The sequence below is a fragment of the Natronorubrum thiooxidans genome (genome assembly GCF_900156475.1).
GTDB lineage: Archaea > Halobacteriota > Halobacteria > Halobacteriales > Natrialbaceae > Natronorubrum > Natronorubrum thiooxidans.
Map to the genome: position 1 here is coordinate 54,871 of NZ_FTNR01000010.1, position 55,468 is coordinate 110,338.

The 55,468-nt window shown below is 64.2% G+C and carries 55 protein-coding genes and 1 pseudogene (2 of these 56 running past the window's edge); 22 read left to right on the forward strand and 34 right to left on the reverse strand.

What is annotated here, in order from left to right:
• On the forward strand, positions 1-6,762 hold the 3' portion of the coding sequence (locus BW940_RS13835) for a right-handed parallel beta-helix repeat-containing protein (RefSeq protein ID WP_076609809.1). It extends 2,079 nt beyond the left edge of the window; 6,762 of the gene's 8,841 nt are visible here — the last part of the coding sequence; the start codon falls outside the window, past its left edge; it ends in the stop codon at positions 6,760-6,762.
• Between the two features lie 134 nt (positions 6,763-6,896).
• Here BW940_RS13835 and nadC read toward each other — a convergent pair whose 3' ends face one another.
• On the reverse strand, positions 6,897-7,712 hold the full coding sequence (gene nadC, locus BW940_RS13840) for a carboxylating nicotinate-nucleotide diphosphorylase (protein WP_076609810.1): 816 nt from the start codon (positions 7,710-7,712) through the stop codon (positions 6,897-6,899).
• Positions 7,713-7,867: 155 nt separating this feature from the next.
• Here nadC and BW940_RS13845 point away from each other — a divergent pair, with 155 nt between their 5' ends.
• Positions 7,868-9,010 (forward strand): mechanosensitive ion channel family protein, encoded by a 1,143-nt coding sequence (locus tag BW940_RS13845; protein ID WP_084776770.1) that lies wholly within the window; start codon positions 7,868-7,870, stop codon positions 9,008-9,010.
• Positions 9,011-9,012: 2 nt separating this feature from the next.
• Here BW940_RS13845 and BW940_RS13850 read toward each other — a convergent pair whose 3' ends face one another.
• From BW940_RS13850 to BW940_RS13865, 4 genes are all read right to left on the reverse strand, one after another.
• The gene (locus BW940_RS13850) at positions 9,013-10,617 is read right to left on the reverse strand and encodes an L-aspartate oxidase (protein ID WP_076609812.1); all 1,605 of its coding nucleotides are present in this window, start codon (positions 10,615-10,617) and stop codon (positions 9,013-9,015) included.
• A 6-nt stretch (positions 10,618-10,623) separates the two neighbouring features.
• Complete coding sequence (nadA, locus tag BW940_RS13855) at positions 10,624-11,757, reverse strand: quinolinate synthase NadA (RefSeq protein ID WP_076609813.1); 1,134 nt, start codon at positions 11,755-11,757, stop codon at positions 10,624-10,626.
• A gap of 242 nt (positions 11,758-11,999) precedes the next feature.
• Positions 12,000-12,761, reverse strand: coding sequence for a GIDE domain-containing protein (locus tag BW940_RS13860; RefSeq protein ID WP_076609814.1), 762 nt, complete (start codon positions 12,759-12,761; stop codon positions 12,000-12,002).
• A gap of 162 nt (positions 12,762-12,923) precedes the next feature.
• Entirely contained in the window at positions 12,924-14,501 is a 1,578-nt protein-coding gene (locus BW940_RS13865) for an amidohydrolase (RefSeq protein ID WP_076609815.1), read from the reverse strand.
• Between the two features lie 141 nt (positions 14,502-14,642).
• On the opposite strand from BW940_RS13865, the gene BW940_RS13870 reads away from it, so the two are divergent.
• Both BW940_RS13870 and hmgA read left to right on the forward strand, forming a co-directional pair.
• Entirely contained in the window at positions 14,643-15,029 is a 387-nt protein-coding gene (locus BW940_RS13870) for a hypothetical protein (protein WP_076609816.1), read from the forward strand.
• Between the two features lie 66 nt (positions 15,030-15,095).
• Positions 15,096-16,322, forward strand: a complete 1,227-nt coding sequence (gene hmgA / locus BW940_RS13875; protein WP_076609817.1) for a hydroxymethylglutaryl-CoA reductase (NADPH) — start codon at positions 15,096-15,098, stop codon at positions 16,320-16,322.
• Between the two features lie 11 nt (positions 16,323-16,333).
• On the opposite strand, the gene BW940_RS13880 is transcribed toward hmgA, so the two are convergent.
• On the reverse strand, positions 16,334-16,690 hold the full coding sequence (locus BW940_RS13880; RefSeq protein ID WP_076609818.1) for a hypothetical protein: 357 nt from the start codon (positions 16,688-16,690) through the stop codon (positions 16,334-16,336).
• Between the two features lie 198 nt (positions 16,691-16,888).
• Between BW940_RS13880 and dpsA the strand changes: the two genes are divergently transcribed.
• Positions 16,889-17,434, forward strand: coding sequence for a DNA starvation/stationary phase protection protein DpsA (gene dpsA, locus BW940_RS13885; RefSeq protein ID WP_076609819.1), 546 nt, complete (start codon positions 16,889-16,891; stop codon positions 17,432-17,434).
• 19 nt (positions 17,435-17,453) lie between these two features.
• Here dpsA and BW940_RS13890 read toward each other — a convergent pair whose 3' ends face one another.
• From BW940_RS13890 to BW940_RS13905, 4 genes and pseudogenes are all read right to left on the reverse strand, one after another.
• Positions 17,454-17,741: an amphi-Trp domain-containing protein gene (locus BW940_RS13890; RefSeq protein WP_076609820.1), complete on the reverse strand. Its 288-nt coding sequence runs from the start codon at positions 17,739-17,741 to the stop codon at positions 17,454-17,456.
• A gap of 374 nt (positions 17,742-18,115) precedes the next feature.
• Entirely contained in the window at positions 18,116-18,505 is a 390-nt protein-coding gene (locus tag BW940_RS13895) for a metal-dependent transcriptional regulator (protein WP_076609821.1), read from the reverse strand.
• Positions 18,506-18,714: 209 nt separating this feature from the next.
• A pseudogene (locus BW940_RS13900) lies at positions 18,715-18,969 on the reverse strand (DUF7552 domain-containing protein); the annotation flags it as partial.
• 95 nt (positions 18,970-19,064) lie between these two features.
• Positions 19,065-19,589, reverse strand: a complete 525-nt coding sequence (locus BW940_RS13905) for a DUF5817 domain-containing protein (RefSeq protein WP_076609822.1) — start codon at positions 19,587-19,589, stop codon at positions 19,065-19,067.
• 114 nt (positions 19,590-19,703) lie between these two features.
• On the opposite strand from BW940_RS13905, the gene BW940_RS13910 reads away from it, so the two are divergent.
• The 3 genes from BW940_RS13910 to BW940_RS13920 all read left to right on the forward strand — a co-directional run bounded on the left by BW940_RS13910 (position 19,704) and on the right by BW940_RS13920 (position 22,293).
• Entirely contained in the window at positions 19,704-20,045 is a 342-nt protein-coding gene (locus tag BW940_RS13910) for a cupin domain-containing protein (protein WP_076609897.1), read from the forward strand.
• 82 nt (positions 20,046-20,127) lie between these two features.
• Complete coding sequence (locus BW940_RS13915; protein WP_076609823.1) at positions 20,128-21,489, forward strand: NRAMP family divalent metal transporter; 1,362 nt, start codon at positions 20,128-20,130, stop codon at positions 21,487-21,489.
• A 72-nt stretch (positions 21,490-21,561) separates the two neighbouring features.
• A complete protein-coding gene (locus tag BW940_RS13920; protein ID WP_076609824.1) occupies positions 21,562-22,293 on the forward strand; it encodes an SDR family NAD(P)-dependent oxidoreductase in 732 nt (243 codons plus the stop codon).
• A gap of 24 nt (positions 22,294-22,317) precedes the next feature.
• Here the strand turns inward: BW940_RS13920 and BW940_RS13925 are convergent, their stop codons facing one another.
• The 4 genes from BW940_RS13925 to BW940_RS13940 all read right to left on the reverse strand — a co-directional run bounded on the left by BW940_RS13925 (position 22,318) and on the right by BW940_RS13940 (position 25,459).
• The gene (locus BW940_RS13925; protein ID WP_076609825.1) at positions 22,318-22,749 is read right to left on the reverse strand and encodes a GNAT family N-acetyltransferase; all 432 of its coding nucleotides are present in this window, start codon (positions 22,747-22,749) and stop codon (positions 22,318-22,320) included.
• A 97-nt stretch (positions 22,750-22,846) separates the two neighbouring features.
• On the reverse strand, positions 22,847-23,389 hold the full coding sequence (locus BW940_RS13930) for a hypothetical protein (RefSeq protein WP_076609826.1): 543 nt from the start codon (positions 23,387-23,389) through the stop codon (positions 22,847-22,849).
• 145 nt (positions 23,390-23,534) lie between these two features.
• Positions 23,535-24,797, reverse strand: a complete 1,263-nt coding sequence (icd, locus tag BW940_RS13935) for an isocitrate dehydrogenase (NADP(+)) (protein ID WP_076609827.1) — start codon at positions 24,795-24,797, stop codon at positions 23,535-23,537.
• A gap of 290 nt (positions 24,798-25,087) precedes the next feature.
• Positions 25,088-25,459 carry a hypothetical protein gene (locus BW940_RS13940; protein WP_235847808.1) on the reverse strand — a complete coding sequence of 124 codons (372 nt, stop codon included), beginning with the start codon at positions 25,457-25,459 and terminating at the stop codon, positions 25,088-25,090.
• Positions 25,460-25,673: 214 nt separating this feature from the next.
• On the opposite strand from BW940_RS13940, the gene map reads away from it, so the two are divergent.
• Positions 25,674-26,570 (forward strand): type II methionyl aminopeptidase, encoded by an 897-nt coding sequence (map, locus tag BW940_RS13945; protein WP_076609828.1) that lies wholly within the window; start codon positions 25,674-25,676, stop codon positions 26,568-26,570.
• 105 nt (positions 26,571-26,675) lie between these two features.
• On the opposite strand, the gene BW940_RS13950 is transcribed toward map, so the two are convergent.
• Positions 26,676-26,876: a DUF7835 family putative zinc beta-ribbon protein gene (locus tag BW940_RS13950; protein WP_076609829.1), complete on the reverse strand. Its 201-nt coding sequence runs from the start codon at positions 26,874-26,876 to the stop codon at positions 26,676-26,678.
• 348 nt (positions 26,877-27,224) lie between these two features.
• On the opposite strand from BW940_RS13950, the gene BW940_RS13955 reads away from it, so the two are divergent.
• Entirely contained in the window at positions 27,225-27,764 is a 540-nt protein-coding gene (locus BW940_RS13955) for an HIT family protein (RefSeq protein WP_076609830.1), read from the forward strand.
• Between the two features lie 72 nt (positions 27,765-27,836).
• Here BW940_RS13955 and BW940_RS13960 read toward each other — a convergent pair whose 3' ends face one another.
• From BW940_RS13960 to BW940_RS13985, 6 genes are all read right to left on the reverse strand, one after another.
• Positions 27,837-29,090, reverse strand: a complete 1,254-nt coding sequence (locus tag BW940_RS13960; RefSeq protein ID WP_076609831.1) for a tRNA (N(6)-L-threonylcarbamoyladenosine(37)-C(2))-methylthiotransferase — start codon at positions 29,088-29,090, stop codon at positions 27,837-27,839.
• 64 nt (positions 29,091-29,154) lie between these two features.
• Positions 29,155-29,346 (reverse strand): CbaC protein, encoded by a 192-nt coding sequence (locus tag BW940_RS13965; RefSeq protein ID WP_076609832.1) that lies wholly within the window; start codon positions 29,344-29,346, stop codon positions 29,155-29,157.
• Positions 29,347-29,352: 6 nt separating this feature from the next.
• Positions 29,353-31,104 (reverse strand): b(o/a)3-type cytochrome-c oxidase subunit 1, encoded by a 1,752-nt coding sequence (locus tag BW940_RS13970; protein ID WP_076609833.1) that lies wholly within the window; start codon positions 31,102-31,104, stop codon positions 29,353-29,355.
• Entirely contained in the window at positions 31,097-31,948 is an 852-nt protein-coding gene (locus BW940_RS13975) for a cytochrome c oxidase subunit II (RefSeq protein WP_076609834.1), read from the reverse strand. Before BW940_RS13975 ends, BW940_RS13970 begins: the two co-directional genes overlap by 8 nt.
• Positions 31,945-32,127, reverse strand: a complete 183-nt coding sequence (locus BW940_RS13980; RefSeq protein ID WP_076609835.1) for a cytochrome oxidase — start codon at positions 32,125-32,127, stop codon at positions 31,945-31,947. Before BW940_RS13980 ends, BW940_RS13975 begins: the two co-directional genes overlap by 4 nt.
• Positions 32,128-32,254: 127 nt before the next feature.
• Positions 32,255-33,265 (reverse strand): AI-2E family transporter, encoded by a 1,011-nt coding sequence (locus BW940_RS13985; protein WP_076609899.1) that lies wholly within the window; start codon positions 33,263-33,265, stop codon positions 32,255-32,257.
• 115 nt (positions 33,266-33,380) lie between these two features.
• Here BW940_RS13985 and BW940_RS13990 point away from each other — a divergent pair, with 115 nt between their 5' ends.
• Positions 33,381-34,115 carry a DUF547 domain-containing protein gene (locus BW940_RS13990; RefSeq protein ID WP_076609836.1) on the forward strand — a complete coding sequence of 245 codons (735 nt, stop codon included), beginning with the start codon at positions 33,381-33,383 and terminating at the stop codon, positions 34,113-34,115.
• Positions 34,116-34,124: 9 nt separating this feature from the next.
• Here the strand turns inward: BW940_RS13990 and BW940_RS13995 are convergent, their stop codons facing one another.
• The 6 genes from BW940_RS13995 to BW940_RS14020 all read right to left on the reverse strand — a co-directional run bounded on the left by BW940_RS13995 (position 34,125) and on the right by BW940_RS14020 (position 39,143).
• Positions 34,125-34,787, reverse strand: a complete 663-nt coding sequence (locus BW940_RS13995) for an amphi-Trp domain-containing protein (protein ID WP_076609837.1) — start codon at positions 34,785-34,787, stop codon at positions 34,125-34,127.
• 256 nt (positions 34,788-35,043) lie between these two features.
• Positions 35,044-35,772: a nucleoside phosphorylase gene (locus tag BW940_RS14000; protein WP_076609838.1), complete on the reverse strand. Its 729-nt coding sequence runs from the start codon at positions 35,770-35,772 to the stop codon at positions 35,044-35,046.
• Between the two features lie 110 nt (positions 35,773-35,882).
• On the reverse strand, positions 35,883-36,185 hold the full coding sequence (locus BW940_RS14005) for a HalOD1 output domain-containing protein (RefSeq protein WP_076609839.1): 303 nt from the start codon (positions 36,183-36,185) through the stop codon (positions 35,883-35,885).
• Between the two features lie 140 nt (positions 36,186-36,325).
• Positions 36,326-37,198, reverse strand: a complete 873-nt coding sequence (locus BW940_RS14010) for a carbohydrate kinase family protein (protein WP_076609840.1) — start codon at positions 37,196-37,198, stop codon at positions 36,326-36,328.
• A 37-nt stretch (positions 37,199-37,235) separates the two neighbouring features.
• Positions 37,236-38,057 carry a DUF63 family protein gene (locus BW940_RS14015; RefSeq protein ID WP_076609841.1) on the reverse strand — a complete coding sequence of 274 codons (822 nt, stop codon included), beginning with the start codon at positions 38,055-38,057 and terminating at the stop codon, positions 37,236-37,238.
• A gap of 111 nt (positions 38,058-38,168) precedes the next feature.
• Positions 38,169-39,143 carry a ribose 1,5-bisphosphate isomerase gene (locus tag BW940_RS14020; protein ID WP_076609842.1) on the reverse strand — a complete coding sequence of 325 codons (975 nt, stop codon included), beginning with the start codon at positions 39,141-39,143 and terminating at the stop codon, positions 38,169-38,171.
• Between the two features lie 71 nt (positions 39,144-39,214).
• Between BW940_RS14020 and deoC the strand changes: the two genes are divergently transcribed.
• Both deoC and BW940_RS14030 read left to right on the forward strand, forming a co-directional pair.
• Positions 39,215-39,850, forward strand: coding sequence for a deoxyribose-phosphate aldolase (gene deoC / locus BW940_RS14025; RefSeq protein WP_076609843.1), 636 nt, complete (start codon positions 39,215-39,217; stop codon positions 39,848-39,850).
• Between the two features lie 51 nt (positions 39,851-39,901).
• Positions 39,902-41,287 (forward strand): HPP family protein, encoded by a 1,386-nt coding sequence (locus tag BW940_RS14030; RefSeq protein ID WP_076609844.1) that lies wholly within the window; start codon positions 39,902-39,904, stop codon positions 41,285-41,287.
• A 65-nt stretch (positions 41,288-41,352) separates the two neighbouring features.
• On the opposite strand, the gene BW940_RS14035 is transcribed toward BW940_RS14030, so the two are convergent.
• Positions 41,353-42,534, reverse strand: a complete 1,182-nt coding sequence (locus BW940_RS14035; protein ID WP_076609845.1) for an NAD-binding protein — start codon at positions 42,532-42,534, stop codon at positions 41,353-41,355.
• Between the two features lie 191 nt (positions 42,535-42,725).
• Here BW940_RS14035 and BW940_RS14040 point away from each other — a divergent pair, with 191 nt between their 5' ends.
• Genes BW940_RS14040 through BW940_RS14050 form a run of 3 tightly spaced genes read left to right on the forward strand, consistent with a single transcriptional unit; the run spans position 42,726 to position 45,607 of the window.
• Complete coding sequence (locus BW940_RS14040) at positions 42,726-43,976, forward strand: potassium transporter TrkA (RefSeq protein WP_076609846.1); 1,251 nt, start codon at positions 42,726-42,728, stop codon at positions 43,974-43,976.
• 46 nt (positions 43,977-44,022) lie between these two features.
• Positions 44,023-45,291, forward strand: a complete 1,269-nt coding sequence (locus BW940_RS14045; protein ID WP_076609847.1) for a TrkA C-terminal domain-containing protein — start codon at positions 44,023-44,025, stop codon at positions 45,289-45,291.
• 31 nt (positions 45,292-45,322) lie between these two features.
• Positions 45,323-45,607, forward strand: coding sequence for a ubiquitin-like small modifier protein 1 (locus tag BW940_RS14050; protein WP_076609848.1), 285 nt, complete (start codon positions 45,323-45,325; stop codon positions 45,605-45,607).
• 34 nt (positions 45,608-45,641) lie between these two features.
• Here BW940_RS14050 and BW940_RS14055 read toward each other — a convergent pair whose 3' ends face one another.
• From BW940_RS14055 to BW940_RS14065, 3 genes are all read right to left on the reverse strand, one after another.
• Positions 45,642-46,586: a GNAT family N-acetyltransferase gene (locus BW940_RS14055; protein ID WP_076609849.1), complete on the reverse strand. Its 945-nt coding sequence runs from the start codon at positions 46,584-46,586 to the stop codon at positions 45,642-45,644.
• Positions 46,587-46,668: 82 nt separating this feature from the next.
• On the reverse strand, positions 46,669-47,919 hold the full coding sequence (gene gatD, locus BW940_RS14060; RefSeq protein ID WP_076609850.1) for a Glu-tRNA(Gln) amidotransferase subunit GatD: 1,251 nt from the start codon (positions 47,917-47,919) through the stop codon (positions 46,669-46,671).
• An 85-nt stretch (positions 47,920-48,004) separates the two neighbouring features.
• Positions 48,005-48,202 carry a hypothetical protein gene (locus BW940_RS14065; RefSeq protein ID WP_076609900.1) on the reverse strand — a complete coding sequence of 66 codons (198 nt, stop codon included), beginning with the start codon at positions 48,200-48,202 and terminating at the stop codon, positions 48,005-48,007.
• 120 nt (positions 48,203-48,322) lie between these two features.
• On the opposite strand from BW940_RS14065, the gene BW940_RS14070 reads away from it, so the two are divergent.
• Entirely contained in the window at positions 48,323-48,892 is a 570-nt protein-coding gene (locus tag BW940_RS14070) for a hypothetical protein (protein ID WP_076609851.1), read from the forward strand.
• 121 nt (positions 48,893-49,013) lie between these two features.
• On the opposite strand, the gene BW940_RS14075 is transcribed toward BW940_RS14070, so the two are convergent.
• Positions 49,014-49,670, reverse strand: coding sequence for an ArsR/SmtB family transcription factor (locus BW940_RS14075; RefSeq protein ID WP_076609852.1), 657 nt, complete (start codon positions 49,668-49,670; stop codon positions 49,014-49,016).
• A 96-nt stretch (positions 49,671-49,766) separates the two neighbouring features.
• Complete coding sequence (locus BW940_RS14080) at positions 49,767-50,588, reverse strand: hypothetical protein (RefSeq protein WP_076609853.1); 822 nt, start codon at positions 50,586-50,588, stop codon at positions 49,767-49,769.
• 257 nt (positions 50,589-50,845) lie between these two features.
• Here BW940_RS14080 and BW940_RS14085 point away from each other — a divergent pair, with 257 nt between their 5' ends.
• From BW940_RS14085 to BW940_RS14105, 5 genes are all read left to right on the forward strand, one after another.
• Complete coding sequence (locus BW940_RS14085; protein WP_076609854.1) at positions 50,846-51,223, forward strand: DUF5802 family protein; 378 nt, start codon at positions 50,846-50,848, stop codon at positions 51,221-51,223.
• A 29-nt stretch (positions 51,224-51,252) separates the two neighbouring features.
• Positions 51,253-52,191: a Vms1/Ankzf1 family peptidyl-tRNA hydrolase gene (locus BW940_RS14090; protein WP_076609855.1), complete on the forward strand. Its 939-nt coding sequence runs from the start codon at positions 51,253-51,255 to the stop codon at positions 52,189-52,191.
• Positions 52,192-52,275: 84 nt separating this feature from the next.
• A complete protein-coding gene (locus BW940_RS14095; RefSeq protein WP_076609856.1) occupies positions 52,276-53,292 on the forward strand; it encodes a DUF1611 domain-containing protein in 1,017 nt (338 codons plus the stop codon).
• Positions 53,289-54,329 (forward strand): dipeptide epimerase, encoded by a 1,041-nt coding sequence (locus BW940_RS14100; RefSeq protein WP_076609857.1) that lies wholly within the window; start codon positions 53,289-53,291, stop codon positions 54,327-54,329. Before BW940_RS14095 ends, BW940_RS14100 begins: the two co-directional genes overlap by 4 nt.
• A 71-nt stretch (positions 54,330-54,400) precedes the next feature.
• Positions 54,401-55,258, forward strand: a complete 858-nt coding sequence (locus tag BW940_RS14105; RefSeq protein WP_076609858.1) for a hypothetical protein — start codon at positions 54,401-54,403, stop codon at positions 55,256-55,258.
• Between the two features lie 20 nt (positions 55,259-55,278).
• On the opposite strand, the gene BW940_RS14110 is transcribed toward BW940_RS14105, so the two are convergent.
• A protein-coding gene (locus BW940_RS14110) for an AAA family ATPase (protein ID WP_076609859.1) crosses the window boundary here: on the reverse strand, positions 55,279-55,468 show its final stretch. It continues 308 nt past the right edge of the window; only the last 190 of its 498 coding nucleotides appear in the window; its start codon lies beyond the right edge, outside the window — the gene reads right to left on this strand; its stop codon occupies positions 55,279-55,281.

The following is a 55,468-nucleotide window of genomic DNA, read 5'->3' on the forward strand; positions in this document are numbered from 1 at the left end:
ACTGGGGACGACACCGGCGTCTTCGATCTCTCTGTCGTCTCGCCGTACAGCGCGGATACGGTGATTGTGACGGTCGACGCTCCGTCCGCTGGGGCGTTCTTCGCGGTGACGATCGACGACACTAACGAGCCGATCGCGGCGGGAGACACGCTCGAAGTGTCCACGACGATCGCCAACATTGGCGATGCGGAGGGCACACAGACCATCGAGTTCGTGGCGTTCGACGGAACGACGGTCGTCGATTCCACGTCGCTGACGCTGGCGGCTGACGCGACCGAAACGCTCGTTCTCAGTTGGTCGAACGCGCCGGACGGAACCGGCGACGTGACCGTCCGAACCGAGGACGATAGCGACGGCCGCACGGTCGCCATCGGTGCGGCCACCGCCGTCGAAATCACGAGTTGTCGCGTCATCGACACAGCGGGTAACTACGTGCTGTCCAGCGACCTCAGCGGTGACGACACCTGTATCACGATCACGGCGAGCGACGTGTCCGTCGACGGCGGTGGGCACACGATCGCTGCGTCGAACGCGACTGGAAACGATTGGGGTGTCCACGTCACTGGCGTCGACGGACGGGTTGAGAACGTCTCCGTCACGAACCTCGTTCTCGAGGGGTGGGGCAACGGTGTGCGGTTCCGAAACGTCGATGACAGCGAGCTATCGAATGTCGTCGTCGAGAACGGCTCTACGGGCGTAGTCCTGTCGGCCTCACACGGAAACACGCTCAACGACCTCACGATTCGAGACAACAACCGACGGGCGCTGTCGCTGAGCTCCAGCGACGACAACGTGGTGAGCGACGTGGAGGCGACCGGCAACGAGGCGGCCACGACGTTCAGCGGCCGCGGGTCGGTGTATCTGTTCGGCTCATCGAACAACGAGTTCGAGGACGTCGTCGTCACCGACGGGCGCTCCGGTGTTCGGATCTCGTTCAGCACTGGCAACGAGTTCGTCGGCCTCACCACGGAGCGCCACGCGAACTACGGCCTCGAAGTACAGAGCAACAGCAACACGTTCACCGATGTTGTCGCGAACGACAACGGCTGGCACGGGATTCAGGTGAACACGGCGAGCTTCAACGCCTTCGAGAACGTCACCGTGACTGGTACCGATGGGAGTGCGGTCCGACTCACCGGGATCGGATCGGGGAGTACGCCCCAGAACAACGTCTTCGAAAACGTCTCCGTGACCGACAACGACGGGGCGGCAGTCTCGCTCAGCGTCGCGAATTACAACACGTTCCGGGACCTGACAACGGCCTCGAATACCGGATCGGCGGTTACCTTCGTGAGCAGGGCTGAAGGTAACCTCGTCGAATTCGGCGAGATCGGTCACGGAATTAACACCGCTGTCAACTTCGGTTCCGACAGCGTCGGGAATACGGTCAGGGAGGTGTCTCTTAACGGGACCGGAACGCCGTTCGTCTCACAGGACGGTGGCCCCAACAACGAGTTCGACCGCGTCGACATCGACGGGACGGTCGTCTCACTTTCTGCCCGTGGTGTCGGAACGTCGCAAGTGTCGCCGAGCACGCTCCCCGCGGACTCGACCCCGCTCGGTTCGTTCCTCCGAGTCACGCCGCACAGCTCCGGCACGACTCACGTCGAGCACCTCCGGTTCCATTACGAGGCCGCCGACGTGGAGTCGCTTGACGAGAACGCGCTCGCGATCTGGCGGCTTGTGGACGGCGAGTGGATCGCGCCGACCGATGCTACGTACGTCACCGGCGTCGACACTGACCAGCAGTACGTGTTCGCGACCGGCATCGACGAGAGCCACCTGTCCGCGACGTTCGGTGTGTTCGCCACAGGGAGTTCGACGGATCCCGGTGACGGCGATAGCAGCGGCAGCAGCGGTGGCGGCGGTGGTAGCGGCGCGGCCACGCCGGCCGACCCCGAACCGGAGCCCGATGCCCCGTTCTTTACCGTGAGCATCGTCGAGACCACGTCGCCGGTAACAGCGGGTGAAACGCTCGACGTGACCGCAGTCGTCGAAAACGTCGGTGCCGAAAACGGGACCGGGACCGTCGAGTTGCTCGCCAACGGCGCGGTCGTGGACTCGGCGTCGACCTCGCTTTCCGCTGGCGACGAGGTGGCGATCGAGCTCTCGTGGGCGACCACTGCCGACGACGTGGCCGAAACGAGCACGCTCGAGGTGCGCAGTGACGACGACGCGGCGACCGCCGTCGTTACCGTGAATCCGGTGGACGAGGATGCCGAAATCGTCCTCTATGGCGCTCGCGCACAGAGTGACACCGTGGACGTCGGCGACACGTTGACCGTCGTCGGGGACTTCTACAACCTCGGGACGACCGGCGGCGAGCGAACCGTGACGCTGTTCGTCGACGGCGAGGCAGTCGACGACGCGACGGTGACGGTCTCGCCGGGACTGGCTCGTGGCGCCGCAGAGCTCACGTGGACGCCGACCGAGGACGACATCTCCGACGGGGCTGCAGAGACGGAGTTCACCCTCTCGCTCGACGGATTGCTGGTCGGCACCGTCACGGTCGACAATCCGTACTCCGACATTCAGGTGATCGCGGCGTCCAGCTCGTCAACCGAGCTCGTCGCCGGTGAGGAAGCGTACGTGGTCGGGAGCATCTATCAGGCGGGGACCATCGCGGGCAGCGAGACGTTCGACCTGGTTGCCGAGAACGTCGACACCGGTGAGGAGATCGTCCTCGGGAGTCAGGAATCGCCCGAACTCGCTCCCGGCTTCTACTACCTCGGTGCGCTCAACGTCTCGTACGCCATCGACGAGCCGGGCACCTACGACCTCAGGCTGGGTGATCGCGATGCAGGCTCCGTGGAGGCCGAAGCCGCCTACTCCGACGTGAAGGTGATCGCTGCATCCACCTCCGAGATCGAATTGGTCGCGGGCGAGGAGGCGTACGTCGTCGGGAGCATCTACCAGGCAGGGACCATCGCGGGCACCGAAACGTTCGACCTCATTGCCGAGAACGTCGACACCGGCGATGAGATCGTCCTCGGGAGTCAGGAATCGCCCGAACTCGCTCCCGGTTGGTACCACCTCGGTGCGCTCAACATCTCGTACACGATCGAAGAGGCTGGCACCTACGACATCACGCTCGGTGATCAGTCGGCAGGGACCGTTGAGGTCGAAGCCGCCTACTCCGATATTCTGGTTATCGGCGCGTCGACTTCCGAAGTCGACCTCGTTGCGGGCGAGGAGGCGCACGTCGTCGGGAGCATCTATCAGGCAGGAACGATCGAAGCCGGCGAGACGGTCGACCTCGTCGCTGAGAACGCTGAGACGGGCGAGGAGATCGTCCTCGGGAGTCAGGAATCGCCCGAACTCGCTCCCGGCTTCTACTACCTCGGTGCGCTCAACGTCTCGTACACCATCGATGAGGCGGGGACCTACGATCTCAGGCTGGGTAATCGTGATGCAGGCACCGTCGAGGTCGAAGCCGCCTACTCCGATATCACCGTCATCGCCGCTTCCTCGTCCGTCGTCGAGTTCGTCGCAGGCGAGGAGGCCTACGTCGTGGGGAGCATCTACCAGGCCGGCACGATCGAAGCCAGCGAGACGTTCGAACTCACCGCCGAAAACGTCGACACCGGCGAAGAGTTCGTCCTCGGGACGCAGGAGTCGCCCGAACTCGCCCCCGGCTACTACTATCTCGGCGCGCTCAACGTCTCGTACACCATCGACGAGGCAGGTACCTACGACCTCACGCTCGGCGACCGTCCGGCCGGCACCGTCGAGGTACTCCCCTCTAATAGCGACATTCGCGTGACCGCAGCCAGCGTCGAAGAGATCGAACTGGTCCAGGGCGAGACCACGTTCGTAACTGGTAGCATCTACCAGGCCGGGACGGACGACGGGCCACAACGGATCGTCCTCGAGGAGCGGAACCTGGACACGAACGAGACGCGGATCGTCGGGGAGCAGACCGTCTCGCTGCAGCCTGGCTTCTACCATCTCGGCGCGCTCAACATCTCGTACGCGCCCGAGGCCGCGGGCTCGTACGACCTCACGCTCGGTGACCGCGTCGTCGGGACCGTCGCCGTCGACGAGGCCATCACCGACATTCAGGTCGTCGGCGCATCCGTCTCGGCGGTCGAACTCGTGGAAGGCGAGGAACTGTTCGTCACTGGCAGCCTCTATCAGGCGGGCACCGTCGCGGGCAGCCAGACCATCGAACTAACGGCCGAGAACGTCGACACCGGTGAGGTCGCGGTCGTCGCCAGCCAGGAGACGGGCGAACTCCAACCCGGATTCTACCATCTCGGTGCACTCAACGTCTCGTACACGCCGGACACTGCAGGCACGTACGAACTCACGCTCGGCGATCGGTCGGCTGGTACCATCGAGGTCGAAGCCGCGTACTCCGACGTGCAGGTGATCGCTGCGTCCACCTCCGAAGTCGATCTCGTTGCGAGCGAGGAAGCGTTCGTCACCGGGAGCATCTACCAGGCTGGCACCATCGCGGGCAGTGAGGCCGTGGACCTCGTCGCCGAGAACGTCGAGACAGGAGAGGAGGTCGTCCTCGGTAGTCAGGCGTCACCCGAACTCGCTCCCGGCTGGTACCACCTCGGCGCACTCAACGTCACGTACGCCATCGACGAGGCTGGCACCTACGACCTCCGGCTGGGTGACCGCCACGCCGGCACCGTCGAGGTCGAAGCCGCCTACTCCGACGTCCAGGTGATCGCCGCCGGAACCTCAGCTGTCGACCTCGTCGCGGGCGAGGAGGCGTTTGTCACGGGCAGCATCTATCAAGCGGGAACGATCGTGGACAGCGGAACGATCGAACTCACCGCCGAGAACGTTGATACCGGTGAGATAGTCGTCCTCGGCTCTCAGGAGTCGCCCGAACTCGCTCCCGGCTGGTACCACCTCGGCGCGCTCAACGTCTCGTACGCCATTGACGAGCCGGGCACGTACGATCTCAGACTGGGTGACCGCAATGCCGGCACCGTCGAGGTCGAGGCCGCCTCCTCCGACATCATCGTCATCGCCGCCGGAACCTCAGCTGTCGACCTGTTCGCTGGTGAGGAGGCGTTCGTCACGGGAAGCATCTACCAGGCTGGCACGATCGCGGGCAGCGAGACGGTCGACCTCGTCGCCGAGAACGTCGAGACAGGAGAGGAGGTCGTCCTCGGCTCTCAGGAGTCGCCCGAACTCGCTCCTGGCTGGTACTACCTCGGCGCGCTCAACGTCTCGTACGCCATCGACGAGCCGGGCACGTACGACCTCCGGCTGGGAGATCGCGACGCGGGAACCGTCGAGGTCGAGTTCGGTACTGTGGACGTCGACATCGTCTCCGTCGACGGGCAGGGAACCGGCTTCGACCTGGAGACGGGCGAGCCGCTCGTGTACACGAGCCACAGTGCGACGGTCGCCGTCCACGTCAAATCCGACGTTCCGCTTGATGAGGTGACGCTCCTCGTCCAGTCCCGCGAAACCACGTACGCTGTCTCGGCAGCCGGAACCCATGTGACGGGCGACCGCTGGACCATCGACGTGCCGCTGGCCGACGTTCCCGACGATGGCCGCTACGGGCTCACCGTCGTCGCCGTCGACGCCGGTGGCACCGGCGACGCGGCGGTCGCCGAAGAGGTGCTCGTGATCGATCGCAACGGTCCCTCGATGTCGGTCTCGGTCGAGAACGTCGACAGCAACGACGCGACGGTCGTCGTCGTCGACAGCAACGAACCGCTCGAGGAGCTTTCGTCGGTCACCGTCGAACTACCCACTCAAGACGGCTCGACGTCGACCGAGACGATTACGATGATTCAGGCCACCGACACCCAGTTCATCGGCACACTCGAGTTCGAGGAGTCGGGCGAGTACACCGTCACCGTCGTCGGCGTCGACCACGCGGGCAACGAAGGGACCGACACTGCGTCGGTCATCATCAACACCGGCTTTACGCTGAACGACGGCGAGATCATCATCGACAAATCGGGAACCTCGATCGCGTTCGAGGTCGCCGACGACGCCGACGAGGCGATCAACGCCCAGGAGCTGTTCCTCGCACTGTCGGAAAACAGCATCAACCCGAACGTCGGCGGCGGCGACCTCGGCGTCGGCTTCATCACGGCCAAGTTGGACAGCTTCCTCGAGTACCACCTCGAGGAGGGGACGATCGAGCACGCGACGATCTCGATGGCAGTCGACGAGACCGCCGTTCCAAGCGGTTCCAGTGTTGCCGACGCACAGATCCACTACTACGATCAGTCCGCGAGTCAGTGGGACCCAGTCGACACCACTGTCGAACAGGTCGGCGATCAGCCGTTCCTGGTCGCCGACGTGACCCACTTCTCGACGTACGGCGCGTTGATCGCCGACGAGGAGCCGCCACAGCTCGTGTCTGCCTTCCCGACCGACGGGACGACGCTCAAGGCAACGACTGAGGAGCTCACCGTCCGATTCGAGTACGCCGACGAGCTATCGGGAGTCGATGTCGGCGACGTTCGGTTGGCCGTCGACGGCATCGACGTGACGGGCGACGAGGGCTCGAGTATCACGTCGTTGGCGGCCGAACACACGATGGCCGTCGAGGCTGGCGGCTCCTACACCGTCTCGGTGACCGTTGTCGACGTCGCCGGAAACGCCGCAACCTACGAGACGACGTTCGACGTGGCCGGCGAAGACGACGAGAGCGATGCTGATGAGAACCATGCGCGCAACGACGAAACCGGCGACGACGGGACTCCCGGATTCGGCGTCTCGATGACGTTGCTCGTGGTGCTGGTAGCCGCACTGTTCATCGCTCGCCGACGCCGTTGATACGGACTACTGTACGTCGTTTCCGGTGCAACCATAATCGTCCTGCAAGCTTCACCGGGAAACCGTTACAGCAGACCGGCTGAGGGCCGATTCGACCGACGGAACCGCTCTTTTCATTATCCGTTCGGGACAGCCTACTCTGTCCCCGTATACAACGAGACGTCGAGTGATCGTGCCGAGTGTGTGAGTGATCCCATCGAGATCACGTCGACACCCGTGGCGGCGTAGTCGGGAACGTCCTCGAGGGTGATCCCGCCGCTGGCCTCCGCGAGGACATCGTGGTCTTCGAGCGCGTCGACGGCCGCCGAGGCGTCGTCGGGAGCCATGTTATCGAGCAGGACGATATCGGCTCCCGCCGCGGCCGCCCGCGGGGCGTCGTCGACGGTTTCGACTTCGACCTCGAGTTTCGTCGCGAAAGAAACGCGCTCACGGAAGTGGGAAATCGCGCCCTCGAGACCCAACTCGGCGACGTGGTTGTCCTTGATCATGACCATATGCGAGAGGTCCAGTCGGTGCGTGTCGCCGCCGCCAGCGACGACAGCGCGTTTCTCGAGGCCGCGCAGGCCGGGCGTCGTCTTTCGGGTCCCGGCGATCCGAACGTCGTCGGATTCGGTGCGAGCCGCCTCGACCGCCTCGTGCGTCGCCGTCGCGATACCCGAAGCGTGACCGGCGAGGTTGACCGCGACGCGTTCACCGCGGAGCACGTCGCGGGCCGGCCCCTCGACGCGGAGGAGTTCGTCGCCGGGATCGACGGCAGCGCCGTCCTCGAGCGCGTCGACCACGCCGACGCCAAGGTAGTCGAAAACAGATTGAGCGGCCTCGAGGCCCGCCACGACGCCGGATTCTTTCGCGACGAGTCGGCCGGACGTCTCGCCCGGCACCTCGTTGGTGACGTCGTGGTGGCCGAGGTCCTCGCGGAGCCAGCCCTCGATCTGTGTGTCGGGAATCATGTCTCGCCTGCGGATGCGGCCGCAGCGAAAATAAACGGTCCGTTTCAGCCGGCTGACGGTCGATCGAACGCGTCTCACGGCATCCCGGAATAGACTCGAGACCCTGATTGTCCGTCCGTAGAAACGGTTAACTCACTCTTCGCCGAGAGTCTGTCATGGTCGAGGTAGTTACCAGTGTTCTAACACGGGTGTTCGAGGGAGTTCCGGCCTGGCAGGCCACACTGTTGTTGATCGGCGCCTCGGTCGGTCTCGCTGTCTTACTCGAGGTGCTCGTACTGCGGACGCTGTTGCGATACACCAGCCGAACGAAGACCGAGTACGATTACATCCTCGTCGGGGAGCTTCGCGCACCCGTCGTCCTGACGGCGGCGCTGACGGGTGTCTATCTGCTCACACAGCTGCCGTCGGTGAGTCAGAACGTCCTCCTGACGCCCGCACAGCTCGAGACGTTCTTCGGGAAGCCGTCGCTGTCGGTCATCATCGTCGCGTGGGCGTTCGCGTCGAACCGGATCGTCAACCGGTTCGTCGAGGAGGTCAAAGACAAGGGGTCGCGGTTCGACTTCGCACCCGTCTTCTCGAACGTCTGGACGCTCGTCGTCGTCATCGGCACGGTCGGCGTCTTGCTGTCGCTGTGGGAGTACAGCATCTCGCCGCTGCTCGGCGCGGCCGGCGTCGCGGGGATCGCCGTCGGCTTCGCTGCTCGAGACACCGTCGCGAACTTCTTCGGTGGGATCGCGCTCTACTTCGACGACACGTACAAACTCGGCGACTACATCGAACTCGACTCGGGCGAGGCGGGGACGGTCGTCAAGGTCGGCGTGCGGTCGACGACGCTCATGATGCGCGACGAAGTACTCGTCACGGTGCCGAACGCGTCGCTGAACGCCGCGAAGGTGATCAACCAGTCGGCCCCACAGCGCAGAAGACGGCTCAAGGTGCCGATCGGCGTCGCCTACGGCACCGACATCGACGTGTTCGAAGAACTCGTCACGGAGCTCGCCGTCGACGAACCGCTCGTGCTCGACTCGCCGAAGCCGCGGATGCGCTTTCGAGCCTTCGGCGACTCCGCGCTCGAGTACGAACTCCTCTGTTGGGTCGGCTCGCCGACTCGTGCGAACAAGACCAGACACGAGCTCAACCGAGCGATCTACACGGAACTGCTTGCAGCAGAGATCGAGATCCCGTTCCCACAGCGTGACGTTCGAGTCGTCTCAGAATCGTCCACCGAAGCTGACCAGTCACCGCAGACGTCCCTGCTGGAGGACGACTCCGAGAAAATCGCGACGAGACGGCAGTAGGGCTACCGTGTTGGGGCCGGTCGCTCGGTCGGCTCGGACGAGACGTAGTGACAGCCCTTCGAGTCCGGGTTTTCCGCGGCCGCACGCGCGATCAACAGCGCGGTGACGGTGGCGTTTCGCAGTTCGTAGAGGCTTCGGGACGTCCGTGTGCGGGTGTAGGCGTCGACCTCGCCTTTGAGCCGTCGGAGAACGGCTCCCGCACGAGCAATCTCCTCGGGATCGCGTTCCAAGCCGAGGTACTCGTCCATCGTCCGCTGAAGGCGGGTGAACTTCTCGGCGGCGAACCGCTCGGGCAGTTCGGGGTCGCTGTTTCGGAGCGCGGGTGCCTCGACGACCGCTGGTTCGAACCGCTTCGCGGTGTCACCGCTCCGCCTCGAGGTGCGTTGCACCTCGCTGACCGCGTCGTCGCCTGCACGCAGCCCCCAGACCAGGCCCTCGAGCAGGCTCGTACTCGCCAGTCGGTTCGCGCCGTGGACGCCCGTCCGGGAACACTCGCCGACGGCGTAGAGGCGATCGAGCGAGGTCCGCCCGTCCTCGTCGACGTCGATCCCGCCACAGAGGAAGTGCTCGCAGGGCGCGACGGGGATCTCCTCGCCCTCGATCCCCCGGTCGCGGCATTTCTCGGCGATAGCCGGGAACTCGGATTCGAAGTCGTCCTCGAGCGTGCGCACGTCGAGAACGACCTCCCCGGTCGCTTCACGCTCGGTGTCGACAGCGCGGGCGACGATATCCCGCGGCGCGAGTTCGGCGTCGGGGTGGTAGTCGTCCATGAACCGCTCGCCGTCGCCGTTTCGCAACACTGCGCCTTCGCCGCGCAGCGCCTCCGAGAGCAAAAACGGATCGTCCTGCTCTCCGGCTCCGCCGCTCCGCTTCGAGTCGTTTTGTGCCTCGCCACCCGCGTACGCGGTCGGATGGAACTGGACGTACTCGAGGTCGGCCACCTCGGCCCCGGCCAGCGCGGCCATGGCGATGCCGTCGCCCGTGGCGTCGGCGGGATTCGTCGATCGGGAGTACAGTTCGCCGATCCCGCCCGTCGCGAGGATCGTCGCGCCGGCGAAGATCGGGTGACCATCGACCGCCTCGTCGGTCAGCACGCCGTGGACCCGTCCCTCGTGGGTGATGAGGTCGAGAGCGGCCGTGTCCTGTCGAATCTCGACGCGCTCGTGGTCGTCGAGGTAGGTGAGAAACGGCCGGAGGATGTGCGTGCCCGTCATCGCGTCGACGTGGAGGATCCGCCGACTCGAGTGGCCGGCCTCACGGGTGTAGTCGAACCCGTCGTCGGCCTCGTCGAACTCGATCTCGAGGGTCTCGAGCAACACGTCTTCGACGGCGTCGTCGGCGTCGTCGAGCAGGACGTCGATCGCGTCCTCGTCCGCAGTGTCGCCGCTGGCCGCAAGAATGTCGGCTTTCAGGCTCTCGGGGTCGCCACGGGTGGTCGAGATCCCTCCCTGGGCCCAGTCGGTGCTTGCGTCCTCCGGCCGCTGCGCTTTCGTCACGAGACAGACGTCTGCGCCCGCCCGCGCCGCCGCAAGCGTCGCCGCACAGCCGGCGATACCGGAACCGACGACGAGCACGTCCGTGGTGTCGTGGTCTGATATGTCAGTCATTGGTAGTTAAATCTCGAGCATGCGCTCGAGAGCGAGTCCGGCGAGGTCTTTCTCCTCGGGGGCGACTTCGATCACGTTGCGTTCGCGGCCCGCGACGAGTTCCTCTACCACCCACGTGAGGTAGTTCGGGTCGATCTGGCGCATCGCGTTGCAGTCCATACAGGCGTCCCCACACAGCGGGAGGACGTTCACCTCGGGATGCCAGCGCTTCAGATGTTCGGTGAGGTGGATTTCGGTGCCGATCGCCCACGTCTCGCCGGGGTCCGCGCTTGCGACTGTCTCGCAGATCGTCGCCGTCGAACCGGCTTTGTCGGCGGCTTCGACGACCTCGCGTCGACATTCGGGGTGAACGATGACCTTCGCATCATCGTGCTCGGCGCGAACCTGCTCGATGTGCGCTTCGGTGAACCGTTCGTGGACCTGGCAGTAGCCGTCCCAGAGGATGATGTCGCTCTCAGCAACCTCGTCGGCGTCCTTTCCCTCCGGATCCCACGGATCCCACTCGGCGATCCGATCTTCCATCCCCAGTCTGTGGGCCGTGTTCTCCCCGAGGTGTTTGTCGGGCAAGAACAGGACCGTGTCACCCTTCTCGAAGGCGTACTCGAAGGCCTTGTGCGCGTTCGAGGAGGTACAGACGAGCCCACCCTGACTCGCACAGAACGCCTTCAGATCAGCGTAGGAGTTCATGTACGTGATCGGGATGATGTTTGCGTCGGGCGCAGCGGCCGTGATTTCGGCCCACGCGCTGTCGACCTGCAGCGCCTCGGCCATGCCCGCCATCGGACAGGAAGCCTCCATGCTCGGGAGGATCACCGTCTGGTCGTCGTCGGTGATGATGTCCGCGCTTTCGGCCATGAACGTCACACCGCCGAAGATCACGTACTCGGCGTCCGCGTTGGCAGCCTCTTTCGAGAGCTGGTAGGAGTCACCGATGAAATCAGCGTGCTCGACGATCTCCTGGCGTTGATAGTTGTGGCCGAGGATCACGACGTCGTCGCCGAGTTCCTCGAGTGCCGCCTCGATGCGTTCGGTTCGTTCGGACGTCTCGAGGTCCCGATACTGGGGCGGCAACTGCTCGAGGGAGTCGTATTTGAACAAACTGAGATCGGTTTCCAGCTCTGCCGTTTCCATTTTGACCATATCACGTCACCTGTGGTTGCTAGACATCACAGGTCGCTATTGAATAACTTTTTCCTTCGATAGCTGAGTATGAGTGATGACCACCGATTGGTGCGTCGATCGAACGCGCTGATGCTATTGGTCTGGTTCGACGATAGGCTTCGTGTGACAACTGACCCGATGGACACACCCCCTGTACAGCTATCGTGCGATGGGATGTGCAACGAGGAGAGGTTACTGCGGTCGGTAGTGCGGCCGAACCGCTAAAAGAGCGCCGCCGGTGTGGCCAGCCAGCCGCCAAGGAGGGTGACGACGAGCCCCCCAGCCAGCCACGGGAGGACGGGTTTGACGAGGAGCCACGCGGCACCGTCCTGCGAGGAGTCGGAAACGACGAACGCCGGCGTCTCCGGCCCGTCTTCGATCACTGCACTCACGTCTCGCATCGTCTCTCGAGCGTCGATATCGTACCGCGACTGGCCGAGGACGTAGACGTCATCGCCCGCCTCAAGTCGACGTTCGTGGTATCGTCGGTCGTTGCCGGTTGCGATCTCGACGACGCGGAGATCGAGCGCGGTGTTCTCTGACTCGAGATCCGACTCGGTCTCGAGGAACTCTTTGATGGGCTCCGGTTCGGGCTCGCCGCCGTCGACCTCGACCGTGGTCGCCGTCGTCAGCGCCAGCGTGGCCCCGCCGGGATCGACCTGGACGCTCGCCGTCTCGTCCTCGAGTCGGAACCGAACCGCGCCGGACCCTGTCTCGACCGTGTTCCACGACGAGTGCTTGCCGCTTGACTGGTACTCCTCGACCTCGTACTCGTAGGCGAGACACTCCCGGTTTGTCAGCGGTGCCGAAAGCGTCTCGCCGGTGACGCTCGCGGTGCCCTCGAGTTCGACGGGTCCCGTAGCGCGTTCGACCGTCACGACGTCGTCGGTGTCGCCACGGTAGATGTGATAGGCCGGCCGGAGCTTCCAGCAGCCAGCCCCGAACGCACCGAGTCCAGCGAGTATGACCAGCGGTCCGATCATCGGTTGCAGATTCCGACTGGAACACATAATAGTGTTGGTTTTCGAACATCCTCTCGAACGGGACGAGTGTCCCGCTGTCTCATACGGACCGCTGTCGTCACTGACCGCCGATCACCGACCCCGCCGCTGGTGATCGGCAGTACATCGGTACAGCAGACCGTATCACTCCGCACGACCATCGAAGACGACCTCGCCGTCGACTAGCGTCATCGCCACGTCGACCTCGTCGATCCGATCCGCTCGCTCCCACGGCGACGCCTCGAGCACCACCATATCAGCCCGGTTGCCGACCGCGAGCGTCCCGAGTCGGTCCTCGTCGAAGCCGGCGTAGGCCGCGCCGCGGGTGTACCCCCGCAGCGCCTCGGTGACCGACAGTCGCTGGGCCTCGGTCGGCGCGGTGACCGCATGGTGGACGCCGAGCAGCGGATCGAGTGGCATACAGTCCGAGCCAAAGGCGAGGGGCACGCCGGCCTCGAGCACCCGTCGGAAGCGATTCGTCCGACGCCGTCGCTCGTCACCGAGTCGCTGGTCGTAGAGGCCGCCCTCGTCGGCCCAGCGATGGAAGTTCGGCTGCATCGACGCGACGATCCCGGCTTCGGCCATGCGCTCTATATGGTCGTCGGTCGCGAGTTCGACGTGTTCGATCCGGTGGCGTCGAGTGTCGGGTTCGTCAGTGGCCTCGAGCGCCGACAGCGTCTCTGCGATGGCGTCGTCGCCGATGGCGTGAACGCAGAGTTGGTAGCCCTCGCCGTCGGCGTGGTCGACGACCGATCGGAGATCGTCGGGGTCGACGACCCACTGGCCGCGTCCGGAATCCGAGTCGGGCGCGTCCATGTCCTCATCGCCGTCCGCGTACGGCTCCTGCAGCTTCGCCGTCCGGCTGCCGATGCTCCCGTCTGAAAAGGACTTGATCGCGCCCGTCCGCACGCGGTCGGTGCCCGCGTTCGTCGTCAGCCCGACGTCGACGAGGTGCTCGAGGTGGTCGCTCCAGTAGTCGATCCGAACGCGAAGCGGCAACTCGCCCTCCGCTGCCAGTTCTCGATACACTTGCGGCGCGCTCGAGCCACGAACCTTGTCGTGGACGCCGGTGACGCCGCGTTCGACCGCGTGCTGTGTCGCCGCTTCGAGCACGTCCCGTAGTTCCTCGCGGTCCGCGGTCAGCTCTCGCCTGACGGCTTCGGCGGCGTCCTCGACGGCCACACCCGTCGGTTCGCCGTCGGCCGTGTGGAGGTCGTCTTCCGGAAGTACGTCCGCGAACTGCTCGAGCGCGACCGAGTTCAGCGAGGCTGTGTGGAGGTCGACGCGCATCGCGACCACGGGGCGCTCCTCGCTGACCGCGTCGAGGTCGGCTCGAGTGAGCGGCTCGCCGTCTGTTCCGTCCCACGCACTATCGTCGTAGCCGAAGCCGAGAACCCACTTGCGGTCCGGGTCGGCCTCGGCCTGCGTCGAGAGCAACGCGAGACAGTCGTCGGCGCTGTCGGCCGCCGACAGATCGGCGTGGACCAGATGCTGGCCGAGCTGTTCCATGTGTGTGTGGGCGTCGATAAACCCTGGCAGGACCACCCGGCCGTCACAGTCGATCACGTCGGTCTCGACGCCTGCGAGGAACTCGAGTTCGTAGCTGTCGCCGAGGCGGACGAGTTCGCCGTCGCGGATCGCGGCTGCCTCGAAGACGGTATCGGGGTCCGAAAGCGAGTGGATCTCCGCGTTCACGAGCAGGCGGTCGGCAGCGTCAGTCATAGCTGAGAGGCGATGGGCGACCGACAAAATGGTTTGGTCCGATCGTGGGGGTAGTACCGAGCGACTGGCGGGGACGACGCCGTCGCTGCTCAAACTGCATCCGAGCGCAAGGTTGACCATACGTCCCGTGGACCTGCCCGTATGATCGATCGAAACGGCCGCATCGTCTTCGGGGGCTTCCTATTGTTCGTGCTCGTCCTCAGCGGGTCGATCATCGTCGACGTTCAGCTCGGCCTCGAGCTTCGTGACTACCCGCTGCTGTCGTTTCTCCTGTTTGCCGGCGTGGCCATCGCCGCCCCACAGCTGTATCTCGCCGTGACCGACGACGACGTCCCGCCCCAAACTCGCGTGCAGTTCGCCGCGATCGCCACGGCCGTCTTCGCGATCGTGTTCGCCGGCAGTGTCGACGATCTTCGATCCCTGCTGATCGCGGCCATCGGCACCGGTGCGGTCTTCGGACTCGTCTGTTATGAGCTTCTCGTCGGCTATCGCGACTCGAGCGAGGAGGCCCCGACGAGGGCACCGTGACTCGACATCCGTGTTGACGCGATGGAATCAGCAATCCTTAGGATCAGCCGCTGTCTTGGCCAACCCATGACAGACCCCGAGAACCTCGTCGCGCAGGTGCGCGAGGGCGACGTTCGGCTTCACGAACTCGAGGATCACGCCGACGCAGACACGGCAGCGACGGCCCGTCGGCTGCTGATCGAACGCGAGACCGACACTGATCTCGAGACGATCGGCGAGTACACGTTCCCAGCCGAGCAGGCGGAGCCGAACATCGAGAACATGATCGGGGCGGCCCAGATTCCAATGGGCGTCGTCGGCCCGGTCGACGTCGATGGCGGCGCAGCCAACGGCGAGTACTATCTCCCGCTGGCGACGACCGAGGGCGCGCTACTCGCGTCTGTCAACCGCGGGCTCAGCGTCATCGGCTCTGCTGGCGGCGCTGACGCTCGAGTGACCAAAAACGGGATGACCCGCGCTCCGGTGTTTCGTGTCGCCGGCGTCGCGGACGCCGCAACAACGGTCGAGTGGGTTAACGACAATTTCGAGACGCTGCAGGAGGCAGCCGAATCGACGACGAGCCACGGCGAATTGATCGACATCGAACCGTACGTCGTCGGCGACTCCGTCTACCTCCGATTCGCCTACGACACGAAAGACGCGATGGGGATGAACATGGCCACCATCGCAACCGGCGAGGCCTGCGAAATCGTCGAGTCGGAGACGCCCGCCTCGCTCGTCGCGCTCTCGGGCAATCTCTGTTCGGACAAGAAACCCGCCGCCATCAACGCCGTCGAGGGCCGCGGGCGCTCCGTTACGGCCGACGTCCTGATCCCGGGCGAGCTCGTCGAGCAACGGCTCCATACGACCGCCGACGCCATCGCCGAGGCGAACACGCGCAAGAATCTCACTGGCAGCGCCAAAGCCGGCAGTCTCGGCTTCAATGCCCACGCGGCCAACGTCGTCGCCGCCGCCTTCCTCGCGACCGGCCAGGACGAAGCCCAGGTCGTCGAAGCCGCGAATACGATTACGACCATGGACGCACGCGAACGCGAGGACGGCACCACCGACCTGTATGCCAGCGTCTCGCTTGCCTCCCTCGAGGTCGGCACCGTCGGCGGCGGGACGAAACTGCCGACCCAGGCCGAGGCGCTCGAGGTCCTCGGCCTTCGCGGCGGCGGTGAGCCGGCGGGATCGAACGCCGACGCACTGGCCGAGATTATCGCCGTCGGCGCGCTTGCGGGCGAACTCTCCTTGCTCGCGGCGCTCGCGTCCCGACATCTGGCGAGCGCACACGAAGACCTCGGTCGCTAATGCCGGTGTCGCTACCCGGCGACCTCGTGCTCGTCGTTTCGAGCCCGAACCGTTACGAGTGCAATATAGGAACCGCTGGCGACGAGCAGCGCCAGCCCACCCAGTACTTGCGGTCCGTTTGCGGCCACCGTGACGAGCGCCAACCCGGCCGCCGCGACACCGTGTGCGAGCGCGAGGTCGCGACGACCGTACGCGGCGTGAATCACTGCAACGGCAGCGAACGTCGCGGCGAACGCGCCCGTCGCTAGCGTCGCCGCGTCGATTCCGATGATCGTCTCGTTGATGTACCTGCCGTACGCGAAAAACGCGAGCGCAACGAGCGTTCCGACACCGATCGCTGTCCCCTGTACATCCACCGTCTCGTCCATCGATCCCTCGTTGCCGCCCGCGGTGGAAAGCCTTGCTGTTCGTTACTGATCGAAGTCCTATCAGCTGAATGAATATTACCTCACGAACTCACGCGTATCCGTGTACAACCATTCATCGAAGATCGGTTTTAGGCGGTACGAAAAATTGTTTGTTTATTGAAAAGATATAAGGACGTGCCGCTCGAAGTGAGAGTCGTAATGAGTACCCAAAAGACCGTTCGTCAATCCGCCGGGACCGTCGAAGAGAACGCACTGCGCCTCGAGCAAGAAAAGGCCGAACAGATCATCGATGCGCTGAACACGGACCTTGCGGACGCCTACGTCCTCTACCACCAACTCCACAAACACCACTGGAACGTCGAGGGCGCGGAGTTCCTCGAGATTCACGTATTCCTCCAGGAGGTCTACGAGGACGTCGAGGACGCCGCAGACGACCTCGCGGAGCGACTTCAGGCGCTCGGCGGCGTTCCCCACGCCAGCATGACGACGCTCGCCGAGAACGCAACGGTCGAGCCCGAAGACGAGGACGTCTACGACGTTCGAACGTCGCTTGCACACGACCTCGAGATGATGGGCGACGTTATCGAGAGCTACCGCAACCACATCGAACTCGCAGACAGCCTCGGCGACTACGCCACGGGCGAGATGCTGCGCGAGCAACTCGAGACGATCGAAGAACACGCCCACCACATCGAACACTACCTCGAAGACGACACGCTCGTCCTCGAGTCCGCAACGAACTAAGTCGCTTCCGGCGCGTCGCTCATTCGACGTCTGGCGCTTTTTCGTCCGTCCGCCCCGGAAGCTCGAGTTCGATCTCGAGTTCCGGCTCGCCGACCCCGTCGAAGTCGATCTCGAGTTCCACGGGTTCGCCGAAGGCGAAGGGAAGCTCCCACTCGTCGGTGGAAATCGTGAGTTCGTCGTCGTCGCGAAGCTGTTCGCCCAGGTTGATCAGAAACGTTCCCGCTTCGGCCGCGTCGAGGCGATACTCCTGTTCGAACTTGCGCCCCGTGCGGATCGTCGTTCGGTCGTCGTCTGTTTCAGGTGTCATGGTTCGTCTGTGGTTCGTCTGTGCTGGTAGTCTGGTCTGCAAACGGGGCCCACGATAAGTCCATCCCGTCGGTGTTCCCGACTGGCCGAACCGAGTTCTTGGGGCTGCGTTTACAGACTGGTCGTTCGGGACCGGTGCTCGAGTCCGGTCTGACATCGAGCTCGAAGTGCAACTAGCGATCACCAGCCGCTATCGTAGCCACTGAAAGTCAATGCACACCGCATCGCACGACAGTTGCGCGATGCGGTGTAAATCGTTTCAGTTGTTACTACGGAACGGTTTAGGCTACCCTAAAGCAAAAACCGTCCGGTCTCACTCGGTGTGGACCGACGTGAGCGAATCATGACGAAACGGACGCGTGTCACGACAGGAAACTACTGCGTCGACTCGTCGGCTCTCGACGAACTGCTCGGCGCTAGAAGGGTCGTTTCGAGCCGTGTCACGACGGCCGGACTCACGGTGCCGACCACGGCTGCGGCTTCCCGGCGATGGTCGTCGATCTCGAGCACTTCGTCGAAAAACCGACAGATTGTCTCGTAGCTGTCGGACAGTTCGCTGGCCCGGTCGCGGCCTGCTGTCGTCAACCGAACCCCCGCATATGGTTCGTGGTCGACGAGTCCCCGCGCCTCGAGACGTTGGACCATCTCCGTCGTCGCGGCGGGTGAGCGACCGATCGAGTCCGCAATTCGACCGGTCGACACCGGCTCGCCCGCAGTCTCTGCCAGTTCGTAGACCGTGAGCAGATAGTGGTTCACTCTCGACATACCGTTACCACTCGCCGACGGGCAGCCGTTTCGCGACGTGACCTCGAGTAGACGTCGCGTTTGACGTGTCACTCACTCCTGACCACCGAGTTCCTCGTGGTTCTCGTCTGTCTCATCAGTGGCCGGTGTGTCGAACAGGCGGACGTAGACCGCTGCCCAGAGCCGCGCTCGCTTTCTCCGTGGCCCGGTCATCGTCCTGTTGTCGTCGGTGCGACGTGTTCGGTCGACGTTTCACAGATGATCATGTCGTAATAGGGAACCTGCGGATCGTACTGACGGAGCACAGCACGGTACTGCTCCGTCGCATGGGTGGCTGCTCGCGCGGTCGAACGGCTCTCGAAGTACAGTCCCGCGGCGGGAACGGGACGCTCGCCCGTTCGTCCACAGATCAGGTAGTACGTTCCTGCGTCGCTTGCAAGCGACTCGATGTCGTGGCGGATATCGCCAAGCGTTTCCCCCATCATTTAGGTAACCCTAAAACTAGGAGGGTTAAGTATTTTAGGCTCCCCTAAATTAGCTGGTCCCCGCTCGAACAGCAGCCCACCGCGGAAATGCCGCTCTAGAGCAGTCGATAGCGGCCGCGGCTCTCGCTTACCACACCGCGTCTCGTGAGTTTCTCGAGGGCGTCTTCGACGTACCCCGCCGACACCCCCCGTTCATCGGCGTACGCGATGACCTCGTCTTCCGTCGGTCGGTCGAGGACCTCGAGTGCCGCTTCGACGATTTCTTTGTTGCTGCCGCTGGGGCTCGATCCGCGCGGATCGCGCTCGCCGGCGGCGTCGACCGCATCGACATCGAGGCCGGATTTCTCGAGGTACTCCTCGTCGTCGACGACGCCGTCGGCCACCTCGTCCTCGAGGGCGTCGTAGGAGTCCAGTTTGGCGAACGCCTCGCCTTCGCCCTGTCGGTTCGCAAGCATCGAGGCCCGGACGTCTCGAGCGTGGCCTGCATCCTCGGTCTCGACGAACTTCTTGCGTTTCTCGTAGGCCCGCCGCGAGCCACAGCGGGGACACTGGGTCGTCTCCGAGCGACCCTCGATGATCCAGAGGTTCGAACACTCGCTACAGCCGACGACAGCGTACATGCCTCGAAATGATCGTGGCTGGTAGTTCAACCTTCGGCACGCGTGGCGAAACTGAAACAGCTGACCGCGTCGTCGACACCCGGTATTATGCGCCAGCACGTACTCCTGAGTCGTATGGAACGCGTGTCCCTGTCCGACTGTGAACCGTCCGAAGCCGCCGACGGCGTCCACCTGGCGCTGTTGGCCGGCGGCGACGCGATGAACGTCCAGCACTTCGAGATCGAACCCGGCGCGGCCGTCGACGAACACAGCCACCCCCACGAGCAGACGGGGTACATCTACGAGGGCGAACTCGTCTTCCGCTCGGATGGTGAAGAGGTCGTCTGCGGGCCGGGTGATTCATACGCGATCCCGGGCGACCAGCCCCACGCGGCGGAGAACCGCGGTGACGAACCGGTCCGCGGTGTCGACATCTTCAGCCCGCCACGAGAGAATCCGAACTGGGAATCCGAGTAACGGCGGGTATTTTTGACCGCGTCCCGGACCCACCACTAGTGAATACCATGAAGTTATATGTGCCAGTTAGCAAGGGTACTCGATGGCAACCAAATCACAACCGGTAGGAATCGGCCGAATCAGTACGTATCTCGAGCGGCTCGGACCGACGTGGCTCGCCGGCGCGATCGCGGCGGGACCGGCGACGATGGTCAGCTTGCTCGTCGCCGGTGCGAGCTTTGGCTACGCGTTGCTGTGGGTCGTCGTCCTCTCGGCAATCTTCGGGACCGTCGGCCAGTATCTCGCGATGCGGCTGGGGCTGCTCACCGAGGCTGGGATCGTCGACGTCGTCGAAACGCACCTCGGTTCGTTTTGGGCCTGGGTGCTCGTCGCCGACGTCGTCCTGGCTGCCGGGCTCGCCCAGCTTGTGATCATGAAGACGGTGGCCGACGTCAGCGCGACGATCGTCGCCGACGCCGGTATCGCTGCGCTGGCCGATCCGCGGCTCTGGGGGATCACCTGGGCGGTGATTCTCGCGTTGGGGCTCGCCGGTGGCGGCTACCGCGTCGCCGAACTCGGCGCAAAGGTGCTCGTCTCGCTGGTCGTGCTCGCGTTCCTCGTCGCCGCGTTCGTCGTTCCCATCGATCCGGCTGCGGCAGTGACGGGGCTTGCCCCCCAGATACCGGCCGGCGTCGGCGGAGCAGTCGTCGTCGCCGGCATCCTCGGCGGCGCGGTTCACATCACGCTCTTGACGATGCAAAGCTACACGATGCGCGCTCGTGGCTGGACCGACAGCGATCGAGATATCGCGACGTTCGACGTTGTGAGTTCGATGCTCGTCGCCTTCGGCATCTACAGCCTCGCCGTCTTCCTCGTCGCGGCGAGTGTGCTTCCCGCAGCGGGCGTCGATCCCGCGACGATCAACGAGATTCAGGCGGCCGAAGCCCTCGGCCCCGTCGCCGGTGAGTACGCCACCTGGCTGTTCCTCGCCGGCCTCTGGGGAGCCGCCGTCTCGACGCTCGGCGGGAACACGATCGTCCCGCCGTATCTCGTCGCCGACAAACTCGGCTGGGAACAGTCCGTCGACGACTCACGGTATCGGGCCGCGCTCGTCGTCGTCGCGCTCGCCTCGGCCGGCGGCGCCTTTCTCGAGGGCGCGTTCTTTCAACTGCTCGTTCTCGTGCTCACCTTCGGCCTCGTCGGGACCCCCTTCGCGCTCGCGGTAATCCTCTATTTGCTGAACGATCCCGATGTCGTCCCCGAGACGAACTCCCACCTTGCGAATCTCGGCGGCATCGTGCTGTTTCTCATCGCGACCGTCCTCGCGGGCGAGTTCGTCCTCGAGGAACTCGAGACGGTCAGTGAACCGACCTCGGCGTTCGTCGTCGCCTTCGCGGGCGCGATGGCGCTTGCGATTCTCGGACTCGCCGGCAAGTACGGACGGGATCGGTTCGTTGCCGACTGACGGCCGTTTGGTTCCTGTGCCAATCATTTCGTCGAACGAAGATTCAAGGGCCGTGGCACTAACCACCACACGATGACATCACTGGAGGACGACGTAATCGTTGTCACGGGCGCGAGCCGCGGGCTCGGGCGATCGATGGCCGAACGCTTCGCCGAGGAAGGCGCGCGGGTCGTGCTCACCGCACGCGATAAAGAACAGCTTGACGCCGTCGCTGCCGAGTTGCCGGGCGAATCACTCGTCGTGCCGGCGGACGTCCGCGACAGCGACGACGTCGAGCACGTGATCGACCGCACCCTCGAGCGGTTCGGCCGACTCGATACGCTCCTCAACAACGCGGGCGTGAGCCTGCTCCACAAAGACGATCACGACGAACTCAGTGATATCACCGAAGACGAGTGGGATCGAGTCCTCGAGGTCAACCTCAAAGGCGTCTTCCTGTTCACCCGCGCAGCCGTCCCCCACCTGTACGAGCAGGGCCACGGGACCATCATCAACATCTCCTCCGGTCTCGGCCGGCGTGCGATCCCCGGCGCAGCCGCCTACGTGAGTTCGAAGTGGGGCCTCGAGGGGCTCACCCGGGCGACGGCCCTCGAGAGCGAACCGTACGGCGTCACCGTCAACGGACTCGATCCGGGTGGCCGGGTCAACACCGACATCTGGGCCCATCTCCCGGCGTCCGAACGCGAGGAGATCCTCCAGCCGGATGTGATGAACGACGCGGCCGTCCTGCTGGCCGCGCAGGGATCTGACGGTGTCACCGGTGAGTCGATGGCCGCCCAGGAGTGGGAGCAGCGACTCGAGTAACGCGAGTTCCCGATCACAGTCGACTCACTCGAGCGATTTGCGCATCTTCACGTGCGGAATGTCGGCTTCGATGAACTCCTCGCCGTACTGTTCGTACCCCAACCCGCGGTAGAACTCGGCGGCGCGAGTCTGTGAGTGGAGTTTGAGCGACGTGAGGCCCTGTTCGAGCGCGCGGGCTTCGACGGTGAGCATCAACTCGCGTCCGATTCCCTCTTCGCGGCGTGACTCGAGCACTGCGACCCGTTCGACCTTGCCGAGCCCCGCTTTGGGTTCTCGCAGTCGGGCGGCCCCGATCGGCTCGTCGCCGTCGTAGGCGACGAAATGAGTCGCTTCGTCCTCGTGTTCGTCGTACTCGAGGGCTTCGTCAACGCCCTGTTCCTCGACGAACACGGTCTGTCGGACCGCAAAAACGTCCGATCGTTCCGCCTCGGAGTCGACGACGTGTACCTCAGCCATTGGGGGTGGCTACGTGCGAGCGCACCGAGAGCGTTACGACCCGGACAGTCTCACGGCAACTCGACAGCCTGACTGTGCTGTGCGAAACCATCGCCGCTCACTCGAGCACCGCTCGAACGTCGGCTTCGATCCCGTCCGCCTGCCCGTCAGGGACGCGGTCGACCCAGAGCCGTTCCTCGAGTGCCGGTCCTGGAGCGGTCGGTTCGTCGTTTCCGCCACTGGGATTTTCGTTCGCTGCGGCACTGATCGGTTCATCCCCAACCGGCCGTCCGGAGACCGGAGCGGTCCGAACGACGACATTGTACGTCGTGTGCTGTTGGGTATCGTCGTGTTGGAAATCGACGCGGCGGACGCGAACCGGCGTATCGAGATCGACGCCGACGCCGGTCGCCGCCTCGGCGATCCGACGGGCGGCCGTTGCCCAGTTCTCGTTGCGGCCGACGGGCGCAGCCGGCAGGGTCCAGCCGCGGCTCCCGTTATTGCTCACCAACACGTCGCCGCCGTCGTTGACGACGCCGACCGTCACATGGGTCTCGATATCGCGTGCCGCCTCGAGTTCACCGCGTGTGACGGCCCGCGTCTCGGTTTCACACTCGATCTCCTCGCGCTCACACAGCGTTTCCGGATCGGGAGTCTCCATACGTGAGACGCGTGGACAGCGCGTCGAAAAGCTACTGGTTGCACTCGAGGCTCGCCGGTTCGTTCTCGATGGGAGAGCAAGTGCTGTCCCAGTTCGCTGGTCCAGAAAAATGAAGGAAAGAGAACCGACCGCTCGAGAAGCTCGTTTATGCGAGCTTTTCGATATTCGAGACGACTTCCTCGGCGAACTCGCTGGTGGCGAGTTTCTCGGCGTCCTCAAGCTGTCGTTCGAGGTCGTAGGTGACTTTGCCGGAGGAGATGGTCTCCTCGACGGCGTCACGGACGAGGTCGGCGGCGTCGGACCAGCCGAGGTACTCGAGCATCATGCGGCCCGAGAGGATCATGGCGGTTGGGTTGACCTTGTCCTGGCCCTCGTACTTTGGTGCGGAGCCGTGGACGGGTTCGGCCAGCAGGAGGCCGTCGCCGAAGTTGGAGCCGGGTGCGATGCCGAGCCCACCGATCTGGGCCCCACAGGCGTCGGACATGTAGTCTCCGTTCAGGTTCATCGTCGCGACTACGTCGTACTCGTCGGTTCGGGTGAGAATCTGCTGGAGCATGTTGTCCGCGATGCGGTCGTTGACGACGAGCGTGTCCTCGTCGGCCTCGCCGTCTTTCTCCTCCCAGAGGGTGTCCTCGGTGATGACTTCGTCGCCGTACTCCTCTTCGGCGACCTCGTAGCCCCAGTCGCGGAACTGGCCTTCGGTGAACTTCATGATGTTCCCCTTGTGGACGAGGGTCACGGAGTCACGATCGTGCTCGAGCGCGTAGTCGATGGCACGGCGGACGAGTCGCTTCGTTCCGAACTCCGTGATCGGCTTGATGCCGATACCGACGGGACCGTCGTGGATGACGCCCGTTGCGCCCATCTCGTCTTCGACGAACTCTTTGACGTCCTCGACTTCGTCGGTACCGGCTTCCCACTCGATGCCGGCGTAGACGTCTTCGGTGTTCTCACGGAACGTGACCATGTCCATCTGCCCCGGCTCCTTGACCGGCGATGGGACACCGTCCAGGTGATAGGTCGGGCGAACGTTCGCGTAGAGGTCGAGTTTCTTTCGCAGCGCGACGTTAAGCGAACGGAACCCGGCACCGACCGGCGTCGTCAGTGGGCCCTTGATCGCGACGCGGTGTTCCTTGATCGCCTCGACGGTCTCGGCGGGGAGGTTCTCGTCGTACATCTCCCGTGCGGACTCGCCAGCGTAGAGACGCATCCAGTTGATGTCGCGGCCGGTCGCCGCTGCGGCGGCCTCGAGGACCTTCTGTGCGGCGGGGCCGACGTCGCTTCCCACACCGTCGCCGTAGATAATCGGAATAATCGGGTTGTCAGGTACCTCGAGTTCGGTCTCGGTACCTTCTTTCAGCGTGATCTTCTCCCCGTCTTCCGGGACTTCGATCTTGTCGTAGCTCATCTCGTCTAGAGGGTTCTTCGACGGGGGTAAAAGGTCTACCTTTTCCATCGAGGGGCGGCAAAAGTTGGGGCGATACCCAACCGAATTATACGTGCTACGCGATGTATAGTCGGGTTTTTGCTGGTCGAGGCGATCGAAATCGCCGTTCAGAAGAATTACCCGATCGTCAGATAATATCGGTTTTTCTATCAGAATCTGTATTTTCTATTCACACACAGGAATGTTACTTAACAATCGTGTAGGATTATAGTGAATCGTCGCCGACGGTACCGGCAACCCGACGGGACAACTTACTCGCGTACGACCCGACGCGTAGCTGACTGGTCCCAGTACCGGACGATCACCACGCCACCGACAGCGACGAGACAGCTACCGACGGCTACCAGTAGCACCCGCTCGGTCGGCGAAAGCAGCGACTCCTCGAGTGTAACCCAGAACGTGGCCAACAGGGTGATTCCGGCGACGACGAGTGCCGTGCCGATATCGACGTACTCTCGACGGCCGGTGACGACCAGTTTCCCGACAGCGATCGCTGCCATCGCCAGACAGAAGCCGACAAGCAGGGCAACTGGCGTCATCGTCGGCATCGGTACACAGGCGACCGTGGTAAGTGTGAGGATTTTCATCCCCGCAGCGAGAACGGTCCCCGAGATCGACGGCACCACCCGCCGGGTACAGTCCCGTTGTCGTCGATCCCGAGGGTGTGGCGTCTCTCACGCCAGTACACCACGACCCGTGCCAGTAATAAAACGCCGGTGACTGTTTCAGCCAATCGACTGACGTTATGTGACATTTCCCTGCATGTTCGGTCATCAGCCTCGAGCGAGAGCAACTGGAGGCGGAACCTCTTTTTGTCGACCGGTACAACCCCGGTGCATGACCGAATCAGAGGTGGACCTGACGTCCGAGAAGTACGAAAAACACCGCGAAGCTGGCGAGATCCTTGCACAGGTACGCGAAGAGACCGCCGAGCGCGTCGAGGTCGGTGCGAGCCACCTCGAGATCGCCGAGTACGCCGAGGATCGTATCCGCGAACTCGGCGCGAAACCCGCCTTCCCGGTCAATATCTCGATCGACGAGGAGGCAGCCCACGCGACGCCATCGATCGACGACGACTCGACGTTCGGCGAGGAGATGATCAACCTCGATATCGGCGTCCACATCGACGGCTGGCTCGCCGATACCGCGATCACCGTCGACCTCTCGGGGAACCCAGAGCTCGCCGAAGCGTCCGAACAGGCCCTCGAGGCAGCGATCGATATCATCGAACCGGGTATCGAAACGGGCGAGATCGGTGCCGAGATCGAGGACGTCATCGACGGCTACGGCTTCAACCCCGTCGTCAACCTCACCGGACACGGCCTGGGCCACTGGGAACAACACACCAGCCCGAACATCCCGAACCGGGCCGTCTCGCAGGGGACGACGCTCGAGGTCGGTGACGTCGTTGCGATCGAGCCGTTCGCAACCGATGGCGGCGGCAAGGTCACCGAAGGAGCAAGCGAGGAAATCTTTTCACTCGAGCGAGAGGGCTCCGTTCGAAATCGGCAGGCTCGCGACGCACTCGCCCAGATCACCGACGAGTTCCGCACGCTGCCGTTTGCGACACGGTGGCTCGAAACCGATCGTGCGGAGATGGCACTGCGTCGACTCAAGCGCAACAACATCGTCCACGGCTATCCAGTGCTCAAAGAGGACGACGGCTGTCTCGTCAGCCAGAAAGAGCACACAATCATCATCACCGAAGATGGCTGTGAAGTAACAACACGGTAGACGGCGGCAGCGTCGGCGACCTCGAGCGTCGACGGCTGTGACTCGAGTCACATCGGGAGACCGGGCAACGAGGGCGTTTGCTGCGATTGCGACCGACTCGAAGATCTAGGCGTTGTTCATGCGCTGGCTCGTGCGGTTGCCACATCGCTGACATTCAGCCACACGGTAGGGCTCACGTGAAAACTGCGCGTTCTCTTCTTTGCGACTTTCAGTTCGAATCTGGACCGATACCTCGTGAAGCGTGTCCAACTCACAGTCCTCACAGTGCTCGGTCATCCCGTTGACGGAGTTGTCTGTTGTTGCCATTATTGCAACGTTTCGGTAGTGTTGTCTTAAATCCCTATTTCATTTCGAACGCTGACACGAGCGGATCGAAAGACATAATTATACTCACAAAACAAACGCCAGAGAACGCCGTAGATAGTTTAAAAAAACTTCTTAGCCATTCCCGCTGATTTCGTATAGAATCGTCGTCGTGGTGCTCGCCTCGACCGATCTGGCCCCGGCTATCGGGCGGGCGAGCCGAACCGGATCAGCAACTGATTGCAGGTTGCTGGCTGTGTACAAGCAGCGCTTGTACCGGCTAGTCGGTGTGTTGGCCGTCGTTGAACGTGTTTCAATGGGTACTATACGTCCCCTCGAGTGGGGTTCGATATGGAGCAGGTGTTTGCACCCTGGCGAATCGAGTGGATCAAACGGGAGAACAAAAACCCCGATATCGAGGACTGTGTCTTCTGTGAACTGCCCGACCAGGATACTGACAGGGAGAATCTTCTGGTCGCCCGCAGCGAACACGCGTTCGTCATGCTGAACAACTATCCGTACAACCCGGGTCACACGATGGTGATCCCGCACGCCCACACCGGCAATTACGGCGAGCTCACCGACGACCAACTGCTCGATCATGCCCGCTTGAAACAGCGAACGTTCGACGCACTCGAGGCAGCCCTCGAACCGGACGGGTTCAACGCCGGCTTGAACCTCGGTGACGGGGCCGGTGGCTCCATCGACGACCACCTGCACACGCACGTCGTTCCGCGCTGGCAGGGCGACACCAATTTCATGCCCGTGATCAGTGACACCACGGTAATCGTCGAAGCGCTCGAGGAAACATACGACCTCGTCCACGAGGCGTTTGCCGACCAAGACGGGGCGACTGTGCCGGACGCAGACAGCGCCGTCGTCTTCGAGTGACGGCTACCAGTACCAGGCTGGGCGAGTCGGCGACGACCGACGTCCGCGACGGAAAACGAGTTCGCTGAGCAGTTAGACCGGCTTTCCAAAGGCGTACATCGTCTCGTGGGCCGTGATCTCGAGGTCGACGAAATCGCCGGGCTCGATGTCGTGTTCGTCGGCGTTCTGGACGATAACCTGTCGGTAGGCCGAATCACGACACTTGACGGAGTCGGCGGTCCCCTCCTCGACGACGAGGACGTCCTGGCGTGTCTCCCCGACCATATCAGCGTAGGCGTCGGCGACGATGTCGCGCTTGACGGCGCTCATCTCCTTCGAGCGCTCCTTCTTGATCGTCCCACCGAGCCCCTTCATGTCGGCAGCGTCGGTCCCCGGCCGCTTGGAGAAGCGGGTGACGTTGATCTTCTCCGGGCGCGTCTCCCGGAGCAGGGCCATCGACTGTGCGTGGTCGTGGTCCGTTTCGGTTGGGAAGCCAACGATGAAGTCCGTCGAGAGCGTCCAGTAGTCGAGGGCGTCGTCGAACGTCTCGACGACCTCGAGATACTCCTCGACCTGATGCTGGCGGCGCATGTCGCCGAGGACGTCGTCGCTGCCGGACTGGACCGGCGCGTGTAGGAAGTCGTACAGTTCGTCGTGTTCGGCGAAGACGTCGGCGAGTTCCTCGCGGATGCCGTGGACGCCTTTCGGGTTGGCCATCCCCACGCGCACCCGAAAGTCGCCGTCGATCTCACAGATCTCAGAGAGGAGTCGATGGAGTTTGCGCTCGCCCGTATCCCAGCCGTAGACGCCGGTGTCCTGGCCCGTAATGCGGATCTCCTTCGCGCCGGCGTGGATCAGCGCGCGGGCTTTTTCAACGTTTTCTTCGATCGGCGGAGAGTCGATCTTGCCCGTCGCGTGTTTGGTGATACAGTACGAACAGTTGGACATACAGCCCCGTGCGATGGGCAGAATGCCGACGACGCCGTCGAGGATCGGCTCGGCGTCGGGGGTCGTCGTCGGGCACTCGCCGTTGGTGACGGCCTCGGGGACCTCGTTCCAGTGGAGAACCTGGCCATCGATACCGGCCTGAGCGAACTCCTCGCCCTGTGCGAGGGCCATACAGCCCGTAATAAAGAGATCAGCCGTCTCATCGGCCAACTCCTCGGCTCGACGGAGCATGTTCCGCTCGGTCTTCTCGACGACGGTACAGGTGTTCAGGATCGCGACGTCTGCCTCGGCCGGTCCGTCGACCTGGTGGTGGCCCGCATCGCGGAGCCGTCGCTCGATCTCACGGCTCTCCCCGCGATTCGACGTACAGCCGTAGGTTTCGATGTGATAGCGGGCCATTCGCGTATCCGCTTCTCGGGGCTGGTCGGGCAAAAGCGCGACGGATTGTGGCGCTCGAGTCGGATCACTCGTTCGAGCCCTCCCCACTCGAGAGCAGCGACCAGAGAACGAGCGCCCCGATCACGACGACGCCGACGATGACTGCGGTGGTAAACGGGACCGCGATATCGAAAAAGCCGAGCACGGTCCGAAACTCGACGAGGATGACGATCAGAAACGCGATCACCAGGAGCAGTCGAGGAAGCGTGAGACGCATCGAAGATCACCGAGAGACGGTCTCGAGGGCGAACTCGAGACCCATTCGGACGAGTTCGATGCTTCCACTTCCTTCTATCGTGACGGGGAAGGGACCGATATCCGGGCCGAACAGGCCGCCTCGGGTGACGATACTGGCGAGTGGAATCGTGTACGCCAGCAGGACCAGAACAGCGGCGATGGCGGCCCAGAGCTTCAGATTGTCGAGGACGGCGGGTGAGTCTTCCGGACCGGACAGCGGTGCCGGGATCGTCCGATTGTCGACCGGTTCGCTGTCCCGGTTGAACAGGGTCAAGAGCATCAGCGCGAGGAACAGCATCGCCGAGATGAACAGGAGTATGCCGCCGATGGCGAGTTGGGCGTTGAGTTCGCCGACCGATCCGGCGGCGACTTCGTACTGAAACCCTTCGTACTGCGGCTCGGCGGTTCGTCGGGGTATCCCGACCAAGCCACCGCGATACATCGAGTTCGTCATGAATACGATCCCGATGAACCACAGCAAGACCTGGACCAGACCGATCGAGCGCCCGACGAGGCGGTTTCCGGTCAGTTGCGGGACGAGCCAGTAGGAGCCGGCCATGAACGTCAGTGCACTGGCGGTGCCGACCTGCGTGTGAATATGGCCGGGGACCCACAGCGAGTTATGGACGAGGTAGTTGATGTTCATCCCGGCGTTGACGATGCCGGTAAAGCCGCCGAACGCGAAGACGAGCCCCGCCAGTGCCATCCCGGTAAACGCCGGCTCCCGCCACGGCAGGGCTCGCAGCCAGCCGACGTAGCCCGTCCCGCCGCGCTGTCGAGCGCCGTGTTCCATACTGGCGACGACGGTAAAGGCGGTCAGGAAACTCGGCAGCAGGAGAAACATCGTGTTCGTCATCACGATAAATTTGAACCCTTCTGCGATCCCCGGATCAAGATACTGGTGGTGGATCCCCACCGGCGTCGACAGCAAAATAAACAGGATGAACACGACTCGAGCGAGCGGATCACTGAACAGTCGGCCGCCCGAGAGTTTCGGCAACAGAATGTACCACAGCAGATACGCCGGCAACAGCCAGAAGTAGACGACCGGGTGGCCAAAGTACCAGAACAGCGTCCGCGTCAGCGTCGGATTGATCGAATCGACGATACCGAGCGACCACGGCAGAATAAACGCGAGAATCGCCACGGCGACGCCGATCGACGAGATGTACCACATGATCATCGTCGTCAACACCATGAACGTCGGCAGCGGAATCCGCTCGCCCGGGTGCTCGCCTTTCCAGGCCAACCACGACCGGAACCAGTCGGCGCCTGCAAGCCAGGTCCCGACGACGAACAACACCAATCCGACGTAAAAGATCGGGTGGCCCTGTAGCGGGGCATAGAACGTAAAGAGCGTGTTCGCACTCACATCGATCGACTCGACGAAGCCGGCCAGGATCGCAAACGCCGCGAGCAACGTCCCGAGCACCATCAGGCCGTACCAGCCCCAGGTAAATCGCATATCGACCGGACGGCGCTCGAGGCTGTCGGTGACTGCCCACTGATAGACGCCTACGAGGAAGAAGATCGTAAACGAGAGGACCAGAAAGACGCCGTGGCCCGTCAACACGGTGTAGTAGGTCGGCGACTCGACGACCCTGAGAATGTCCGTCCGGTGGAGTGCCTGAATCAAGCCGAAAAACGCGCCGACGGCGAAGGCGGTAAACGAGGTGGCAAACACCCGCCGAATGAAGCGTGCCTGGTCCGGATACGCGTCGACGAACGTGTTACGCATCGGTATCACCCGCCTCGGCGTCCTCGTCAGTTCCGTTCGCGCCGTCGGTGTCGGCACCGGTCTCGTCTTCGCCCTCGAGGTCTTCGACCACGGTCAGCGTGCCGCTCTCCTCGTGGTCGTCGACTGTGACCGTCCAGTCGTGGTCTCCTTCACCGAGCTCCGTCGAGTCGACGGTAAAGGCCAGCTCTTCGGTATCCTGCCCGGCGACGGTAACGTCCTCTTCGACCGTCTGGTCACCGATTTCGAACGTGGCCGTCGTCTCGAGGTCGTTGAGCGCGCCGTTTTCGACGGTGGCGGTGACCGTCGTTTCGTCGCCGAGTTCGACTTCGTCGTCGGCCTCGGCCTCGAGTTCGGTCATGTCGAACTCGGCTTCGGGAACGACGGTGAGTTGGCCTTCCATCGTATGGTGGAAGTCGCCACAGTACTCGTTGCAGACGATCCCGTACTCGTCGGGTTCGTCGAACTCGACGGTCAGCGTCGACACCTCGCCGGGAATCACCATCGTGTTGGTATTCGTCCCGACGACGGCGAAGCCGTGGATCACGTCCCGGCTGGTCACGTAGAAGGTTACCCTGCTGTTTGCGGGCACCTCGATCGGATCGGGCTGGAAGATGAACGTCTGTGCGACGACGTAGGCTTCGTACTCGTTTTCGCCGACCTGCTCGACGCGCGGTTCGCCGAAGCGCTCGTCGTCGTTGATCTCGTCGGGGCTGAGCGTCTCCTCGCTGTCGTCGATCATCGAGATGCCGAGGCCCACCGAGCCGTACGTGATCGTCGCGATGAAGCCGACGATCAACACCAGCGCCGCGACGAGCCACAGCTTCTCGTAGGTGTGGATTCTCATATGACCACCAGCGGCGTCGGATCGTTGCCGAGAAACTCGATAAAGTACGTAAACAGCCACATCAACACGAGCGCGAGAAAGTACAACACGATCAACGTCAGCGTCCCCAACGGATCGAACTCGTCGTGGTCGATCGCGTGATCCGGTGCCGACAACTCGTGGATGTTCGCATCGGGCATACTCGAACTCCTGACCACGTGGAGACAAATAAAGGATCTACGCGATACAGCGGTGTATCGATAGCGGCCGCTACGGAGTCCTCGAGTTATACTGCCGGACAACAGTCGGGAAACGCTCGATCGCGTCTCACGGCTCGTCGCCGAGACGGTCGTAATGGTCGTTGACGACATCGAGGGTCGCGAACAGGCCGCCGACGAGCACGGGGCCAAAAAACAGCCCCATGATGCCGTAGGCGTAGAGGCCACCGAGCACGCCGATGATGATGACGGCGGGGCTGAGTCTGGCGTACCGATCGACGACGATCGGCCGCAGATAGTCGTCCGAGAGGCCGACGACGATCGTGCTGTAGATCGCCAGCAGAATAGCGAGGATCGGGTCGCCGATGAGCAGGAGATACCCCACGGCCGGGCCCCAGACGAGAAACGCGCCGATCAACGGTATGAGCGCGAGGATCACCATGACGAACGTCCAGAACGCGGCGTTCGGAATGTCTGTTGCAAACAGCCCCAGTCCGGCGATGACACCCTGGATGATCGCGATCAGGACGTGGCCCACGAGCACGGCCCACATGACGTCGCTGAGTTCACCGTAGAGATCGTCCTGGACGGCGTCGGGAAGCGGCGTCGTCTCTCGAAGCCACCGTAGCAGGTCGTCGCCGTCTTTGAGCAAGTAATAGAGGAGAAACAGGGCCACCCCGAGGCCGATCAGGGCGTGGGTCACCACGCTGAACCACGCCGTCGTCTGCTCGAAAACGACAGTTCCGATCTGTTCCGCGGAGGAAACGACCGTCTCCATGAGATCAACCTCGAGTCCTGTCTGGGCTTCAATCCACGCCTCGAGTTCGTCGGTCTGTACCGTTCTCGGATCGCGGTCCTGAGTGAGTCGTGCAGCCTCGTCGGCAACGACAGCGGCCACGAGGACGAAGGGGATGATGACGGTGACGACCGATAACACGACGAGCGCGAACGCGGCGATCGACGGCGACACGTACGCCTCGAGTCGGGTCTGGAGCGGATAACAGACGAACGCGATGAGTACGGCCCCGAGGACGAACTGCAGAAACGGCGTCACCAGTTGCCACGAGAGGTACGCAAAGAGGAGGACGAGCGCTAAGAGATACCCCTTGCTCAGGTTCACAGTGTTTCTCTCCACGAAGTGTCGGATAAAACTGATCCAGACGTGTCCCTCGATGAGAGTGTCACTGCCACTCGCCACACGGCTTCAAGAGTCTGGTTCGCCAACTATCGAACGAATGCCGACCCAGCTCGATCCCCTCTCTCTGTCGGCTGATCTGTTGTACACAGTCAAGACCGAGGGCGACACCGACTGGCTGCAAGACCAGCTCGCGACGCTCGAGCGGTCACGACTAGAGCGCGCACTCGCCAGCCGCGAGGGAAAACTCGCCTTCTGGCTCAACTGTTATAACGCCTACGCGCAGTTGCTCTCGGAGGCCGAGCCGGCGCTGCCCGAGGGCGGTGTTCGAGCGCGCTGGAAGCTCCGCACTCGTGACCGGATCCCGGTGAGTGGCGTCTGGATAAGCCTCAACGACATCGAGCACGGCATGCTTCGCTGTTCGAAACATCCGTGGGGATTTGGCTATCTGCCGCGCCCGTTTCCGTCGTCGTTCGAGCGACAGTTTCGGCTGCCGGACTGCGATCCGCGAATCCATTTCGCGGTAAGCGACAGTGCCGACAACGCCACCCCCACAGCAGTCCACTCGCCGGCCGATGTCGAGGCGGCGTTAGACACCGCCGTCACGTGGTTTCTCGAGGAAAACGTGACGGACGACCGAGATCGCGACATCGCCACCGTGCCGCGGCTGTTTCGCCGCTATCGCGGTGACTTCGGCGGCAAACGCGGCATCGTCGCGTTTCTCCAGGAGTACGACGCGATCCCGGACGGATCGACGCCGTCGCTCCGGTATGAGTCGGCGTCCCGGTCGCCGGCGGTCGAGTTCGACGCTGACGGGTTCGTCCGTGAACGGTGACGGCGTCGATCAGCGCTCGGCGTCCTCGAGCGTCGCAGTCGGCGCGTTGCGCATAACCCCGCGTGCGGCGCGTCTGGCGTTCGACCGCGAGGCGTATCCTTCGCCGCTGTCGGCGATGATGTTGCCGTTCCAGTGTACCAACCGCCAGCGCCACTCGCCCGCGCGGTCCTCGTAGACCTCGAATCGGCTGTGTCGCTCGCGGTCGTCGGCCGCAGACTCGGACTCGGGCTGTGCTTCCGACTCCGCCCCGGAAGCGTCCGCTTGAGCCGTCTCCGGCTCGTCCTCCCCGGCGATCGCGTCCGGTGGCATCGTCGCCATTCTCGAATCGGCCGCCGCGTCGTCCGTGGCTGGTGGCTCGTCGCTTGCAACCCCGGGCGCGTCGCGCTCGGCGTCCTCGAGTCGCAGCCTCGAGCCGTCCGGATCGTCCCACTCGAAGGCGAGTGTCAGTTCGGCGATCGACGGGTCAGCGTCGTCGTCGCGGCGGGTTTCGGCCATCGCGGTCACGGGCGATGGTATCGTGACCCGCACAGTCCGGTCGCCGTCAGTCAGCCACAGCGGTCGGTCGGCCGTCAGCGCCGTCTCGAGTTCGCCGAAGACGGCGGCGAGTTCGTCGCGGTCGTAGCCTCGCTCGAAAGCAACGGTGACGTCGGTGTCGCTCGATGGGTCTGTCATACGCACTCTCGTCGGGCCAGCGTGTTAGTGATTGCCTCCGCTCGAACCCGGCGACTGAATCACCGACGACGCCGAGGCGAGCGCCACCAACGAACTGATTTCGACCGCCGACCTGCACGCTATCCGCGACGACGGGACGGGTGACCGACGGTGCGACGGCGCTCGCAGCGGCGCTGACTGCATCTCGAGCGGCGAGCGCGACACGGGGAGAACGAGTTCTCGAGGGACAGGTCGACCCGAACAAAAACGGGTCCGGTTAGAGGTCGATGGCGGCCTCGAGTGCGATATCGATCGCGCGGCCGACGTTGTTCTTGGCTTTGTCGGGCAGTTCGTCGTCTTCGGTGTCGGTCCCCTTCTGTGTGCCCTCGACGAGGTTGCCGTCGACGGTACAGATCGCGCCGGCACGCAGGCCCTTCCGGCGGGCCAGCGAAAAGACGGCGGCGGCTTCCATCTCGACGGCGAGGAGGCCGGCAGCCTCCCAGTCGGCGACGGCGTCCTCGGACTCGGCGTAGTAGGCGTCGTCGGAGGCGATGGGGCCGACGTGAACGTCTTCATCGTTCGCTTCCGCGGAATCGACCAACGCCGACAGCACGTCGTAATCCGGCACGGCGGGGTACTCGACGGCCTCGTACCGTTTCGTGGTCCCCTCGTTTTTCGCAGCGCCGGTCGCGACGACCATGTCGCCGATCTCGATGTCGGACTGGAGCGCGCCGGTCGTGCCGACGCGGATGAACGTCTCGACGCCGACGTTCGCCAGTTCCTCGAGCGCGATCGCAGCCGACGGACAGCCGATGCCGGTCGAGCAGATCGTCAGCTCCTGGCCCTCGTAGGTAGCGTTGACGACCTTGTACTCGCGGTTTTCGGCGATCGTCTCGGCCTCGTCACAGTGGCCGGCGATCCGATCGACGCGGCCGGGGTCGCCCGGAATGAGCACGCGATCGGTCAGGTCTCCCTCGTCGACCAGCAGGTGTGGTTGGGTTGCCATACGCCGTGCTTTCGGTGGTGGCGAGAAAAAGGATTCGAGGACGCATCGAGTTCGCGTATTCAGTGATCGACGAACATCGATCGGCCCCGTTCATACCGACGCAGTGCCGTTCACGCCGTCGGACGCACCACGATCCGGTCGGGTCGAATCGTCACCGTCAGCTCGTCGACCGTGAACTCGACGCTTCCCGCCTCCCGTCGGTGCCCCGTCTGCGTGTCCGCAAAGAGGGCATCGAGCGCGTCGGGATCGATGTAGTCGTACAGTCGCGTACTTGATTCGACGACGTCTTCCCCGTGGTACTGTGCCAGTGCTGTTGCGGCGGCGATACTTGTCGGCTCCTCCGCACTTCGATCGTACTGGATGCGGCGTTCAAACTCGCACCCATGGGACTCCCTGATCCTTCCTTCCGTCATGTCTCTCTGTCACGTCTCCGTGACTCTCTACTCGAGTGGGCAACGCCGGTGTGTATATAACTACCGTCAGACAACATCCGGTGAGAACCGCACGACTGCATCGGTTTCGCCCCGAACTCGTCATTGTAAATATGTGTTGACTATGATCGGTTAGCGAGAAACGCCTCGACGGCAGCTTTCGTCGGGGCGCTCCGCGCCCCTTCGTGCCCTGCTGTCAGCGCCCCACAGGCGTTTGCGTACTCGAGTGCGCTGTCGATGTCGCCACCTGCGAGTCGGGTCGCGAGAAAGCCCGCCGCAAACGCGTCGCCGGCCCCGGCCGTATCGACGGGCTCGATGTCGAATCCGGCGTGGGTGTACGTCTTGTCCGGCGTTCGGACTGCCGCGCCGTCACTGCCGGCGGTGACGACGACGAGCCGGTCGTCCAGACCGTCGACGTCGGCCAGCGCCGCGGCCTCGCGTTCGGTGACGAAGAGAACGTCGGCTGCCCGAACCATCGCGTCGTACTCGCGGTCGCCAACGCGACGACCTGGGTCGAAACTGACAGTTACGCCGGCATCAGTGGCGATCGAGGCGATCGCTGCGGCGGTCTCGGGCTGTTGGCTCGTGAGATGAACGTGGTCGGCCGCGCGGATGCGGTCGGCCTCGAGGTCCGCCGGTTGGAGAGCCTCGTTGCCGCCGTCGTTGCCGAGGATCGCGACCTCGCCGTCATCGTCGACGAGCAGGTACTTGACGGCCGTCTCGGCGTCCTCGACGACGCGCAGCCCCGACAGCGAGACGCCCGCGTCCTCGAGGTCGCGTCTGGCCAGCAGCCCGTTGTCGTCGTCGCCGACGCTCCCGATCAGGCCGGTGTCGACCTCGAGGCCGGCGAGTGCGGCGGCGACGTTTGCAGCGCTCCCGCCGCCGGACTGGCATTGTGAGCGGATCGTCGCCTCGCCGTCGGCTTCGGGGAGCCGATCGACACGGAGCGTCACGTCCCAATTAACGTGGCCAGCAGTGAGAACAGTGGGAGCCATTCGATGCTACAGCAAGACGGTGGCCGCCGAAAAAAGTCTAGGTGATCAGAAAGAGCAAGACATTGTGAATGCCCGGCCCAAGCCCGACTGCGGCGACCAGTGCGAGGATCGTCCGGGCCTGCTGGGGCTGGTCGTCGACGTACTCTTTGAACAGCCCGAGGATCACCAGCGCGAGGCCGACCTTGACGAGGACGAACAGCCAGCCGGCACCGATGTACGCCGCGGTCGGCAGCGCCTCGCCGGCCTCGAGGATCAGCCTCGAGAGCGGGACCGTTTCACCGGCCCCGAGAACGTCGTAGCCGACCGCGGTCGACACGCCGTCTAACGTGTGCCCGAAGACGACGAGTGCACCGGTCATGCCCGTGGTCGCGGCGACGTCGGTAAACGAGAGACTCAGCGCGATCCAGGCGAGCGCGGTGACGATCCCGGTGGCGACGACGGCGATGACCGGCCAGAACGGCTCGAGCGTCCCCCGTTCGACGCCGATATTGATCGTAACCATCGCGAAAACGGCGAAGAAGGCGGTGCCGGAGATGCCGACGAACCGCGAAATCGTCGGCTGGAGGCCGCCAGCGTACAGGAAGATCGCGATGATCCACGCGGCCCCGGCGACGATCGCCGTCACCAGATAGACACTCGGCGAGGCGAACAGTGACTCGATGCGATCCGGATACACCTCCATCCGGTGGAGGACGTGTAGCGTCGAGCCAAACATCATCCACGGTGCAAACGCCAGCACGGTCCGATCGGTCACCGGCGGCTCGAGTGCCCACAGCAGTGCGATGATCCCCGCCAGCACCACGAGCATCGGGACGAGGAGATACCACGGCGGAAGCACGAACCCCTCGGGTACTACCATACAGGTACTGGCACACACCAGCGACTAACAGTTTCCGATCGACAATAGCCCGCTCGAGTAGAATTTTCTCTCGAGTCGGCCCTCAAAAAGTCGCTACCGATGCCGGCGGCGCTACGGCTCCCACGGCTCGCCGGTCATCTCGCCGAACAGCTCTCGCATCAGCGTCACGATGCTCTCGGGCGGAAACTGGCCGCGTTCGGTGACGATGGCGTCGACGTACCGCGGTGGCGTGACGTCAAAGGCAGGGTTTGCGACGACGAGTCCGTCGTCGGCATCGCCGGTGATCGTGCGTCGCTCCTCGTCCGAGACGACCTCACTCTCGGCGCGCATCTCGATTTCGACGGTGTGGCCCGTCATCGTGTCCGGATGGAGTTTGATCGTCTGGGCGGCAACCATGACCGGGACCCCGCGCTCGCGGGCGTTGACGGCTAACCCGCTGGTGCCGATCTTGTTGATCACGCTCCCGTCGGCGGCGATGCTGTCTGCCCCCACCAGCACGTGGTCTGCCTCGTCGAGATACCGCCGGGCCGCGTTGTCGACGATCAGCGTCACCGGCACGCCCCACTCGCGGAGTTGCTGGGCCGTGATGTGGCCTTGCTTTCGCGGGCGCGTCTCTTTGACGATCGCTTCGACCTCCTTCCCGTCCTCGAGAGCGGCCTCGAGACAGGCCAGCGCGTCCGTCGAGTGACAGTGGGTCATCACGACGTCGCCGTCGCGCAGGCGGTTCGCACCGACTGTCCCCAGTGTGGTCTGCGCCCGCGCCAGTTCGCGTTGAAACTCCTCGGCGCGAGCGATCGTCGCGTCCCGAAGCGCCGAAACGCTCTCGCCGTCCATGCCGCGCAGGACGTACCGGAGCGCGTTCGGCAGGCTCACCGCCGTCGGGCGGGTCTCGTAGAGCGTTTTGGCGGCGGCTCGCAGCTGTCGCTCGAAGACGTCTGGCGCCGTCGCGTCCGATCGCTTGGCCTGTGTCGAAAGCGCCTCGGCAGCCGCGTCGGCGATGGTCGCCGCCCCGCGGATTCGCATGGCTTCGATGTCGTCGGCGGTTGCCGCGACGGCCGGATCGACATCGGGCTGGCGGGTTACCATGCTACTGAGTTACGCGCCGGCGGTCAAAAGTGATCGGGCGGGTTTTTGAGCGTTCGGAGAGTCCATCCCGTATGAACCGCAGCGAACTCGCCCCTCTCATCGATCACACCGTTCTCGGCCCCGAAACCACACCCACCGACGTTCGTCGGACGCTCGACGACGCCGCCGAGTGGGGAATGAACGCCTGCATTCCGCCGTACGCCCTCGAGATGGCGACCGAGTACGCACCCGAGGTTACGCTCGTGACCGTTGCCGGGTTCCCACACGGACAGAACGACCACGACGTGAAACGACGGGAGGGCGTCCTCGCCTGGAAGGCCGGCGCGGACGAACTCGACGTCGTCATCAACGTCGGTCGCCTGAAAGCGGGCGAGGACGACGCCGTCAGGGCCGAACTCGCCGAACTCGTCGCCGCGGTCCCAATCCCGGTCAAAGTGATCCTCGAGACCGCGCTGCTGACCGATACCGAGATCGACCGCGCCTGCGAGGCCGCCGTCGCGGCCGACGCCGCGATGGTCAAGACCTCGACCGGCTTCGCCGAAGGCGGGGCGACCATTGCGGATGTCGAACGCATGCGCGAGTTCCTGCCCGTCAAGGCAAGCGGCGGCATCGGCAGCTACAACGAGGCGATGGCCATGCTCGAGGCCGGAGCCGAACGGATCGGGGCCTCAAGCGGCGTGGCGATTCTCGACGGTGCACCGACGTAACGACGGGTACTGATACCAATACTTTTCCTCGGTTCCCGGCCAATGTCTCGTATGCTCGAGCCGGTCCGTGCGCGCGTTCGGTCGCTCTGGCGACGGCTCCGACGATTGGAACGCCGCGAACTCGACGCGTTCGTGCGATGGATCGAACACACGAGAAATCTCCTGCATCTCTCGGTGCTGATCTTCGTGCCGTTGCTCATCGCCGCAGTAACCTGGCTATCGAACGCGACGGCCGCCGTCTCGTTTCTGCTGTTTCCGCCGCTGGCGTCGGGAACGTACACGCTCTTTGCCCATCCCGAGGGCCGTTACTCCACGCCGGCGAAGTTTGTCGGTGGCATGACCGCAGGCGCACTCTGTGGGTGGCTCGCGCTCGCGCTCGCAACCGGCGTGGGGCTGAACGGCAGCGCCGTGAGCACGATCGGCGCGGCGCTGGGCGTCTTCTTTACCGGGATCCTCACCTGGGCGCTCGATCTCGAGGAGCCGACGGCGTTTTCGACCGCGTTGCTCGTTTTGGTCACTGGAAACGCACAGTTCGTGTACGTGCTCGGGATCATCGTCTCGAGTTCGTTCGTCGCCGCCACGTTCGTCATCTGGCGAGACCGCTTCTACGAGAGACGCGCGCGATATCTCTATCAGACGGCCAGCGGTGACGATCACGTCCTCGTTCCGATGGGAGAGCACACGGAAACGGTCGCCCGTTTTGCTGCTGCACTCGCGAGTGCACACGCCGCCGGCAAGGTCGTCCTCGTCGAGACCGTCCCGGAAGCGGCGACACGAGACGGTGATGAATCTGATGACGAGATGGCAGAACGAACTATCGACGAGCTCGAGTCGTTCGCAGCCGGCCTCGAGCGCGAGTACGACCTGCCCTGTGAGGTCGTCGTCGCGGCCGCCGAACAGTCGTCCGACCTCGTACTCCGGACTGCTCGAGAGCACAACTGTGATCTCATCGTCGCACCGTACGCCGAACACGATCGAGGTGGGCTCTCATCGTTTATTACGGGACTGTTCGACAGCGAGATCGACGTGATCGCCTTCCGCCCTGCTGTCGACCGCCAACAGTGGACACACGGTCTCGTCGCGGTTCGTGGGGCCGGTGACACCGCTCGCGCGATGGTCGACTTCGCACAGCGGGTCACGGGCGCTCGACAGCCGACGAGTGTCTGTACCTGTATCGAGCGTGAATCCCAGCGGCGACGCGCCGAAGACACCGTTGCGGATCTCCTCGACGCCTTTTCCGGCCGCTTCGAGACACATATCGTCACCGAGTCGGTCGAATCGTACCTCGCGCGTGTGTCGCCCCAGTACGACGTGGTGTTCGTCGGCTCGAGTACCGATCGATCGGCTGCCTCACGGTTCGTCTCCCCGCCGACGTTCCGGCGGCTGAAAGATCTCGAGTCCGACGTGGCGATCGTTCATCGCGGCCGTCACCGATAGACGGGACGGATACCGTTCGACGGTCCCGGAACCGCGACGCTCGAGCAGTATGTGCCGACGCGGGCTCAATCGCTGCCGATGATTTGCTCGATCAGGTCGCTCTCGTCGCTACCGAGTGCCGACCGCACCAGCAGATGACCGCCCAGCACGGAGGGGCTGATCACCGTATCCGCGCCGGCGTGTTTGAGCTTTTGTGTATTTTCGCGGTCGGTTGCAGCGGCGACGATACGCGTGTCCGGCGCGAGTTGGCGGGCGGTGAGGATCGCGAGTGCGTCTTCGGCGTCACGGTTGGTCGCGACGAGAATCGCGCTCGCACGGCCGATCTTTGCCCGCTGCAACGGTTCCTCGTCGCTCGGGTTGGCGGCGATCACGGCGATCCCGCGATCGGTCAGCTCCGGTGTGACGTCGCGGTTGTTCGTCACGACGACGAACTCTCGGCCGCTGTTCGCGAGTTCGTCGACGATCGGTTCCGTCAGTTCGCCGTAGCCGAGGACGAGGATATGATCCTCGAGCAACTCGAGTTGTGAGTCTGTCATTTTTCCGAGTGTCTTCGTGATTCGGGCCTGAATCGCTGGACCGACGAGCGCCCCGATCGCGATACCGAAACTGGCCACGCCGAGGACGACCACGGTCATCGTAAACAGGACTGCCTCGTGGCTTTCGGGACCGATATCGCCGTAGCCGACGGTGCTCGAGGTGATCAGCGTAAAATAAAAGGCGTCGAGGATGTTCTCGATCCCGTCGAAATCTTCGCGAAGCGCGTACGCGCCGAACGTGCCGTAGGCCTGGACGCCAACGAGTGCGCCGCCGGCTGCGAGTTGTGTCGTCGTCAGCGATAGCCCCTGATCGAAGCGCTTGCGGGTGAACAGGAGGAAGGGGATCGTAAGCAGCGAGAGCACGACCAGCGGGAGCGAGTACTGACTCACCTGCAAGAGCCCCTGGATCGCGGTCACCGGCATGAGAATCAGTGTCGCCCACCAGCCGGCGCGTAACCCACGCCGCAACGCGAGTGCGCTCGCGACCATCAGAAAGCCGGTCAGAGCACCGGTAAAGCCGACCGCCCGCTGGACGGCATCCGGCACACGGCCCGCGAGCAGGCCGTATTCGACTGTTTCCTGACCGATCTGTAGAACCCCCGTTACGACCGAGAGAAGCGCAACGGTCAGCGCGAGTCCGACGGCTGCCCGGACCGTCACGATCCGTTTCCAGTTATCCGGCAGCCGCTCAAACAGGGCCTCACCGACCATACACCCGGTCCGAGACGGTATTAGTTAACGCCTCCGTCTCCAGACGAACCGACGATTGTGAGCGTTGACACCCATCAGATCCCCTCGCAGCGACAGCCACACAGCCGCTTCCAACGTCTCTCGGGCGGGACGATCTGCCGATGAGCGCCCGCGTCGGTACCCCTTTATTGTTCCCGGGCCTGTCGCCCATCATGACCCTTCCGGTGGAAGTCCTCCTCGGTCTCTATCTCGGTCTCCTGACCGGCATCGTCCCCGCCTTCGTCGCTGGCTCGCTCGGCTTTCTCGTCCGATACTTTACCGGCGTCACGCTCCCCGGGTTCGGTGTCGTCGTCCTCGCGCTCTCGATCGCCAGCGTTCAGGGCGGGCTGCTCGGCCTCGTCGAGCCCAACATCGCCCAATCACCGCGACTACTCGTTGCCGTCCTCGTCGTGCTCATGCTCGCCCTCTACGCTCACAACCAGGGCGACAAACTCGGCGCGGAACTCCCACGACGACTTTCGTTGACCTCGATCCGCCAGCGAACGCTGTCGGCCGACGTCGTCGAACTCGTCGGCACGATGGGACAGGTCACCGTTCGGCCAACCGGCGAAATCCACAATATGGAGGGCTATCCATCGCTGCCACCCGACCTCCGCCGGGCACTCAAAACCGGCTCGTGGCAACTCCCCGCCGATATCCCCCTCTCGGAACTCGAGGTCCGCCTCGAGGAACGCCTGCGGACGGACCACGACCTCGCCGACGTCGACGTGACGATCGACGAGCAGGCCCGGGCGACGATTATTGCAGCGCCACCGTCGGGCGGACTCTCCCGGCGGGTTCCCGAGGGCCAGCGCGCCGTCTCGCTCGCGACGCTGGTCCCGACGGGGCTGGCCCGGGGCGACACGGTCACCGTCCAGACGGACCACCGATCGATCACCGGGACGGTCCTGAGCGCCCGGACCGATCTCGATTCGGTCGACGCCGAGGCACCGGCCGGCGAGCCGGAAGTCCCCGATGAGACGGCGGCTTCCGACGGGAAGGAGACGACCGTCGAGTCGGAGTCGCCACCCAAATCGAGGGCGACGACTGTCGGTGGCGTCGGTCGTGTTACCATCGCGGTCGCCCGTCAAGCGGTCAAACCACTGCTCGAGACGGAGACTCCACAGCTCGTCGTCCGGTCACGAGGCACGAGCCGGGAGTTCGAGGCCTTCGCGCTGGTCAGGCGGGCCGGCGACGTGATCCGCCGGCTCACCGTCGGCCCGACCGGCGCGGACGACGATGCCGCCGTGACGACGGACGTGACGGTCCTCGCCGTCCGCCGGCAGGGCAGTGAGACGAGCGGCCGTCGCCACGGCTGGGTGTTCGGCCCCGGGATCGAGCGCCCCCTTGAGGCCGGCGACGAGGTGTTCGTCGCGGGCCCGGAGCCGTCGACGGAGGCGTTCGCGGAGGCGATCGTCCGATGAGGACTCCCTCGACAACGACAGCGGCCACCAGCGGTGGTGACCGGAGATGATTGCGCCCATCGTCGCGCAGTCGCTTTCCCTCGAGGCGCTGCTGGACGCGGTCGTTCGACTGCTCGGGTTCAGCCTGCTCGCGGGTGGGGCAGCCACTGGCGTCGCGTTCGTCTACTACTGGTACAGTACCGACGAGATCCCCGAGGGCGTGGCGATCCTGTTCGGTGTCTCGATGGTCGCGATCTGGCTGAACACGAAGACGGCGCTGCAGGATGCGATCATCGGCGAGACGCCGTTGCTCGACCCGGAGACGGCTGTCTACACCGTCACCGCGTTCGTCGTGAGTGCGATCGCCGCCGACGGCGGCCGGCGGCTCGGCGAGTACCTCGCTCGAGACGTGTTCTCGATCGCGACTCCCCGGACGATCACCGAAGTCAGCCAACTCGTCCGCTCGGCTGGCCGCGTCGTCAGCGTCACCCTCCCCGAAACGATCGAGGACGTCGACGGCTACGACCCTGTCGACCCCTCAACGAAAGCGGAGCTGGCGGGTCGAACGGTGCTCCTCCCGCGGCGACTCGATCCCGAGGCGCTTCGTGAGCGACTGATCGATCGCCTCGAGCGCGATCACGGGATCGGCCACGTCGACGTCGAGTTCGCAGCCGACGGGACGATCGAGTACCTCGCGGTCGGCAGTCGCCCGGCGGGGCTCGGCCCGACGCTCGCCCCGGGAAGCGTCGCCGTTGCGATCCGTGCGGACCCCGCACCCGACGCCAGTCCGGGCGACGCCGTTCGGATCTGGCGACGCGATGCGGACTCGCTTCGACGAGCCACCGGCGGCGAACTCCGGGGCGTCGCCGACGACGTGGCCACCGTCGCGGTCGACGCCGACGACGCACGGGAGCTGGGGGCCCGGGTGACGAACAGCACCGACTCCTCGGAACGGGACGACGGCCGTCACGCGGGGCTGGCGCGGACCAACGCCGACATGCCCTACCGCCTGGTGACACTGCCACGGAATCCAAGTGCGGAGAGAGAGCTCGTCTCGCTGCTCCGGGCAGCCGACGAAACCGTGACGACGCTCACCGTCGCCGCGGGCGACGCACTCGAGGGGACGACGGTCGACTCGCTCCCAGTGCTCGTCGTGGCCCTCGAGCGCGCCGGGGCGGCCGCCGACGAGCCGATCGCGTTTCCCGACGGGACGACCCGCCTCGAGGCCGGCGACGTCGCCTACGCGCTGGGCCGTCCGGACGCGTTACGGCGAGTCACCGACGGAGAGCGTGCTGGGAACCCGCAGTCGGCGGCAGCAGACACACGGGAGCGGTAGCTACTTGGCTTCGGCCCCGATACCGCCACGTATGTCCACGGAGTGGAAGCTCTTTGCCGACCTCGCCGAACACGCGGGCGACAAACACATCACCGTCGACGCGGCTGCCGGTGACACCGTCGATGACGCCCTCGAGGCCCTCCTCGCGGACGCACCCGCCCTCGAAGAGCGCGTCCTCGACGACGACGGCGAGTTACGATCCCAGATCAACGTGTTGCGAAACGGAACCAACGTCTTAGTCGAGGCGGAGGGCCTCGAGACGGAACTCGAGGGCGGGGACGAACTGGCGCTGTTCCCGCCGGTCAGCGGCGGGTAGTTGCCGTCGATCCCGAGCCACACGATAGGAGCCGTCACTCCACCGCGAGATCGATCCCGAGCACGAAGTCCGGTTCTGCGGCGAGTTCGACGCCCGCGTAGGCGGCGTCGCTGACGGCGCGAGCGGTCTCGGGGAGCACCACCCGCGTCTCGTCGGCCCCGCAGGCAGCAGCATCTCGAGCAATCGCGGCAAACAGCGATCGCGCAGCCGTGGCATCGTCCCACGCGCTAACGCCGTACTCGGCCCACGTCTCGGTCCTCGAGTCGCCCGACTCGTCCTCGACGTCCCGCTCGAAGGTCCGCGAGCGGTAGGCCGCGCCCGCGAGACCGGCCTCGCCCTCGACAGCGAAGACGGCCGTCTCGTCGGCGAACCGTTCGAAATCGTCGCTGGTGATCTCTCTGACGGCCCACGACGTCTCGGGTGCAAGTCCGAGGCCGGAGAGGTGCGTTCGGGCGTCGCTGTGGGTCCAGTAACGCCAGGCGGCTGTCGGATCGCTCGAGACCGACTGTGGTCCCTCTGCGGCCGGGTCGGGGTCTGGATGGGCAAACCGGAACTCGGTGAGCGGCTCGTAGCCGCTGGCTCGCGCTGCACCGATCGAGACCGTATTCCACGAGAAAATCATCACGCGAGCGACCGTGGCTCCGTGCTGGCGTGCCCACTCGAAGCAGGCCTCGTTGAGTCGGTGGCTGACCCCCCGTCCCCGGTAGTCAGCGGCGACGCGAATGCCCTGAAACCAGGCCTCATCGGCCGTGAGCAGCACCGCTTGGACGATCCCAACAGCCTCGCCGTCGATCGTTGCGAGAAAGGTTTTCTTGCCCGTCTCGTCGTCGGCCTCGAGCCAGTCGTGATAGATGTCGGGGATGTAGTCGCCGCCGCGGTCGGCCCAGATCTCGCTCGTAAAGCCGACGACGGCGTCGGAGTCGTCGTGAGTCGCGCGGCGAATCTCGAGGTCGAGAGCAGCGTCTGTCGCGTCGCTCATAGCTCGATCGTTCGAGTCGCAGCAAAAAAGGCCTCACCCCAGTCAGCGCACGGCTTGCCAACAGCGACGAGCAGCGAGCCGACTACTCCCAGGGGACCGACCGCTGTTGGATCTCGCCGGCCAGCGACGTCCCCATCGCCTCTTCGACGTTGTCGCTGTGCTCGAGTGCCCACATCAGTTTCACCTTTGCCGTTCCGGGGAGCGTGTCGCCGGCTTCGATGACGCCGGCCTCGAGGAGGTCCCGGCCTGTATCGTAAACCCGGTCACAGACCCGACCCTCGAGACATTGGCTGGTCATAATGACTGTCGTGCCGTCGTCGATCAGTTCCTCGATTCGGGGGATAAGATCGGTGTGGACGTGGCCGAGGCCAGTGCCCTCGATGATCAGGCCCGCCGAGCCCTCGACGACGTCGAGGAACGCGGGATCCATCCCGGGCGTGAACTTGAGTAGTTCGACGTCGCTCTCGAGGGCGGTGGCTCGCTCGAGGTCGACGGCGTCTCGCTGCTGGTACGCTCGCCGGAAGTCGATCGCTTCAGTCTCGTAGTCGACTTCGCCCAGCGGCTCCGCTCCGACGGTCTCGAAGGCATTTCGGCGCGAGGTGTGGTTCTTCCGGACCCGTGTGCCACGGTGGAGTGCACAGACGTCGTCGCTTTCGGTCCCGTGCATACAGACCAGTACCTCCGCGCAGTCGCTTTTCGCGGCTTCGACGGCCGAGACGGCGTTCATGACGTTATCCGAAGAGGGCCGGTCCGCCGAGCGCTGGGAGCCCGTAAAGACGATCGGCACCGGCGTCTCGAGCAGAAAAGAAAGCGCGGCAGCGGAGTACTGCATCGTGTCGGTGCCGTGCATGACGACGACGCCGTCGGCGCCGGCTTCGATCTCCTCGGCGACGGCATCGGCGAGTTCCTGCCATATTTGTGGGTCCATATTCTCCGACAGGATGTTGGTAACGACTCTCCCGCGGTAGTTCGCTCGTCCCGCCAGATCCGGCACGGCGCGCAGAACGTCTTCGGCGTCGAACTGGGCCGTCACCGCGCCCGTGCGGTAGTCGACCGTCGAGGCGATCGTGCCACCCGTCGAGATCAGCGAGATCGTCGGCAGGTCCTCGTCGAACTCGATCTCCGAGGCCCCGTCGTCGCCCGTTGCATCGGTGCCATCGATCTCGTAGACGTCCGATTCGAGTCGTTCGACGTCGGCCTCGGCGCGGTCGATACCGACGTTGTAGCCGCCCTCGAGTTTCACGACGAGGTGGTCGTCGGTGCTCGAGGGGAGTAACACGCCTTCGTACGTGCGATCCGCGCGGGTGACGCGAACGCGATCGCCTGGATTCATGGGTGGGCGTTGCGCGGCGTCGGACTTGAAGGCACGCTTTCTGCGGCCAGTATCCCGAGTGGGCGTCCACTGTCGGCTTCCTGTCTCAGCCGAACAGTCCGAGCAAGACCAGCCCCAGCCCAGCAAGCAAGAGGATTCCTGCGATCATTGCGGTCAACAGCTCTAATGAGGACTCGGCGTCGGCAGGTAACTCGAGTCGCGGATAGAGGTGGCGAGCAGCGACCAACACCCCGATACCGAGGGCGAGTGCGCTGACACCGAACGCGAGCAACTCGGCGCTCATCGCTCCGTGGTACCGCACCCGAGGTGAAAAAACGGGGCCCTCGTATCGCCTGTCGAAAACAGCGATATACTTCCAATGGACAGGGAAAAACCCATGCTCTCGGCTGTGCAATGGCTCGATATGGGCAACCGCTCGGACGAGGTGACCGAGAGCCGCGACACCGAGGACCTCCTCGAGGAAACGGACCAGCTCCTCTCGGGTACCGGTCTCGAGGCTGGTACCGACGAGTCACTGGCGTCGGCCGACGAACCAGCCGACTCCCGCGCCGACACACCAGTCGACGCTCGCTCCGATGAGCCAGCTGACGCTTCGCGGCTTGCCGGGCTCCGGTCGTGGCTCTCGGTCGACTCCTATTTTTCACCGAAGGCGTTTCTCGCGTTCGTCCTCCTCGTCAGCACTGGACTGCTTGCAGGCGGGATGATGATCCCGATCGCTGGACGGATCGTCGGTATCTTCGGCGTCGCATTTCTGATCGGCCTCCTGACGGCCAAACGACGGTATCTCGAGATGACTGCCGCCGGGACAGCAGTCGGCGCGGTCTCGGCAGTGGCCAGTAACGCCTTTCTCGCCGCCGCCGGCTCGTTCCAGACCGTCGTCGCGGTCGGCGTCGCCGTCGGACTGGTCGCCTCGCTCGTCGGCTACTACTTCGGACGTGACCTGCGAACCGGACTGACCCGCGATATCGAATGAGACGAGACGGGTTATTATGATTGTTTCCCGGCTCGACCGTGAACCCGCGTGCGGTTGTGCCGGACCTGACGGACGACAATTCGTCTGCTGGCTGTCGCTGTATCTGCCGTCAACAACGCCGCTACTCCGTTGTCAGCTCCCAGCCGCGTTCGGTCCGCCGAACCATCCCCTCGTCGGCCAGTGACTCGAGGAGGCCAGCGACGACCTCGCGGGGAGCCTCGACGTCCTGACTGAGCTCGCCGACCGATTTCGGCTCCGTTCGGATGCTCGCCAGTACGTCGGCGTAGATTCGACTTTCGGGGCCGGTCCCGGCGGTTTCGGAAATCTGGTCGAGCACGTCACAGAGGCGGCCCTGCACCCACCGCTGGGCCAGCGAGAGTTCGTTCTCGAGTTGCTCTAAGTCCTCGAGTGCGCGCAACAGGTCGTCGAGGCCCTCCGTCTCGTCGGAAAAGACGTCGAGTGTGAGGTGTCGACAGGACGTGATATCGAGGCTGTTGTTCGCCGGATAGGCACTTTTGCTCGCAAAGCCGTACGGCGAGACGTTGACCTCGAGACGGACGTGACGGGCGATATGAAAGTACTTCCGCCGCTGGTCGTCGACCCGGCTCTCGATCAAGCCGGCGTCCTCGAGTTTTCGGAGGTGTTCGATGACTGCTTTGGGACTCACGCCGAGATAGTCGGATATCTCCGTGACATAGCAGGGTTTGCGGGCGAGAAGCCGGAGAATACGCCTCCGGTTTTCGTTTCCCAACAAATCCAGCAGTTCGGCGGAGTCCATCACGCGACGGTTGGGGGTCACCGCTGAAAAGCGTGTCTGCTCGCCACTGACACTGGCGTCCAATGCAGGGTCGAGAGCGTCTCACACTGGCAGTCGTTATCGTTCCCTGTCCGACTCGGCATCGGCTTCTGTACCGGGACTCGAGGGCGTTTCCGGGTCGTTCTTCGGCCGCTCACTGTCAGCTTCCGATCTGGCGTTCGATCCGGTCTCTGGAGTGGCCGCCGCTGATCCAGGCTCGGCTCCAGTGTCGGCAGCCGACTCGGTCTCTGGAGTGTCTGCCGGTGATCCGGGCTCGGCCCCGCTATTGGTAGTCGACTCGGTACCGGGAGTGTCCGCTGGCGGTCCGGAACTGTCGGCCGACCCACCGCCCGGTGTCCCCTCGGGGCCAGCGAGTCCGCGTGCGATTTCGGCCACTTCGGGTCCGGTCAGTTCAGCGGCGTTCGACTGCAGTGTGGCGACCCGATCGCTAACACCGGCGTCGGCAGCTCGCGGCTCGAGCTGTCCCGCTGCTCGATCGAGCGACCGGATTTCGACGGTGAGCCGCGTCATCCGTGCCTGATATTCTCCCTGGTTAAGCTCGTCTTTCCGATCGCGAAGCTGTTCGCGTTCGGCCTCGAGAGCCTCGAGTCGGTTCTCGAGGGTGGCCGTTCGATCGCGGACGAGCGTCGTCCGACTGTCGTTGTCGGCGGCATCGTACTTCGCCTCGAACATCCCATCGTCGACTGCGTGTTCGGTCTCGGCGGCACTGGATTGCATGAACATCGACACGGAGGTGTTCGCCTCCGGATCGGTGGCTTCGGTATCAGTTGTCGTGTCAGCTGTGAGCGCTCCGACGACGGCACCGCTTGCAACGGGGGCGATCGTCAGCCCAACGGTGGCGACCAACACGAGGAGCGCGACCGACCGGGTGGTGGTCATTACCGAGTTGTGCGTTCGAACATACTAAAAAGACAGACCTTCGTTCGAACCGTTCAATCGGTCTATGACCGGTGGACATTCGTTCCCAGCGTTTACAACGGTTGTAGTCGCCGTTACTGTGACCGCACGGTAGTTCGTGTGCTTTCACAGAATTGCGAGGGGGTTGACGTCGCACACTGTCTTTCTTCCCTGATTGTCCTCCGACTTAACTCTATTCGACAATAGTTATCCCTCGCCGACCCTTGGTACTAGCTACCATGTTCGAGGTGTTTTCACGCAGCTACTATCTCGGACGACTCTACGTGACCCCGACCGACGCGGATCACGCCCTCATGGACAGCGAACAACACGAGCGGATCAACGAGGAACTCTATGCACGCGGTGACGGCATCGAACGCCTCGACACGCCACTCGTGATGAAACTCGAGTCCCAGCACTTCTCGGTCCACGGCGACGACGCCGTCCCGACGAACACACTCGCAGTCCCCGAGTCGTTGCTCGAGGGCACCGACGTTCGAAACCCGCCCTCGCTTCGCGAGGTGTTGCTCGCCCGGCGCGAACGCGCCCAGCAGTTGCTCGCGTTCACCGGCGAGTGGTCGGCACCCGGAATCGACTCGTCGGACGCCGGAACCTAGAAGTATTTTCGCTTCGCCTGTTCGGTCAGATGCTCGATGAGTTGCTCGGCCGCGCCTCACTGAAAGCGCGCATCGACGAACTCGAGGCAGAAAACGAGCGCCTGCAAAAGCGCTACGAGGCTGAATCCGACCGCCGCGCAGACGCTGCCACGGCCAGACAGGAGGTCGAAGCGGAGGTGAACCGGCTCGAGGACCGTATCGCCCAGCTCGAGGGCGAACTCGAGCGGATGGACGACCAAGAGAGTGGCTTCGAGGTGCGCCGCCGCGAACAGCTTCGTGGCAGCCGACTCGCCGAGGTAATCGATCGGCTGACGTCGGTCCGAACGGGTCCCGAAGGCGCATTGACGGCGATCGTCGGCGGTGACGGCCTTGCCGGGCTTCGCGGCGAGATTACCGACGACCTCGAGAACGTCCTCGGCGAGCGAGCCGCGCTCGTCGACGATGCTGCCCCCTGCGTGGTGTGTGCCGACGATACTGGTCTCATCAGCGTCACGCTCGAGCCGCCAGTGATCCCCGACCGCAACCCACGGGCTAGCTGGGCGGATCGGTTCGCTATCGACCGCGAGTGGGCCCTCCCGACCGGCCGCTACGCGCTCGCGCTCGTGCGAGCGGATCTATTCGCACTCGGAATCTACGACGGCGACGAGCGCGTCGACTACCGCGGGTTCGACAGTGACGTCAAGGGCAGCCACTCGAAAGGCGGCTTCTCGCAGGCCCGGTTCGAACGCATCCGCGACGACCAGATCGACGACCATCTCGAGCGCTGTGCGGACGCGCTCACAGAACGCGTCCCCGACGACGTCGAGCGCCTGTTCGTCGTCGGCCAGCGCGGCGTCGTCGATACGCTCGTCGATGACGCCGGCCTCGAGCCAGCGGGCACTGCGGCCGTCGACGCGACCGGCGACCCGAAACCGGCGCTCGAGGACGCCCACCGAGCGTTCTGGACGACGGAACTGCGGGTGCTCTGATATGGGGACGTCGCTGGCTGGTATTCTCTTGCGACCGTCGGGTCCAGTATTTATCGTTAAATAGGCCGTCGACAATGCTCGAGTATGCGCGTTGCAATTCTCGCACACGAGAAGTTCCCTGACCGGGCCAAAACCGCACTCGGTGTCCTCCGATACGCCGACTACGACGCTGTCGCCGTCCTCGACCGCGAGACGGCAGGCCAGCGCGTCAACGACTTCGTCTCGGACGTTCAAGACGCTCCGATCTACGAATCGATGGCCGACCTCGAGGCCGACGCGGTCGACGCCCTGCTGATCGGTATCGCGCCGATCGGGGGCGGCTTCGAGGAAAGCTGGCGCGAGGACGTCCGGACGGCCCTCGAAGGTGGCTGTGACATCATCTCCGGGCTGCACTACTTCCTCGCCGAGGACGAGGAATTTACCCAACTCGCCGCCGAGAACGACTGTGAGCTTCGAGACGTCCGAAAACCGAGCGACGACCTTACGGTCAGTCAGGGGATCGCCGACGAGGTCGACGCCGAGGTCATCCTTACCGTCGGCACCGACTGCTCGGTCGGCAAGATGACCGTCTCGATGGAACTCGCCCGCGACGCCCGCGAGGCCGGCTACGACGCCGCCGTGATCCCCACCGGTCAGACGGGAATCATGATCGAGGGCTGGGGCAACCCGATCGACCGGGTCGTCAGCGACTTCACCGCAGGAGCCGTCGAGGAGATGATCCTCGAGAAAGGCGACGAACACGACTACCTTTTCGTCGAAGGGCAGGGCAGCATCGTCCACCCCGCCTACTCCGCCGTGACCTGTGGCATCCTCCACGGCTCGATGGCGGACAAACTCGTGCTCTGTCACGACGCCGGCCGCGAGGCGATCCACGGCTACGAGTCGTTCTCGCTGCCCGATCTGCCGACGTACGTCGACCTCTACGAGAACCTCGCCGCGCCCGTCGCCGGCAGCGAAATCGTCGCCGGCGCGCTCAATACGTCCAACCTCGAGGACGACGAGGCCCGCGAGGCGGTCGACGCGTACGCCGACGCGATCGACGTCCCCGCGACGGACGTCGTTCGGTTCGACAGCGAGACGGTCCTCGACGCGCTGCTATGAGCCTCGAGACATCGTTCGAACGGCGCTCGTTGCCACTCGAGTACCCGTTTACGATCGCGCGCGGGACCGAGACCGAATCCGAGGTCGTCACGGTCCACATCGAAGACGAGGACGGACGGGTCGGCATCGGCGGCGCGGGTCCGTCGCCCCACTACGGCGATACCGTCGCCACCGTCGAGGCCGTCCTGCCGGATCTGCTCGCCGTCGTCGAGGAAATCGACGACCCGCACAACCTCGCGCGGATCGAACGCCGCATGCGCGAGACGGTCGAGCGCAACCCGGCCGCCAGAACCGCGGTCAGCATCGCCTGTCACGACCTCGCGGCGAAACGCCTTGAGGTACCGCTCTATCAGTACTGGGGGCTCGACCCCGCCGACACGCTCGAGACTTCCTACACCATCGGGATCGACGATACGGAGTCGATGCGCGAGAAGACGGAGACGGCACTCGAGCGCGGCTACGGCCGCCTGAAGGTCAAACTCGGCACGGATCGAGATATCGAGATCATCCGCACGATCCGGTCGGTCGCCCCCGACGTCGACCTCTTCGTCGACGCCAACGAGGCCTGGACGCCGCGTGAGGCGGTCCGGAAGATCGAGCGCCTGACCGAGTTCGACCTCGAGTTCGTCGAACAGCCTGTACCCGCCGAGAACCGCGAGGGACTGCGATTCGTCTACGAGCGCTCGACGCTGCCGATCGCCGCCGACGAGTCCTGTATCACGCTCGAGGACATCCCACAGATCGCGGATCGGTGTGACATCGCGAACCTGAAACTGATGAAGTGTGGCGGGCTCCGGGAGGCCAAACGGATGATCCATACTGCCCGTGCTCACGGCCTCGAGGTCATGTGTGGCTGTATGACCGAGTCCAACGCCTCTATTGCGGCGGCTGCCCACCTCGCGCCGCTGCTCGACTACGCCGACCTCGACGGCTCGCTGTTGCTTGCCGACGACCCCTACGACGGCGTCCCGATGCCCGACGGTCGGATCGACCTCGCGGACCTTGAGCGACCGGGAACCGGCGCAGTCCTCGAGTAGTCGCGCAACTGGACAGTCACGATACCCACCAGCAGGGGTTTATGCGAGTCGTTGGTGTGGACAGTGGTCGTATGGACGACAGTAACGACCATCGATACGTGTCGCGTCGGTCTCTCTTGCGGGCCTCGGCGGGGGCGGCCACTATTACAGCAGTCGGAACGGGACAGGCGAGCGCGGAGGGAAGCGTCTCGCCCAGCTGGTTCGACAGTCGCTGTCCCGACGCGACGCACGAGCCGAGCATGGGCCACTGTGTGGACGGGGGGATGGAGGGCTGTATGGACGACCACCCGGCGACGGTCGAACTGCGGGCGGCGGTCCGGGACACGCTCGAGGAGCAGTATCCAGATGCGGGCGCGCTGGTAGACGCGGGCTACAAGCCGTACTTCGACACGCTCGACCGGGATGCCGACGGCTGGTCACACTGGATCAACCCGGAGTACGTCGGCGACGAGTCGGTCGTCGACCCCGAACGACCTGAATCCGTGCTCGTCGACAACGAGACGTGGCGCTCGATCGGTGTCATGTTCATCGCGACGGAAAACGGCGAGCCGATCGAGCCGCCGGCCGTCTACGGCGAAACGGGCTCCGAGGACCGGTGTTCGCCCTGGCACTACCACGCCGGCCTCCCCGGCCGATTCGCGTGGTGGTACTACCGGCAGGCCTACGAACGTGATTTCGAAGACGGCAACGTGACACTGCCCTGCCGGACACCGTGCATGCTGCACGTCTGGACCGGCGACCACCCCGAGGGCGTCTACGCCCACGACGGCCCACCGCGGGAGTACCGGGATCAGGAGCCTGCCGACGATCCCGGCTTCGAAACCGGTGCTAAACCCGGCACCGACACCCTCGACTGGGACTCCCTTCCGAGCGATCTCGTTCCCGAGCAGCGCCCGGACGAGCTTGCAGCGCTGGTGCCCGGACTGTAGCACAGGATTGTTCTCGAGTCTCACGCCTCGTCCACGAGCCAGCCCCACGCCTCGAGTGCGCGCTCGATCTGATCGACGGCCGCCTCAGGGTCGCAGTCGTCGGTACCGACCTCGAGTGCAGCGTCGGGCTCGTCGAACTCGCGGGAGACGACGTGGACACCCTGCTCGTCGATCGGGTCGGCGCGGGTCCGATTGCGCTCGAGGCAGGTC

What these genes read in the sequence shown, in the direction of transcription:
- BW940_RS13905 (WP_076609822.1), bottom strand. Translation starts at nt 19,589, where the DNA reads ATGTACGCTGTCGTCGGCTGTAGCGAGTGTTCGAACCTCTGGATCATC.
- BW940_RS14080 (WP_076609853.1), bottom strand. Translation starts at nt 50,588, where the DNA reads ATGACCACCACCCGGTCGGTCGCGCTCCTCGTGTTGGTCGCCACCGTT.
- BW940_RS13920 (WP_076609824.1), top strand. Translation starts at nt 21,562, where the DNA reads ATGACATCACTGGAGGACGACGTAATCGTTGTCACGGGCGCGAGCCGC.
- BW940_RS14100 (WP_076609857.1), top strand. Translation starts at nt 53,289, where the DNA reads ATGAGCCTCGAGACATCGTTCGAACGGCGCTCGTTGCCACTCGAGTAC.
- BW940_RS13915 (WP_076609823.1), top strand. Translation starts at nt 20,128, where the DNA reads ATGGCAACCAAATCACAACCGGTAGGAATCGGCCGAATCAGTACGTAT.
- BW940_RS14000 (WP_076609838.1), bottom strand. Translation starts at nt 35,772, where the DNA reads ATGGCAACCCAACCACACCTGCTGGTCGACGAGGGAGACCTGACCGAT.
- BW940_RS13965 (WP_076609832.1), bottom strand. Translation starts at nt 29,346, where the DNA reads ATGCGTCTCACGCTTCCTCGACTGCTCCTGGTGATCGCGTTTCTGATC.
- BW940_RS13980 (WP_076609835.1), bottom strand. Translation starts at nt 32,127, where the DNA reads ATGCCCGATGCGAACATCCACGAGTTGTCGGCACCGGATCACGCGATC.
- icd (WP_076609827.1), bottom strand. Translation starts at nt 24,797, where the DNA reads ATGAGCTACGACAAGATCGAAGTCCCGGAAGACGGGGAGAAGATCACG.
- gatD (WP_076609850.1), bottom strand. Translation starts at nt 47,919, where the DNA reads ATGAATCCAGGCGATCGCGTTCGCGTCACCCGCGCGGATCGCACGTAC.
- BW940_RS13880 (WP_076609818.1), bottom strand. Translation starts at nt 16,690, where the DNA reads ATGGACGAGACGGTGGATGTACAGGGGACAGCGATCGGTGTCGGAACG.
- BW940_RS14055 (WP_076609849.1), bottom strand. Translation starts at nt 46,586, where the DNA reads ATGAGCGACGCGACAGACGCTGCTCTCGACCTCGAGATTCGCCGCGCG.
- BW940_RS14075 (WP_076609852.1), bottom strand. Translation starts at nt 49,670, where the DNA reads ATGGACTCCGCCGAACTGCTGGATTTGTTGGGAAACGAAAACCGGAGG.
- BW940_RS14070 (WP_076609851.1), top strand. Translation starts at nt 48,323, where the DNA reads ATGGGCAACCGCTCGGACGAGGTGACCGAGAGCCGCGACACCGAGGAC.
- BW940_RS13910 (WP_076609897.1), top strand. Translation starts at nt 19,704, where the DNA reads ATGGAACGCGTGTCCCTGTCCGACTGTGAACCGTCCGAAGCCGCCGAC.
- BW940_RS14065 (WP_076609900.1), bottom strand. Translation starts at nt 48,202, where the DNA reads ATGAGCGCCGAGTTGCTCGCGTTCGGTGTCAGCGCACTCGCCCTCGGT.
- BW940_RS13960 (WP_076609831.1), bottom strand. Translation starts at nt 29,090, where the DNA reads ATGGCCCGCTATCACATCGAAACCTACGGCTGTACGTCGAATCGCGGG.
- BW940_RS13990 (WP_076609836.1), top strand. Translation starts at nt 33,381, where the DNA reads ATGCCGACCCAGCTCGATCCCCTCTCTCTGTCGGCTGATCTGTTGTAC.
- BW940_RS13895 (WP_076609821.1), bottom strand. Translation starts at nt 18,505, where the DNA reads ATGTCGAGAGTGAACCACTATCTGCTCACGGTCTACGAACTGGCAGAG.
- dpsA (WP_076609819.1), top strand. Translation starts at nt 16,889, where the DNA reads ATGAGTACCCAAAAGACCGTTCGTCAATCCGCCGGGACCGTCGAAGAG.
- BW940_RS14030 (WP_076609844.1), top strand. Translation starts at nt 39,902, where the DNA reads ATGCTCGAGCCGGTCCGTGCGCGCGTTCGGTCGCTCTGGCGACGGCTC.
- BW940_RS14105 (WP_076609858.1), top strand. Translation starts at nt 54,401, where the DNA reads ATGGACGACAGTAACGACCATCGATACGTGTCGCGTCGGTCTCTCTTG.
- BW940_RS13995 (WP_076609837.1), bottom strand. Translation starts at nt 34,787, where the DNA reads ATGACAGACCCATCGAGCGACACCGACGTCACCGTTGCTTTCGAGCGA.
- BW940_RS14045 (WP_076609847.1), top strand. Translation starts at nt 44,023, where the DNA reads ATGATTGCGCCCATCGTCGCGCAGTCGCTTTCCCTCGAGGCGCTGCTG.
- BW940_RS13870 (WP_076609816.1), top strand. Translation starts at nt 14,643, where the DNA reads ATGATCGATCGAAACGGCCGCATCGTCTTCGGGGGCTTCCTATTGTTC.
- BW940_RS14020 (WP_076609842.1), bottom strand. Translation starts at nt 39,143, where the DNA reads ATGGTAACCCGCCAGCCCGATGTCGATCCGGCCGTCGCGGCAACCGCC.
- BW940_RS13845 (WP_084776770.1), top strand. Translation starts at nt 7,868, where the DNA reads ATGGTCGAGGTAGTTACCAGTGTTCTAACACGGGTGTTCGAGGGAGTT.
- BW940_RS13850 (WP_076609812.1), bottom strand. Translation starts at nt 10,617, where the DNA reads ATGACTGACATATCAGACCACGACACCACGGACGTGCTCGTCGTCGGT.
- BW940_RS13950 (WP_076609829.1), bottom strand. Translation starts at nt 26,876, where the DNA reads ATGGCAACAACAGACAACTCCGTCAACGGGATGACCGAGCACTGTGAG.
- hmgA (WP_076609817.1), top strand. Translation starts at nt 15,096, where the DNA reads ATGACAGACCCCGAGAACCTCGTCGCGCAGGTGCGCGAGGGCGACGTT.
- BW940_RS14035 (WP_076609845.1), bottom strand. Translation starts at nt 42,534, where the DNA reads ATGGTCGGTGAGGCCCTGTTTGAGCGGCTGCCGGATAACTGGAAACGG.
- BW940_RS13860 (WP_076609814.1), bottom strand. Translation starts at nt 12,761, where the DNA reads ATGATCGGACCGCTGGTCATACTCGCTGGACTCGGTGCGTTCGGGGCT.
- BW940_RS14095 (WP_076609856.1), top strand. Translation starts at nt 52,276, where the DNA reads ATGCGCGTTGCAATTCTCGCACACGAGAAGTTCCCTGACCGGGCCAAA.
- BW940_RS14010 (WP_076609840.1), bottom strand. Translation starts at nt 37,198, where the DNA reads ATGGCTCCCACTGTTCTCACTGCTGGCCACGTTAATTGGGACGTGACG.
- nadC (WP_076609810.1), bottom strand. Translation starts at nt 7,712, where the DNA reads ATGATTCCCGACACACAGATCGAGGGCTGGCTCCGCGAGGACCTCGGC.
- BW940_RS13955 (WP_076609830.1), top strand. Translation starts at nt 27,225, where the DNA reads ATGGAGCAGGTGTTTGCACCCTGGCGAATCGAGTGGATCAAACGGGAG.
- nadA (WP_076609813.1), bottom strand. Translation starts at nt 11,757, where the DNA reads ATGGTCAAAATGGAAACGGCAGAGCTGGAAACCGATCTCAGTTTGTTC.
- BW940_RS14050 (WP_076609848.1), top strand. Translation starts at nt 45,323, where the DNA reads ATGTCCACGGAGTGGAAGCTCTTTGCCGACCTCGCCGAACACGCGGGC.
- BW940_RS13975 (WP_076609834.1), bottom strand. Translation starts at nt 31,948, where the DNA reads ATGAGAATCCACACCTACGAGAAGCTGTGGCTCGTCGCGGCGCTGGTG.
- BW940_RS13930 (WP_076609826.1), bottom strand. Translation starts at nt 23,389, where the DNA reads ATGGAGACTCCCGATCCGGAAACGCTGTGTGAGCGCGAGGAGATCGAG.
- BW940_RS13890 (WP_076609820.1), bottom strand. Translation starts at nt 17,741, where the DNA reads ATGACACCTGAAACAGACGACGACCGAACGACGATCCGCACGGGGCGC.
- BW940_RS14015 (WP_076609841.1), bottom strand. Translation starts at nt 38,057, where the DNA reads ATGGTAGTACCCGAGGGGTTCGTGCTTCCGCCGTGGTATCTCCTCGTC.
- BW940_RS13970 (WP_076609833.1), bottom strand. Translation starts at nt 31,104, where the DNA reads ATGCGTAACACGTTCGTCGACGCGTATCCGGACCAGGCACGCTTCATT.
- BW940_RS14005 (WP_076609839.1), bottom strand. Translation starts at nt 36,185, where the DNA reads ATGACGGAAGGAAGGATCAGGGAGTCCCATGGGTGCGAGTTTGAACGC.
- BW940_RS13925 (WP_076609825.1), bottom strand. Translation starts at nt 22,749, where the DNA reads ATGGCTGAGGTACACGTCGTCGACTCCGAGGCGGAACGATCGGACGTT.
- map (WP_076609828.1), top strand. Translation starts at nt 25,674, where the DNA reads ATGACCGAATCAGAGGTGGACCTGACGTCCGAGAAGTACGAAAAACAC.
- deoC (WP_076609843.1), top strand. Translation starts at nt 39,215, where the DNA reads ATGAACCGCAGCGAACTCGCCCCTCTCATCGATCACACCGTTCTCGGC.
- BW940_RS13865 (WP_076609815.1), bottom strand. Translation starts at nt 14,501, where the DNA reads ATGACTGACGCTGCCGACCGCCTGCTCGTGAACGCGGAGATCCACTCG.
- BW940_RS14040 (WP_076609846.1), top strand. Translation starts at nt 42,726, where the DNA reads ATGACCCTTCCGGTGGAAGTCCTCCTCGGTCTCTATCTCGGTCTCCTG.
- BW940_RS14090 (WP_076609855.1), top strand. Translation starts at nt 51,253, where the DNA reads ATGCTCGATGAGTTGCTCGGCCGCGCCTCACTGAAAGCGCGCATCGAC.
- BW940_RS14085 (WP_076609854.1), top strand. Translation starts at nt 50,846, where the DNA reads ATGTTCGAGGTGTTTTCACGCAGCTACTATCTCGGACGACTCTACGTG.